The organism is Algibacter luteus (assembly GCF_900141715.1).
GTDB classification, from domain to species: Bacteria; Bacteroidota; Bacteroidia; order Flavobacteriales; family Flavobacteriaceae; genus Arenitalea; species Arenitalea lutea.
On sequence record NZ_FQYK01000002.1, the window covers coordinates 284,181 to 341,851 of the forward strand.

Annotated in this window: 53 protein-coding genes, 2 tRNA genes and 1 other RNA gene (2 of these 56 cut by a window edge); 27 read left to right on the top strand and 29 right to left on the bottom strand. The window is 34.1% G+C overall.

Annotation, left to right across the window (positions count from 1 at the left end; genetic code table 11):
• Positions 1–236 carry the end of a universal stress protein gene (locus tag BUA46_RS04760; protein WP_019387618.1) on the top strand. It extends 595 nt beyond the left edge of the window, so 236 of the gene's 831 nt are visible here — the last part of the coding sequence; its start codon lies beyond the left edge, outside the window; it ends in the stop codon at positions 234–236.
• 19 nt (positions 237–255) lie between these two features.
• On the opposite strand, the gene BUA46_RS04765 is transcribed toward BUA46_RS04760, so the two are convergent.
• The 9 genes from BUA46_RS04765 to BUA46_RS04805 form a co-directional block, all read right to left on the bottom strand.
• A complete protein-coding gene (locus BUA46_RS04765) occupies positions 256–1,260 on the bottom strand; it encodes a sugar kinase (protein WP_019387619.1) in 1,005 nt (334 codons plus the stop codon).
• A gap of 160 nt (positions 1,261–1,420) precedes the next feature.
• The gene (locus BUA46_RS04770) at positions 1,421–2,674 is read right to left on the bottom strand and encodes an NRAMP family divalent metal transporter (RefSeq protein WP_019387620.1); all 1,254 of its coding nucleotides are present in this window, start codon (positions 2,672–2,674) and stop codon (positions 1,421–1,423) included.
• Positions 2,675–2,732: 58 nt separating this feature from the next.
• Positions 2,733–3,461: an MIP/aquaporin family protein gene (locus BUA46_RS04775; RefSeq protein WP_019387621.1), complete on the bottom strand. Its 729-nt coding sequence runs from the start codon at positions 3,459–3,461 to the stop codon at positions 2,733–2,735.
• A 17-nt stretch (positions 3,462–3,478) separates the two neighbouring features.
• Positions 3,479–4,978, bottom strand: coding sequence for a glycerol kinase GlpK (glpK, locus tag BUA46_RS04780; protein ID WP_019387622.1), 1,500 nt, complete (start codon positions 4,976–4,978; stop codon positions 3,479–3,481).
• A 62-nt stretch (positions 4,979–5,040) separates the two neighbouring features.
• Positions 5,041–6,618: a glycerol-3-phosphate dehydrogenase/oxidase gene (locus tag BUA46_RS04785; RefSeq protein ID WP_019387623.1), complete on the bottom strand. Its 1,578-nt coding sequence runs from the start codon at positions 6,616–6,618 to the stop codon at positions 5,041–5,043.
• 726 nt (positions 6,619–7,344) lie between these two features.
• A complete protein-coding gene (locus BUA46_RS04790) occupies positions 7,345–9,798 on the bottom strand; it encodes a BNR-4 repeat-containing protein (protein ID WP_162129531.1) in 2,454 nt (817 codons plus the stop codon).
• 734 nt (positions 9,799–10,532) lie between these two features.
• Positions 10,533–10,607: transfer RNA gene (locus BUA46_RS04795), tRNA-Pro, on the bottom strand.
• A 23-nt stretch (positions 10,608–10,630) separates the two neighbouring features.
• A tRNA-Ser gene (locus tag BUA46_RS04800) sits at positions 10,631–10,714 on the bottom strand.
• Positions 10,715–10,808: 94 nt separating this feature from the next.
• Positions 10,809–12,863 carry an HD family phosphohydrolase gene (locus tag BUA46_RS04805; protein WP_019387160.1) on the bottom strand — a complete coding sequence of 685 codons (2,055 nt, stop codon included), beginning with the start codon at positions 12,861–12,863 and terminating at the stop codon, positions 10,809–10,811.
• 208 nt (positions 12,864–13,071) lie between these two features.
• Here BUA46_RS04805 and BUA46_RS04810 point away from each other — a divergent pair, with 208 nt between their 5' ends.
• Positions 13,072–14,250: an acetyl-CoA C-acyltransferase gene (locus tag BUA46_RS04810; protein WP_019387161.1), complete on the top strand. Its 1,179-nt coding sequence runs from the start codon at positions 13,072–13,074 to the stop codon at positions 14,248–14,250.
• A 54-nt stretch (positions 14,251–14,304) separates the two neighbouring features.
• Complete coding sequence (locus BUA46_RS04815; RefSeq protein ID WP_019387162.1) at positions 14,305–15,054, top strand: C40 family peptidase; 750 nt, start codon at positions 14,305–14,307, stop codon at positions 15,052–15,054.
• 56 nt (positions 15,055–15,110) lie between these two features.
• Here BUA46_RS04815 and BUA46_RS04820 read toward each other — a convergent pair whose 3' ends face one another.
• The gene (locus BUA46_RS04820) at positions 15,111–16,367 is read right to left on the bottom strand and encodes a tetratricopeptide repeat protein (protein ID WP_019387163.1); all 1,257 of its coding nucleotides are present in this window, start codon (positions 16,365–16,367) and stop codon (positions 15,111–15,113) included.
• A gap of 23 nt (positions 16,368–16,390) precedes the next feature.
• Positions 16,391–18,946 (bottom strand): DNA gyrase subunit A, encoded by a 2,556-nt coding sequence (gene gyrA, locus BUA46_RS04825; RefSeq protein WP_019387164.1) that lies wholly within the window; start codon positions 18,944–18,946, stop codon positions 16,391–16,393.
• 260 nt (positions 18,947–19,206) lie between these two features.
• On the opposite strand from gyrA, the gene BUA46_RS04830 reads away from it, so the two are divergent.
• From BUA46_RS04830 to BUA46_RS04850, 5 genes are all read left to right on the top strand, one after another.
• Positions 19,207–21,753: an ATP-dependent Clp protease ATP-binding subunit gene (locus BUA46_RS04830; protein ID WP_019387165.1), complete on the top strand. Its 2,547-nt coding sequence runs from the start codon at positions 19,207–19,209 to the stop codon at positions 21,751–21,753.
• 59 nt (positions 21,754–21,812) lie between these two features.
• The gene (locus BUA46_RS04835; RefSeq protein ID WP_019387166.1) at positions 21,813–22,178 is read left to right on the top strand and encodes a hypothetical protein; all 366 of its coding nucleotides are present in this window, start codon (positions 21,813–21,815) and stop codon (positions 22,176–22,178) included.
• A gap of 121 nt (positions 22,179–22,299) precedes the next feature.
• A complete protein-coding gene (locus BUA46_RS04840) occupies positions 22,300–22,860 on the top strand; it encodes an RNA polymerase sigma factor (RefSeq protein ID WP_019387167.1) in 561 nt (186 codons plus the stop codon).
• Positions 22,861–22,873: 13 nt separating this feature from the next.
• The gene (locus BUA46_RS04845; protein ID WP_019387168.1) at positions 22,874–23,440 is read left to right on the top strand and encodes a hypothetical protein; all 567 of its coding nucleotides are present in this window, start codon (positions 22,874–22,876) and stop codon (positions 23,438–23,440) included.
• Between the two features lie 45 nt (positions 23,441–23,485).
• Positions 23,486–24,574, top strand: a complete 1,089-nt coding sequence (locus BUA46_RS04850; protein ID WP_026010000.1) for a DUF4097 family beta strand repeat-containing protein — start codon at positions 23,486–23,488, stop codon at positions 24,572–24,574.
• A 70-nt stretch (positions 24,575–24,644) separates the two neighbouring features.
• Here the strand turns inward: BUA46_RS04850 and BUA46_RS04855 are convergent, their stop codons facing one another.
• Together BUA46_RS04855 and BUA46_RS04860 are read right to left on the bottom strand one after the other, a co-directional pair.
• Positions 24,645–26,033, bottom strand: coding sequence for an MFS transporter (locus BUA46_RS04855; protein ID WP_019387170.1), 1,389 nt, complete (start codon positions 26,031–26,033; stop codon positions 24,645–24,647).
• A 66-nt stretch (positions 26,034–26,099) separates the two neighbouring features.
• Positions 26,100–26,918 (bottom strand): M48 family metallopeptidase, encoded by an 819-nt coding sequence (locus tag BUA46_RS04860; protein ID WP_019387171.1) that lies wholly within the window; start codon positions 26,916–26,918, stop codon positions 26,100–26,102.
• A 186-nt stretch (positions 26,919–27,104) separates the two neighbouring features.
• On the opposite strand from BUA46_RS04860, the gene msrB reads away from it, so the two are divergent.
• Positions 27,105–27,587, top strand: a complete 483-nt coding sequence (msrB, locus tag BUA46_RS04865; protein WP_019387172.1) for a peptide-methionine (R)-S-oxide reductase MsrB — start codon at positions 27,105–27,107, stop codon at positions 27,585–27,587.
• Between the two features lie 93 nt (positions 27,588–27,680).
• Complete coding sequence (locus tag BUA46_RS04870; protein WP_019387173.1) at positions 27,681–28,232, top strand: DUF1572 family protein; 552 nt, start codon at positions 27,681–27,683, stop codon at positions 28,230–28,232.
• Positions 28,233–28,493: 261 nt separating this feature from the next.
• On the opposite strand, the gene BUA46_RS04875 is transcribed toward BUA46_RS04870, so the two are convergent.
• Positions 28,494–29,777: an NAD(P)/FAD-dependent oxidoreductase gene (locus tag BUA46_RS04875; protein ID WP_019387174.1), complete on the bottom strand. Its 1,284-nt coding sequence runs from the start codon at positions 29,775–29,777 to the stop codon at positions 28,494–28,496.
• A 105-nt stretch (positions 29,778–29,882) separates the two neighbouring features.
• Between BUA46_RS04875 and lpdA the strand changes: the two genes are divergently transcribed.
• Positions 29,883–31,259, top strand: a complete 1,377-nt coding sequence (gene lpdA / locus BUA46_RS04880) for a dihydrolipoyl dehydrogenase (RefSeq protein WP_019387175.1) — start codon at positions 29,883–29,885, stop codon at positions 31,257–31,259.
• Positions 31,260–31,365: 106 nt separating this feature from the next.
• Here the strand turns inward: lpdA and aroQ are convergent, their stop codons facing one another.
• Positions 31,366–31,779, bottom strand: coding sequence for a type II 3-dehydroquinate dehydratase (gene aroQ, locus BUA46_RS04885; protein ID WP_019387176.1), 414 nt, complete (start codon positions 31,777–31,779; stop codon positions 31,366–31,368).
• Positions 31,780–31,859: 80 nt separating this feature from the next.
• Positions 31,860–32,357 (bottom strand): hypothetical protein, encoded by a 498-nt coding sequence (locus BUA46_RS04890; protein ID WP_143148075.1) that lies wholly within the window; start codon positions 32,355–32,357, stop codon positions 31,860–31,862.
• Positions 32,358–32,523: 166 nt separating this feature from the next.
• On the opposite strand from BUA46_RS04890, the gene xerD reads away from it, so the two are divergent.
• Positions 32,524–33,420, top strand: a complete 897-nt coding sequence (xerD, locus tag BUA46_RS04895) for a site-specific tyrosine recombinase XerD (protein WP_026010001.1) — start codon at positions 32,524–32,526, stop codon at positions 33,418–33,420.
• A gap of 90 nt (positions 33,421–33,510) precedes the next feature.
• Here the strand turns inward: xerD and rny are convergent, their stop codons facing one another.
• The 4 genes from rny to BUA46_RS04915 all read right to left on the bottom strand — a co-directional run bounded on the left by rny (position 33,511) and on the right by BUA46_RS04915 (position 35,926).
• The gene (gene rny, locus BUA46_RS04900) at positions 33,511–35,085 is read right to left on the bottom strand and encodes a ribonuclease Y (RefSeq protein WP_019387179.1); all 1,575 of its coding nucleotides are present in this window, start codon (positions 35,083–35,085) and stop codon (positions 33,511–33,513) included.
• Between the two features lie 58 nt (positions 35,086–35,143).
• Positions 35,144–35,271: non-coding RNA, 6S RNA (ssrS, locus tag BUA46_RS04905), on the bottom strand.
• A gap of 55 nt (positions 35,272–35,326) precedes the next feature.
• Positions 35,327–35,620 (bottom strand): cell division protein ZapA, encoded by a 294-nt coding sequence (locus BUA46_RS04910; protein WP_019387180.1) that lies wholly within the window; start codon positions 35,618–35,620, stop codon positions 35,327–35,329.
• Positions 35,621–35,635: 15 nt separating this feature from the next.
• A complete protein-coding gene (locus BUA46_RS04915) occupies positions 35,636–35,926 on the bottom strand; it encodes a hypothetical protein (RefSeq protein ID WP_019387181.1) in 291 nt (96 codons plus the stop codon).
• 177 nt (positions 35,927–36,103) lie between these two features.
• Between BUA46_RS04915 and BUA46_RS04920 the strand changes: the two genes are divergently transcribed.
• Both BUA46_RS04920 and BUA46_RS04925 read left to right on the top strand, forming a co-directional pair.
• A complete protein-coding gene (locus BUA46_RS04920) occupies positions 36,104–37,789 on the top strand; it encodes a M23 family metallopeptidase (RefSeq protein WP_019387182.1) in 1,686 nt (561 codons plus the stop codon).
• Positions 37,743–40,262, top strand: coding sequence for a TonB-dependent receptor (locus BUA46_RS04925; protein WP_019387183.1), 2,520 nt, complete (start codon positions 37,743–37,745; stop codon positions 40,260–40,262). The genes BUA46_RS04920 and BUA46_RS04925 overlap by 47 nt, the downstream gene beginning before the upstream one ends.
• Position 40,263: 1 nt before the next feature.
• Here BUA46_RS04925 and BUA46_RS04930 read toward each other — a convergent pair whose 3' ends face one another.
• The gene (locus BUA46_RS04930; protein ID WP_019387184.1) at positions 40,264–41,406 is read right to left on the bottom strand and encodes a cysteine desulfurase family protein; all 1,143 of its coding nucleotides are present in this window, start codon (positions 41,404–41,406) and stop codon (positions 40,264–40,266) included.
• 138 nt (positions 41,407–41,544) lie between these two features.
• Between BUA46_RS04930 and BUA46_RS04935 the strand changes: the two genes are divergently transcribed.
• Positions 41,545–42,468, top strand: a complete 924-nt coding sequence (locus BUA46_RS04935) for a hypothetical protein (protein WP_019387185.1) — start codon at positions 41,545–41,547, stop codon at positions 42,466–42,468.
• Here BUA46_RS04935 and BUA46_RS04940 read toward each other — a convergent pair.
• Both BUA46_RS04940 and BUA46_RS04945 read right to left on the bottom strand, forming a co-directional pair.
• A complete protein-coding gene (locus tag BUA46_RS04940; protein ID WP_019387186.1) occupies positions 42,465–43,028 on the bottom strand; it encodes a DUF8465 domain-containing protein in 564 nt (187 codons plus the stop codon). The two genes, BUA46_RS04935 and BUA46_RS04940, sit on opposite strands and share 4 nt — an antisense overlap.
• 12 nt (positions 43,029–43,040) lie before the next feature.
• Positions 43,041–43,220 carry a hypothetical protein gene (locus tag BUA46_RS04945; RefSeq protein ID WP_026010003.1) on the bottom strand — a complete coding sequence of 60 codons (180 nt, stop codon included), beginning with the start codon at positions 43,218–43,220 and terminating at the stop codon, positions 43,041–43,043.
• Between the two features lie 169 nt (positions 43,221–43,389).
• Here BUA46_RS04945 and BUA46_RS04950 point away from each other — a divergent pair, with 169 nt between their 5' ends.
• The 3 genes from BUA46_RS04950 to BUA46_RS04960 all read left to right on the top strand — a co-directional run bounded on the left by BUA46_RS04950 (position 43,390) and on the right by BUA46_RS04960 (position 45,822).
• Complete coding sequence (locus tag BUA46_RS04950; RefSeq protein WP_081496180.1) at positions 43,390–45,144, top strand: DUF8693 domain-containing protein; 1,755 nt, start codon at positions 43,390–43,392, stop codon at positions 45,142–45,144.
• Between the two features lie 132 nt (positions 45,145–45,276).
• Positions 45,277–45,486 (top strand): DUF2752 domain-containing protein, encoded by a 210-nt coding sequence (locus BUA46_RS04955; RefSeq protein WP_432416273.1) that lies wholly within the window; start codon positions 45,277–45,279, stop codon positions 45,484–45,486.
• Between the two features lie 9 nt (positions 45,487–45,495).
• The gene (locus tag BUA46_RS04960) at positions 45,496–45,822 is read left to right on the top strand and encodes a CCC motif membrane protein (RefSeq protein ID WP_019387190.1); all 327 of its coding nucleotides are present in this window, start codon (positions 45,496–45,498) and stop codon (positions 45,820–45,822) included.
• A 71-nt stretch (positions 45,823–45,893) separates the two neighbouring features.
• On the opposite strand, the gene rocD is transcribed toward BUA46_RS04960, so the two are convergent.
• The 4 genes from rocD to BUA46_RS04980 form a co-directional block, all read right to left on the bottom strand.
• A complete protein-coding gene (gene rocD / locus BUA46_RS04965; RefSeq protein ID WP_019387191.1) occupies positions 45,894–47,174 on the bottom strand; it encodes an ornithine--oxo-acid transaminase in 1,281 nt (426 codons plus the stop codon).
• Between the two features lie 160 nt (positions 47,175–47,334).
• The gene (locus tag BUA46_RS04970; protein ID WP_019387192.1) at positions 47,335–47,721 is read right to left on the bottom strand and encodes a DUF6768 family protein; all 387 of its coding nucleotides are present in this window, start codon (positions 47,719–47,721) and stop codon (positions 47,335–47,337) included.
• The gene (locus BUA46_RS04975; RefSeq protein ID WP_019387193.1) at positions 47,718–48,260 is read right to left on the bottom strand and encodes an RNA polymerase sigma factor; all 543 of its coding nucleotides are present in this window, start codon (positions 48,258–48,260) and stop codon (positions 47,718–47,720) included. The genes BUA46_RS04970 and BUA46_RS04975 overlap by 4 nt, the downstream gene beginning before the upstream one ends.
• Positions 48,261–48,767 (bottom strand): hypothetical protein, encoded by a 507-nt coding sequence (locus tag BUA46_RS04980; RefSeq protein WP_019387194.1) that lies wholly within the window; start codon positions 48,765–48,767, stop codon positions 48,261–48,263.
• A gap of 117 nt (positions 48,768–48,884) precedes the next feature.
• Here BUA46_RS04980 and rlmD point away from each other — a divergent pair, with 117 nt between their 5' ends.
• The 5 genes from rlmD (at position 48,885) to BUA46_RS05005 (ending at position 52,799) form a co-directional block, all read left to right on the top strand.
• Entirely contained in the window at positions 48,885–50,300 is a 1,416-nt protein-coding gene (gene rlmD / locus BUA46_RS04985; RefSeq protein ID WP_019387195.1) for a 23S rRNA (uracil(1939)-C(5))-methyltransferase RlmD, read from the top strand.
• A 31-nt stretch (positions 50,301–50,331) separates the two neighbouring features.
• Positions 50,332–50,871, top strand: a complete 540-nt coding sequence (locus BUA46_RS04990) for a DUF6452 family protein (protein ID WP_019387196.1) — start codon at positions 50,332–50,334, stop codon at positions 50,869–50,871.
• Entirely contained in the window at positions 50,837–51,568 is a 732-nt protein-coding gene (locus BUA46_RS04995; protein ID WP_019387197.1) for a DUF6048 family protein, read from the top strand. The genes BUA46_RS04990 and BUA46_RS04995 overlap by 35 nt, the downstream gene beginning before the upstream one ends.
• 143 nt (positions 51,569–51,711) lie before the next feature.
• On the top strand, positions 51,712–52,083 hold the full coding sequence (locus tag BUA46_RS05000; RefSeq protein WP_019387198.1) for a nuclear transport factor 2 family protein: 372 nt from the start codon (positions 51,712–51,714) through the stop codon (positions 52,081–52,083).
• 203 nt (positions 52,084–52,286) lie between these two features.
• Positions 52,287–52,799, top strand: coding sequence for a 3'-5' exonuclease (locus tag BUA46_RS05005; protein WP_019387200.1), 513 nt, complete (start codon positions 52,287–52,289; stop codon positions 52,797–52,799).
• Positions 52,800–53,124: 325 nt separating this feature from the next.
• On the opposite strand, the gene BUA46_RS05010 is transcribed toward BUA46_RS05005, so the two are convergent.
• Positions 53,125–54,288 (bottom strand): THUMP domain-containing class I SAM-dependent RNA methyltransferase, encoded by a 1,164-nt coding sequence (locus tag BUA46_RS05010; RefSeq protein ID WP_019387201.1) that lies wholly within the window; start codon positions 54,286–54,288, stop codon positions 53,125–53,127.
• A 233-nt stretch (positions 54,289–54,521) separates the two neighbouring features.
• Here BUA46_RS05010 and BUA46_RS05015 point away from each other — a divergent pair, with 233 nt between their 5' ends.
• The 3 genes from BUA46_RS05015 to BUA46_RS05025 all read left to right on the top strand — a co-directional run bounded on the left by BUA46_RS05015 (position 54,522) and on the right by BUA46_RS05025 (position 56,494).
• Positions 54,522–55,253: a class I SAM-dependent methyltransferase gene (locus BUA46_RS05015; RefSeq protein WP_019387202.1), complete on the top strand. Its 732-nt coding sequence runs from the start codon at positions 54,522–54,524 to the stop codon at positions 55,251–55,253.
• 51 nt (positions 55,254–55,304) lie between these two features.
• The gene (locus BUA46_RS05020; RefSeq protein WP_019387203.1) at positions 55,305–55,979 is read left to right on the top strand and encodes a ZIP family metal transporter; all 675 of its coding nucleotides are present in this window, start codon (positions 55,305–55,307) and stop codon (positions 55,977–55,979) included.
• 86 nt (positions 55,980–56,065) lie between these two features.
• Positions 56,066–56,494: a DUF4268 domain-containing protein gene (locus tag BUA46_RS05025; protein WP_019387204.1), complete on the top strand. Its 429-nt coding sequence runs from the start codon at positions 56,066–56,068 to the stop codon at positions 56,492–56,494.
• Positions 56,495–56,532: 38 nt separating this feature from the next.
• Here BUA46_RS05025 and BUA46_RS05030 read toward each other — a convergent pair whose 3' ends face one another.
• Positions 56,533–57,030, bottom strand: coding sequence for a GNAT family N-acetyltransferase (locus BUA46_RS05030; RefSeq protein WP_035106181.1), 498 nt, complete (start codon positions 57,028–57,030; stop codon positions 56,533–56,535).
• 173 nt (positions 57,031–57,203) lie between these two features.
• On the opposite strand from BUA46_RS05030, the gene BUA46_RS05035 reads away from it, so the two are divergent.
• Positions 57,204–57,671 carry the 5' end (the start) of a DUF1800 domain-containing protein gene (locus tag BUA46_RS05035; protein ID WP_019387206.1) on the top strand. Its footprint extends 1,341 nt past the window's final position, so the window shows 468 of its 1,809 coding nt (coding positions 1–468); its start codon is at positions 57,204–57,206; the stop codon falls past the right edge of the window.

Here is a 57,671-nt window from a genome sequence, read left to right on the forward strand (position 1 = left end):
TGGAAAAATTCAAAAATAGAATTACGAAACTATCTGCATATCCCGAAATCATTTTCAACACTATAGCATCTGGCAAGGTAAAATCTGGACTTTTAAATACTGTTAAAAATGAAAATGCAGATTTAATCGCGATGTTAGAACGAAGTCAACCGAAAAAATTTAGTTTGTTTTTAGACAAAGATTTAGTTCAAGAAATGGAAGCATCCGTTTCCATTCCTGTACTTGCTTTTACATAAAAATTAAAATCAACAAAAATTACCTTTTAATAGCTCCCGACGTATCACCTTCCATTAAGCTTGTAACATTATCTACAGATACCAAATTAACATCGCCAGGAACTGTGTGTTTTAAAGCACAGGCTGCCGTTGCAAAACTTATAGCTTGTTGGTCGTTATCATAATGCAATAAACCATAAATTAAACCAGAAGCAAAAGCATCTCCAGTTCCAACGCGATCAATAATGTGCGTTATATTAAGCATTTCAGATTTAATATAATCCTTTCCATTCCATATTTTACCTTGTATTTGGTGATGGGAAGCACTTATGGTTCTTCTTGTTTTTCTAACCACTTTTTTAATTCTAGGGTGTCTTTTCATGAGTTCTCTTGCAGATTCTTGAAATTTACTCCCAGATTCTCCAAAACCAAACATCTCTTGTATCCCTCTACTGCTTGTAATAACGATATCACAATTTTTAGCTAATTCGGGAATTATTTCTTGCATGGTTTTTCCATACTTCCACATATTGCTTCGAGAATTAATATCACCGGAAACAGTTATTCCCATCTTGTTAGCAGTTTTTATAGCATCTAAACAGCACATCGCAGCGCCTTCAGAAATGGCTGGTGTAATTCCTGTCCAATGAAACCAGTCGGCATCTTTTAAAACATCTTCCCAATCTATCATAGAAGGTTCAATTAATGAGAATGCAGACCCTTCCCTTTCGTAAATCACCTCACTTGGTCTGTGCACAGCACCTTTTTCAAGAAAGTATTTCCCCATCATTTTATCACCATAAATAACATGTTCTGAGCTTAACCAATGTTTACGTAAAAATTGCGTGGCTGCTTTTCCCAATGCATTATCTGGAAAACGGGTTACATGAGCCGCTTTCATACCAAGATATGCACACGAAATAGCAACATTAGCTTCTCCTCCACCGTAAACTAGCTCGAAAGAACTTGCTTGAGAAAACTTTGAATATCCTGGTGGTGATAAACGCATCATAACTTCTCCGAATGTTATTAATTTTTTTGCCATACTTATTATTCTGTTTTTTTGTTAAATTTATATAAGTTACATGTTTAAGATATATGTTTTACCTCAATTTTCGACCATCAAATTTAAAAAACTTATTTTGCCAGTACCCGTGGCTTGCATTCCTATAATCCCTTCAGGACTATTAGCTTTATTTTTTTAATTAAAAAAGCACAATCCATCCATAATAAATAGCAAGTAAGGACAAGAATAAGATGCCTGCATATGTTAGCAGCTGTAACCTTTTATGTGGTTGAAGAACCTCAGGAAGATCACTGCTCATAACATTTTTTAAATTCATGTAGCCAACAATAGGTGCCAACACAAACGAAACTGCCGTAGCCACAGAAATAATTAATCCCATATTTGCGCTTAAGGCAAAAAGTACCACAATGCTTATAACCGCAAGAATTATAACTGCCATTGTATAATACTTTTTATCGGTATATGTATTGTTTTCACTCGCTAACTTATCAATAATATCAATACTTACTCTAGATATAGCGTCATGACAAGTTAAACAAGTGCTATACATAGTTGCAAAAGCAGAAACCGCAATAAAAATGTGCGCCCAACTACCTATGTGTGTTGTAAACAGTTGAATTACCTGATCTGCAAAAGTTACAGCTCTTCCACTTAATTCTGTACCAGAACCAAAAAGTGTCATAGCACCAATAACCATAAATAAAATTGCCAAAATTGTGGTCATCAAATAACCAAAATTAAACTCTTGAAGTGCTTCCCGTAAAGGCGGTTTAGTCGTGTTAATTCTATACTTTTCGACGCTCCAAAGGCTTAACCAACTACTTGCTTCAACGGCAGTAGGCATCCAACCTATTAAGGTAATAAGGAACAAAACACCTAATTCATCAAAAAACTGAGGCGGTTGAAAATTAGTTATTGGAGTTATTGGTCCTTTATTAATAACCAAAACCGTAGTCGCTAATAACGCTATAAACAAGATTGGAATTAAAAATTTTAAAGTGTTTTCCAGAAATTTGTACTTCCCAATGATAAGAATGGCACTGTTAAAAACAAACAAACCCAACGCAACGGTGCCAATAGAAACACCTTGAATTCCAAAAAGATTAATTACCAAACCAGCCGTAATAGAAACTAATGCAGCAGGAGTTGCAATTGATGTAGCCAAAGTTATAAGCGCATAAAGCCATAAAAAACCTCTGCCTCTATTACGATATCCTTCAATTATGCTTTTTCCTGTAACGTTGGTATAACGAATGCCGAACTCGAAAAACGGATATTTTAACACATTGGCTAAAATAATGGGAATAACCATGAGCCAGCCATATTGAGCTCCCGCTTTTGTTGATAATACCAAATGCGATGTACCAATAGCCATACTTGCAAACAAAAGCCCCGGCCCTAAGTTTTTAAGTAGTGTTTTAGTTTTATTCATAACGTTGAATATTACATTTGTCGATTTATTTTAAAATAAAAATACAATATCTCAACTATCATGACAATGCTAACATCAATAAAGCAGCTAAAGAAGCACCTACAATGGGTGCAATAACGGGAATCCACGCATAACCCCAGTCATTAGACACTTTATTTTTTATAGGAAGAAGGGCATGCATAATTCTTGGTCCTAAATCTCGTGCAGGATTAATAGCGTAACCTGTAGTTCCGCCTAAAGACAAACCAATAGACCAAACTAATAAAGCAACTGGCAATGCTCCCAATGAGCCTAAACCAATAATAGTTTGAGAATCACTAATTGTTGCATTTGTGAAATAGAGAATGGTAAAAATCAAAACAAAAGTACCAACTGCTTCACTTATAAAATTTGAAAAGGTATTTCTAATTGCTGGTGCAGTACAAAAAACGGCTTTTTTAGAATCACCATCTTCTGTCGCATCAAAATGGTTTTTATACATAAGCCATACCATAAAAGCCCCCAACATGGCACCAATCATTTGAGCAACAACATATAACGGTACCGATTCCCAAGGAAATTTACCTGCGATTGCTAAACTTATACTTACAGCCGGATTAATGTGCGCTCCACTATAAGGACCAGCAACTACAACTGCTACATAAACTGCCAATGCCCAACCCGTAGTGATGACAATCCAGCCACTATTATTACCTATTGTTTTATTCAATACCACATTGGCAACAACCCCACCACCTAATAAAATGAGTAAAGCTGTTCCAATAATTTCTGCTGCTAACGGAGTCATTTTTCTTAGTTTTATGGTTAAAATTTTGATTTAGTCCAATACTCTAAAGCATCAATGGCTTTATACCAACCTTTAATTTCATCTTCAATTTGCTTTCTTTCAGTAGCTGGATTAAAAGAAGTATCCGTTTGCCATATCTCTTGAATCTCTTCAGGGTTATTCCAATAGCCTACAGCTAATCCCGCTAAAAAAGCGGCACCCATTGCAGTAGTTTCTATTATTTTAGGACGCACAGTCACCGTATTTAAAACATCGGCTTGAAACTGCATGAGCATATTATTTACCGTTGCACCACCATCTACTCGTAGTTCTTTTATGGAAAGCCCAGAATCGGCCTCCATAGCTTTTAAAACATCCATAGTTTGGTAGGCTATAGATTCGATTGCTGCTCGTGCTATATGTGCATCTGTACTCCCTCGTGTTAGACCGAAAATTGTGCCTTGTGCTTGTTGATTCCAATGTGGTGCCCCTAAACCTGCAAAAGCGGGTACAAAATAAACACCATCAGAACTTTCAACTGAAGCAGCAAGTTTTTCTACCTCGTTTGAGGTTCTTATTATTTTTAAACTATCTCGTAACCACTGCACCACGGCACCAGCAATAAATATACTACCTTCAAGGGCATACTGTGTTTTTCCATTAATTTTCCATGCAACAGTTGTTAATAGATTGTTTTTTGAAACTATTGGTTTTTCACCAATATTCATAAGCATAAAACAGCCTGTCCCATAGGTATTCTTCACCATACCTGGTTTGGTACACATTTGTCCGAATAATGCCGCCTGTTGGTCGCCCGCGATTCCACAAATAGGGATATTGGCATCATAAAAAGTTGATTTTGTATGACCGTATACTTCACTAGACTGTTTTACTTCTGGTAACATACTTTTAGGAATGGTAAACAAGTCTAGTAAATCATCATCCCAATCCATGGCATTTATGTTAAACAACATGGTTCTTGATGCATTAGTAACATCGGTAACATGTTGATTGCCTTTAGTGAAATTCCAAATTAACCAGGAATCAATAGTTCCTAAAATTAAGTCGCCAGATTCAGCTTTTGTTCTTGCTCCTTCAACATGATCTAAAATCCATTTCACCTTAGTTCCAGAAAAATAAGAATCTATAACCAACCCTGTTTTTTCACGTATAACCTCACTTTTGCCTTGTTTTTTAAGTTCATCACAGTAATCAGAAGTTCGTTTATCTTGCCAAACAATAGCGTTATAGATAGGTTGCCCTGTGTTTTTATCCCAAACCACAACGGTTTCGCGTTGGTTTGTAATTCCTATAGCAGCGATGTTTTCAACATTCAACCCTTTTTTTGCAATGGCTTCTGCGGCTACGCCTGCTTGAGTAGACCAAATTTCATTGGGGTCGTGTTCTACCCAACCTGGTTTTGGAAAAAATTGTGTAAACTCTTTTTGAGCCACAGATACAATGCTTCCTTTTTTATTGAAAACAATGGCTCGCGAACTGGTAGTTCCTTGGTCTAAAGCAAGAATATATTTTTCCATTGTAATTAATTTATAGTTTTTAGCTGTTGGTAAAAAGTAAAGTTACTTTTAATTAATATTATTTATAAAACATATTGCTTCGCAATAGATTTAAACTCTTCAATTTGTTGTTGTTCCCAAATGGCATCTTTATTTAATTCTTCACTTAATATTTTGGCTACTATTGGAATTATTTCAAGAGTTGCCTTTGCATCTAAAAACAGAGTTCGAACACGTCTAGCAAGCACATCTTCAATAGTTCTTGCCATTTCATTCCGAATAGCCCAAACTACTTCTCCTTTTGTGAAAGGTAAGCTTTTATGTAATTGTGCACCTAATTCTGGATGTTTCTTAATTAGATTTTGAATGTTAGTTTCATCACTACCATATACATATTGATGCGATTTTTTTTCACTAGGTTTAATAGCTCCGTGAATTTTAATGGCTTTAGTCTCGCATGCTACCTTAGGTAATTTTCCAATAAAAATAGCTTTATTGATGGTATCTTGAGCCATGCGTCTGTAAGTCGTCCACTTACCTCCCGTAATGGTAATTAAATCTGAATCTGAAACAATTATTTTATGGCTTCTCGAAATTTCCTTTGTTTTTTCAGATTTATCTTTTGGTGCTGCTAATGGGCGTAACCCTGCAAAAATGCTCAATACATCCTCTTTTGCCAGTGTTTTGGTTAAATAATTGTTAGCTGTTGCGATGATAAAATCCACCTCCGCATCTAAAGCTTTTGGTTCTAAACTATGGCTATCTAAAAGGGTATCGGTAGTTCCAACCACAATTTTATTATGCCATGGTACCAGAAACAACACTCTGCCATCATTGGTTTTTGGAATCATAATAGCATCGTTTCCTGGCAAAAAAGATTTATCAATTACCAAATGAATACCTTGACTTGGGCGTACAATATCTTTTGCTTCAGCGTTATCCATTTTTAATATTTCGTCCGTAAAAACCCCAGTAGCATTTATAACAACTTTAGTTTTTAAAGTATAACTTTTATGAGTTTCAGCGTCTTCTGCAACCACAGCGTTTACCACGCCCCTATCGTTTTTTAGAAGCTGTTTTACTTTGAAATGATTTAAAACTGTTGCTCCATGTTCTATACAAGTTTGAGCAATATTTACAGCCAATCGCGAATCATCAAATTGCCCATCATGATAGACGACACCACCTTTTAATTTGCCATTTTTAATCGTGCTTAGCCTTTTTAACGTTTCTTTTTTACTGATTCTTGTTGATTTACCAAAACTTAATTTTCCCGCTAAGGCATCATATATTTTAAGACCAATAGTATATTTCAAATTATCCCACCAATTATAATTAGGTATGATAAAGGATTGATTACTCACTAAATGCGATGCGTTTTTTAAAAGTAATCCTCTTTCATATAGGGCTTCTTTAACCAAGTCTATATTGCCTTGAGCTAAATATCGCACGCCACCATGAACCAGTTTAGTGCTGCGGCTTGAAGTCCCTTTCGCAAAATCTACTTGCTCTAAAAGCAGGGTTTTATAACCACGGGTAATGCTATCTAGGGCAACGCCTAATCCTGTAGCACCCCCACCAATAACAATCACATCCCAATTAGAATTTTCTTCTAACTGCTTTACTAATGTTTCTCTTTTAAAAATAGTATGTTCTTTCAATATTCTATAATGAAGTGAATTTGTCTCCTTAATAAATTAATTTTTCTTTTAACTAAATACATATATCGTTATTTACTTATTCTTTGACATAATCAAATTCAACTATAATTAAACTTTGATTACATAAAACCCGTTTAAAATAAAAACTATTCAAGACCTTGACAATTTAAGAAGAATTATATAGATAATACAATCTTTGTCATTCACTACCATGATTACATTGCTTGTGTGATTAATATAGAAAATAAAGCAAAAATCTATAAAAACAAAAAACACCAATAATTGAATCATTATTGGTGTTTTAGTTTACTTACTGAGAAGTTTGTCGGGTAGACAGAATTAATTAAAATTATTCAACTCCCTGTTTTATTTTTACTATTTTAAACACTTTTAACTATATGTTTTCACCTAATTGTGCACTAAAATAAAACAGAACGATTTAAAAAAAATTAATTTTCTTTTTAAGGTTGACAGATATACAATTTTTATCGGAAAATTTTAATTATTTTTACTTTTTAGCGTAAAAATTAGAAATTTAAAAACTACTCTTAAACTCAAATAAAACTTGCAAATTTATCATTTAGTTATCTGAAACTCCACAGCTATTAATTTTACATATTATGGTGATAGGTTATTCATTAAAGAATTTAGATTTACACTGTGATGAAAAAAGAACCCCCAGCCACCTATCTTAGCTAGGGGATAATAAAATTGGAAGGAATTACCTCATTCACTGATCATTACTTTAAAGTTCTCAATAGTATTATTGTTAAAAGTTTGAATGATGTATAAACCAACTGGTAAATCACCAACCTTAATCGTATTAAGAGAATTGGAAATTTTTCCGCGTATCATTAGTTGACCCGAAAGATTATATACCTTGAACGTCGCTTGTGAATGATTTTCTTTCAAGGTAATATACAACCGGTCTGTAGCAGGATTTGGATACACTGAAACGTTTTGATTTTCCTCTATATCTGAATCTGTCGATAGTACATTTGATAATTTGGCTCCTGACCCTGAACATGTAACCACATTAAGAGAACTGTTGTATGTCAGAGTTGCATGCGTCACATTATCCACGCAAAAGTTTACAGTAACCCCTCCCTTTGCCGTAGATGATGTCAGTAATGTAACTGTTCCGTCAGAACCTGAACTATCATTAACAGTTTCGTTAAAGGTACCGGAAAAGGTTCCCGTAACTGAGGCACCCGAAACTGGGTTACCAGTGTCATCCAAAATGGTAACAATAGCTACGCCACGCTTCCTCCCTTTGCCTTCGGACTGGTGTTCTGCGACGATGGAATTAACATAAGCTTCTGTTGGAGTACTAGTGTCGTTACCCGTAACGGTCACAATACTTGATGATCCAGTTGCCGATTCATTGTCGGTCGCAACCACGGAAATGTCATAAGAGCCAATCCCAATAGTCCAGTTAATCGAATATGGACTGCTGGTATCAATTCCGACACTGCTCCCATTCACAAAAAATTCCACCTGACTTACTGTACCATCGCTATCAGAAGCATCAGCTGAAATGGTGATGACATCCCCATCATTGAAAGACGCTCCATTGGCAGGCGAAGTGATACTCACTGATGGTGGATTATTGACCGTACTATTACCAGTAACAGTAACAACACTTGATGAACCAGTTGCCGATTCATTGTCTCTAGCAACCGCGGAAATATCATAAGAGCCAACCCCGATAGTCCAGTTTAACGAATATGGACTGCTGGTATCAATTCCGACACTGCTCCCATTCACAAAAAACTCTACCTGACTTACAGTACCATCGCTATCAGAAGCATCAGCTGAAATAGTGACAACATCCCCATCATTGAAAGACGCTCCATTCGTAGGCGAAGTGATATTGACTAATGGCGGGTTATTAGCTGGAGCTCCAAAGTTCCAGTTGAGCAGCTGAAGTCGGTTATCATTGGAAACTACCATACTCATTAACCTGTCTCCGGAAGCAGTGATCACACTGTTAGCAGAGGTTTTATATGAATCTGCGTCGTTATGTATTTCTGACCACTGATTAAAAAGGCCGCCATTTGAGGGTGTTTCAAATAACCTTAGAGAATTATTGCTTCCCTGACGCACTAAAAAGTACAAGTCATTGGTAACTCTATCGGCATATATTTTCGGGCGGTCCCCTGTAAAATTGGCTAAAACTTGATCAGACCAACTGAATTGGGTTCCATTATTAATTCCGATATGATGTTTATAATTGCTTCCATGCCTTAAGACCACATGTACATTACCATTTCCATCTACAGCACAGCCATTGTGATTTGCCAACCCTGAATCTTGTGCAATATTTGAAACGATGATACTAGTGTTTCCGACATTTACGGGCAGAGTCTGAGTACTACCAGCACTATTTTTCCATGTAACACCATTATCATCAGAGTACATGAACATCAGATCATGATTGGTCGCTCCATCAGGAGATTCCCTCCATACCCAGGTTAGGTAAATTCTTCCATCTTTGAAGTTAACATCATTAAAGTAGGCACACCTTGTTGATCCATTCCAATTGGCATCAATAATTTTAACTGGTGCATCCCAAAATCCATCGTCACGGTACTTAACCAGAAAAGTATGTCCATTACCACTTCCTCCATCTCTGTACATAAAGAACAACTTATTGGCGTCACCGACAAAAAATCGTGGATAGGTCACCCTGTCAATCAAGGTTTGATTCGATTGCAAATAATTTTGAGTAGGGCCGAATAAACTCGCATTAAAGTTTGCATCACTTACAGTCGCCGCACCGGGAGAGGAAATGATGTAACGAAGATCACCTGCATGCATATCGAAAGCCAGATGAATCCTTCCATCATTAGGTGATACGATGATATTGGGCGTATTGTGATTGTCCCATGTACCATTTCGCTGTTCGTAAGTGTGGGGTAATTCAACGTAAACCCAGTTAGAACCTATGCCATTGTTATTATTTCTGGCAATGGTTAGTTTTCTGGTTGTTGCATCATAATATGTTAAATACACAAAATTTTGATACACCGCAATTGCATTTTGTTGTGTAGAGGTCGCTATCACCGGATTGGTTGCCCAACAGTTTGCGGACACTACTGTTTTGTCCAAAGTGATCGTTTGAGCTGCACCCATAAATATTGACAGGCACAGCATGCTTGAGAGAACTAATTTTTTCATTTGCATAATGGTTAATAGTTTAAATGGTTAATAAAATTAATTTCACAGTCTGACAACATTTTCTTAAAGTTACGTAAATATCAAATATATCTATCCTGTACTTCCCTGTGATTTGGAGTTGTAGAAAGATGTTACTTCAAAATTTCACAAAAGTGCAGGACTCATTATCCTGTGTAAATAACCTGCATTTCTATCTAATACCTGTCAGTAGAAAAACTGACTAGGGCCTTTATCAAATAAACTATAAGCTTATAAAACTTTGAGAAGCATATAATTCGCATTATCAGTTAGGTCATGTATTATAATTATTTAAGAGTTTTTTCCCGATAGAAAGTTACTAATAACATGTACTTACTATCATAAAAAACTTTCTATACAAGCCTGATTGTAAAAGTAAGTGGAAGAAGCAAGAGGGCAACACAGTACGCGATTTTGCTGATTCATAGTTAAATGATTTTTAATTATTTAATAAAAATTGTCATGACTGCAAATTTTACTAAAAAAGTCCCTAATCCCCTTAAAATCAACGAGGTTTTCACTATAAAATGTAACAATTTATAAAAATTTGTTTCTGTTGGTATAGAAATAAATAGGCGAAAACTGCCGCATCCGTTTAGCGGGTTTGGTTCACTTTTAAAACAATAAATTCTCTGATATAAAAGAAGTTAATAAAAACAAAAAACACCAATAATTGAATCATTATTGGTGTTTTAGTTTACTTACTGAGAAGTTTGTCGGGGTGGCAGGATTCGAACCTGCGACCTCCGCGTCCCAAACGCGGCGCGATAACCGGGCTACGCTACACCCCGATTTTTGGTTATCTAAAAATTTGCGGAGAGACCGGGATTCGAACCCGGGCAACACTTACGCGTTGACAGATTAGCAATCTGCTCCATTACCACTCTGGCACCTCTCCTAAATTCAAAATGAACTTATGCAATAAAATTGCGGTTGCAAATGTAATTTAAACTCAACAAGAACGCAACTATTTTATTTACTTTTTTTAATTTTTATTCGGGGTACTCAATTCGTAAATGGTAAATATTTGCAAGCTTGTGTTTTAGCACTTTTTTTATGGATTGAATTTCTTTAAAGGTAATATTTGCGTTTAAAAATTGTCCGTCTTCAATCTGCTTATTAATTATGTTTTCAACAAAAGCTTCGATTTTAGTCGATGTAGGTTCTTTTAAACTTTTTGATGCAGCTTCTATACTATCACACATCATCAAGATGGCTGTTTCTTTACTAAATGGTTTCGGACCTGGATAACTAAAATCTGTCTTATCCACCTCAACATCGGGGTAATCCTTAGTTTCTTTCATATAAAAATAATAGACAAGACTTGTTCCGTGATGTGTTCTTATGAAATCTATAACGCGATCGGGTAAATTGTTTTTCCTTGCGGTTTCAATGCCGTTTATAACATGCTCTGTTATTATTCTCGCACTTTCTTTTGATGATAATTCATCATGAGGATTAATTCCTGTAGATTGATTTTCGGTAAAATAAGTTGGATTTTTCATTTTACCTATATCATGATACAAAGCGCCTACCCTTACTAACATGGCATTAGCGCCAATTTCATTTGCGGATGCCTCAGCTAAATTTGCCACATTTAAAGAATGATGAAACGTACCAGGAGCTTTGTTTGACAATTCCTTAAGCAATTTTGAATTAGTATCTGACAATTCTAATAAAGAAACATCTGATACCAGACCAAAAAGCTTTTCATATGCATAAATAAGTGGCTGCACAAACAATGTTGCTAATCCACATAAAATAAACCAAATAAAAGTTTCCCATTTTAGCGTTTCAACACTGCCTTCGTGAATCACGAAAAAGGCAAAATACGCAATGATATAGATAAGTGTAATTTGACCTACGGAGATAAACAAGTTCGCTCTTTTATATAATTCTGATACCGTTAAAATGGTAACAATTCCAGCAATAATTTGTAGAAACATATACTCGTAACTATTGGGTACAATAAACCCTAAAAGAAGTACCGTAAGTACGTGTGCAAAGAGCCCTAGGCGAGCATCAAAAAAGGCTTTAAAGACTAATGGAAGAATACAAATAGGTACGATATAAATATATTTAGAATCATAATTAACCACCAACGTGGTTATAAAAATCATCAATGAAATATTGAAGAATATAAATGTGACTTTAGTATTGTTCTCGAACACCGATTTACGATACTTTCTTAAAAATAAAAGCAGCATTAACAAAGCCAATGCCACTAACAATGTGTACGCAAAAAGCACCCAATTATAATTCGCTTCATTCCAAACTTGCGATTCGTATTCCGCTTGTAAAGATTTTAAAATTTGATATTTATCCCCTTCAACCACCTCTCCTTTTGAAACTATCAAAGTTTCCTTCGCGACACTGCCTCTTGCAACTGAAATTTTACTAATTTCATCCTGTATGGATTTATCAGTAAATGTTTTATTGAAATTGATATTGGGTTCAACTAAATCAAAAAACAATGCTACAAATTCAGTATTATATTTAGATAAATTATTTTTGGATAGTGCCTTTTCTATAACACTAGAAACCTCATTTTGCTCAATAAAATTAGAATAAAAACCATCGTGCGTTTTTTCCCTTCCATCAAGAACAACTACAGCTCTATCTTTAGCAAAATCGTAACTTTCACTTAAAACACCGAAGTCATATAACTCTGCAATTATATTTTCACCAATCTTAAATAACAAGTTAGATTCTCTTCTTGGAATAGAATCTGAAAACGTACTTTTAAACTGCTCTTTATAGGCATTACTAACTTTTGGTAATATGGTATTATCTACATCAAAATACAAGGTTGCATTTTCAACAATACTCTTTTTTTCAGCATTTATTTCTTCATTTGTCTTTTTAATTGCAAAATCAAATGGCGCCTGTAAACTTTCAGATTGCCAAGGTTTTCCTTTTTCAAAATTATACTTAAACTTACCGCTTTTCGGGAATAGATACACAATTAAGAAGGTGGTACTAATAAATAAAAGCACTTTATAAATAAGAGAATGGTTTTTGTACAATTTGTTTATAAAGTCTTTCATATTTTAAATGGCAATATTTTCTATAGGTTTTATAACATCCATCAATTCATAATCTTAAGTAGTAAGCTGTGATTTAATTTATGTCTCATCGAAAAATCAAATGTAATAAATTTATAAGCTTATACCATTTTTTATAATACTCTAATGTTTCAAATTTCTACTAAAAAATCGTTATTTTCGCAAGTACTAAACTAAAACGTTTGTATTGATGAATAGAGAAGTCGTAATTGTTTCCGCTGCAAGAACTCCAATTGGAAGTTTTTTAGGTTCATTATCAACTATTCCTGCCCCTAAATTGGGAGCAATTGCCATTAAAGGTGCTTTAGATAAAATACAACTAGACCCAAATTTGGTTGAAGAAGTATTAATGGGAAATGTTGTACAAGCTGGTACAGGACAAGCTCCTGCAAGACAAGCTGCTATTTACGCAGGTATACCGAATACCGTGCCTTGTACTACAATTAACAAAGTATGTGCATCGGGTATGAAAACGGTAATGCAAGCCGCTCAAGCTATAGCCTTAGGAGATGCCAATATAGTTGTGGCCGGAGGTATGGAAAACATGAGTCTTGTTCCTCATTATCTTCATGCTAGAAGTGCTACGAAATTTGGACCAGCAACTCTAGTTGATGGCATGCAAAAAGATGGATTAGTAGATGCTTACGATCAAAATGCCATGGGTGTATGTGCAGACGCCTGTGCTACTAAATATAAATTTTCTAGAGAAGACCAAGATGCTTATGCAATTCAATCTTACAATCGCTCTAAAGCAGCATGGGACTCAGGCAAGTTTAATAATGAAGTTGTACCTGTTGAAGTACCTCAACGTCGAGGAGAACCTATTATTGTGAGTGTAGATGAAGAATTTACAAATGTTAAATTAGATAAAATCCCTCACTTACGTCCAGCGTTTTCAAAAGATGGTACAGTAACCGCTGCGAATGCCTCTACAATTAACGATGGTGCTGGAGCAATGGTTTTAATGAGTAAAGAAAAGGCCGAAGAACTAGGTTTAAAACCTTTGGCAATCATAAAAAGTTATGCCGATGCAGCGCACGAGCCAGAATGGTTTACAACCGCTCCTGCTAAAGCTTTACCTAAAGCATTAGACAAAGCTGGATTATCTATTGATCAAGTTGATTTTTTTGAATTTAATGAAGCCTTTGCAGTAGTTGGTTTAGCGAATATGAAAATTTTAGAGCTTAACGATAATAATGTCAATGTAAATGGTGGTGCTGTTTCTCTTGGTCATCCACTTGGATGTTCTGGAGTTAGAATTCTAATTACTCTATTAAATGTATTAGAACAAAATAACGCTAAAATAGGAGCCGCTGCAATTTGCAATGGCGGTGGAGGCGCATCTGCCATGATTATTGAACGCCCATAAAAAAAATTGAATTGACCATTTCTTTTTTAGATATATAACTACGAAAATTTATTAATGCAGTACGGTATTTGTAATTTAAGCATTGTTCCACTTCGAAATGAGCCTTCTGATAAAAGCGAATTAGTTTCTCAGGTGATTTATGGCGACTTATTCAAAGTTTTAGAGCAACGTAAAAAATGGAGTAGAATTAGGTTGGCATTTGACAAATATGAAGGTTGGATTGACAACAAACAATACCTAGAAATTACTGAAGAGCAATACAAATCTCTTAATAGCGAAAAGCCACTATTATCTACTGATTTAGTCGAGTTTATTGAAGATAATAACCAACAATTATTTCCAATTCCTTTAGGATCTTGCTTAAATGGATTAGCCTTGTTAAATCACAAATACGATGGAAACTTATTTGATGGTAAAAACGAAAAATCGAACCTTATAAATTCGGCATTTACTTTTCTAAATGCTCCTTATTTATGGGGAGGCAAAACGCCTTTTGGTATTGATTGTTCTGGTTTTACACAGATGGTTTATAAACTAAATGGTTATAAATTGTTACGTGATGCATCACAACAAGCAACGCAAGGTGAAGCGCTTAGTTTTATTGAAGAAAGTGAACCTGGAGATTTAGCTTTTTTTGATAATGACGAAGGAGCCATTGTGCATGTGGGTATTATTATGAAAGACAACTACATTATTCATGCACACGGTAAGGTTAGAATAGATCGCTTAGATCATTCTGGTATTTATAATGTGGATTCTGGAGCACACACACATAAATTACGCGTGATTAAAAAAATCATATAAAAAAGCCGCTAAGAAGCGGCTTTTTTTACAACAATAAAACTTTAAAAATTTTTACTTTATTCGCCTCCAGACATAGCATCTAGTTTAGCGCTAATCTCTTTTGATTTCTGAGTTTCACCTAAAGCATTATAGATGTTTTTTAGCTGCGTCAAAATATCAGCATTTGCTTCAGGGTTATTATCTATAAAAGTCGTTAATACTCCAGCACCTTTTAAAAATAGATTGTTTTTATCTTCTTTTAATTTCTCGTACTTAATATCATCAGCTTTACTCATTCCTAATTTACCCATTTCTTCAATAACAACATTTCCTTTTTCAATGAATAAGTTTGAAAGATTTAAAGCGGCATTAGTGTAAGCTGGATCTAAGCTTAATACTTTTTCGTAAGATTTTTGAGCTTGATCTAAATCTCCTTTATTCATGCTAACTACTCCAACATTATAGTGAAGTACTGCATTTTCTGGATCTTTAGTAATAGCTTCTTCTATTAACGATTTAAATTTATCTTCATCTTTTAGTTGTAAATGAATATTGGCTTCATTAATGATTAAGTCTACATTGTCAGGATTCTCTGCTCTGGCATCTTTAATTGCAGCAAGTGCTTTTTCATTATCTCCATTCGAGATATAGATTAAAGCAATATTCTTAACTATTTCTGGCTTTTTAGATTCTGTTAAACGCTCTCCAGGTTTAACATGGCTTCCACCTCTAACATATAAATCGCGAGTAGCTTTATCTAATACAACTTCTTCGCCAGTTTCTTTATCTGTGGCATAATATTCTTTTGCAATACCAGTATATCCTAAATCTTTAAGTTCTTCGTAAAGTTTTAACGCTCTATCGTACTCTTTTACGTTTACAGCAGTCGCTGCCGCATAATATAAAAATAATGTATCGGTTGCTTTTGCTCTATAAGCACGCTCAAACTGTACCGAAGCAGCGCCATAATCTTTACCTTCATATGCCGTATTACCTTTAGTTAAAAAGTCGTTATACATGGTGGTTTTAAAAGCATCAACTTCCTCCTTGTAACTACCAGTTTCAACTTTGTCGAAGCTGGCAAATGCTTGATCTACTTCTGCAGAGCTTCCTTTACCATCAGCAAATAATGCAACTCCGGTTAAATAATAATATTTAGACTTCATATTCTCGTCCATAGCACCCATTAATGCTTCAGCACTTTTTAATGCTTCTTTTGCAGCTGCAAAGTTTTTGCTTTTAATAGCCTTTTCAACAGTTTTCAATTCTTTTTTTTGTGCAAATGAAAATGCACTTATCGAAAATGCTAAAGCTATAATAATTTGTTTTTTCATTTTAAATAATGTTAAGTTTAATATTAAGTGTTATTATCGTCTGTATTGTTATCAATAGTTGTGCCATCATTCGAAGCACCAGTGTTTTCAGCCCCTTCTACATCTTCAACTTCGTCTTCATCATGCATTACTTTAGCAACTGCCGCAATAGAATCATTGCCTTTAAGGTTTATGAGTTTTACCCCTTGTGTTGCTCTTCCCATAACTCTTAAATCGGCAACTACCATTCGAATTGCAATACCAGATTTATTGATAATCATTAAGTCATCATTATCCGTTACACTTTTAATAGCTACTAGATTTCCCGTTTTTGGGGTAATAGATATAGTTTTTACACCTTTCCCTCCTCGATTAGTTACTCTGTAAACTGGCTCTCCATCTTCCGGATCATCAATATAAGTACGTTTTCCATATCCGTTTTCAGACACCACTAAAACGGATTCTTCTTGAGGGTTTTCAATGGTTACCATACCAATTACTTCGTCTTTGACATTAGCTAACTTTATACCTCTAACACCGGATGCTCCACGACCCATAGGACGCGTCTTAGCTTCTTCAAATCGGATAGCTTTACCAGATTTAAGCGCCAACATAACTTGACTGTTTCCAGTGGTTAACTTCGCTTCTAAAAGCTCATCGTTATCTTTGATTGTTATGGCATTAATCCCATTTGTTCTTGGTCTTGAGTATTGCTCTAAAGATGTCTTTTTAACTTGACCATTTTTAGTAGCCATAATAACATAATGGTTATTAATGTAATCTTCATCTTTTAAATCTTGAGTACATATAAATGCCATTACCTTATCATCTTGTTCGATATTGATAAGGTTCTGAATGGCTCTTCCTTTCGACGTTTTGCTTCCTTCTGGAATTTCATAAACACGCATCCAGAAACATTTTCCTTTCTGGGTGAAGAACAACATATATTGATGGTTTGTCCCAACAAATAAATGCTCTAAGAAATCTTCATTTCTCGTTGTTGAAGCCTTTTGACCTACACCACCTCTATTTTGTGTTTTATATTCAGTTAACGAAGTACGCTTAATATATCCCGCATGAGAAATGGTAATAACTACTTGCTCGTCTGGAATCATGTCCTCGATGCTTAAATCGCCTCCGGCATATTCAATTGTTGATCGACGCTCATCACCGTATTTATCTCTGATAACTTCCAACTCCTCTTTAATGATATCCATTCGACGTTCTTTTTTGTCTAAAATATCTTTAAGATCGATTATTGTTTTCATTAACTCTTCGTATTCTGAACGCAACTTATCTTGCTCTAAACCAGTAAGCTGGCGTAACCTCATTTCAACAATCGCCTTAGCTTGAATTTCGGTAAGCTCAAATCGTTTAATCAAATTATTTCTCGCTTCATCGGCATTTGAAGACGCTCGAATTATTGCAATAACTTCATCAATATTATCAGAAGCAATAATTAAACCTTCTAATATATGAGCGCGCTCTTCAGCCTTTCTTAATTCATAAGTTGTTCGTCGAACAACAACATCATGCCTATGCTCAACGAAATAATGGATTAATTCTTTTAAGTTTAACAACTGCGGTCTTCCTTTAACCAATGCAATGTTATTAACACTGAATGAGGACTGTAGAGCAGTGTACTTGTATAATTTATTTAAAACGATATTTGGAATGGCATCACGTTTTAATACGTAAACAATGCGCATTCCGTTTCTATCTGATTCATCACGAATTGTTGAAATGCCTTCTAACTTTTTATCGTTAACCAAATCCGCAGTTTTCTTGATCATGTCTGCTTTATTGACTTGATAAGGAATTTCATCAACTATGATGCATTCTCTTCCGTTTACCTCCTCAATATTGGCTTTACCACGAATCACAATTCGCCCTCTACCAGTATGAAATGCTTCTTTTACTCCGTCGTAGCCATAAATGGTTCCTCCTGTTGGGAAATCTGGAGCCTTAACATGTTGTATCAGTTCATCAATTTCAATATCGTTATTTTCAATATAAGCAATAGTACCATTTACTACTTCGGTTAAATTATGCGGTGGCATATTAGTTGCCATACCTACTGCAATACCAGAAGCCCCATTCACCAATAGACCTGGAATTCGTGTTGGCAAAACTGTTGGCTCTTGCAGCGTGTCATCAAAATTTAATTTATGATCTACGGTTTCTTTGTCAATATCTGCCAACATGTCTTCAGATATTTTGCGCATACGTGCTTCTGTATAACGCATCGCTGCTGGACTATCTCCATCAATTGAACCGAAATTTCCTTGCCCATCAACAAGCATATAACGTAAACTCCATTCTTGAGCCATACGCACCATGGCATCATATACCGAAGTATCACCGTGTGGGTGATATTTACCTAAAACTTCTCCAACTATTCTTGCGGATTTTTTATGTGCGGAATTTGCTCTTACACCCAATTCATGCATCCCATAAAGCACACGTCTGTGTACAGGTTTTAAACCATCTCTTACATCTGGTAACGCACGTGACACAATGACCGACATTGAATAATCAATGTACGCCGACTTCATTTCATCCTCAATATTAATAGGGATTAATTTTTCTCCTTCTGCCATAAATAATTTTATTTAATTTTAAGTATTTTTCAAAACATGCTAATATAAGAATTTCAGTAGTCACGATAAGACTAATACCGCTCCTTTTTCATGTAATTTATTAACAATTTAGCCGACTTATTTCGTTAATAAGTATGAACTCTAAAATTTTGATTTTATAAAGATTTTTTCGTCAATTAGCATTTTACAGAATAAATAAGGTACAGTTTTTGACTTTAGTAAAATGTTTTACTATTTTTAATGCAGAAAGGACAACTATTATGGATGATAATTTTTCCCCAAGAGTAAAAGATGTAATTGCTTATAGCAAAGAAGAAGCATTGCGTTTAGGTCATGATTTTATTGGCACCGAACACCTTATGCTAGGACTTTTACGAGACGGCAATGGGAAGGCAATAAACATACTAAATGCCTTAGATATTGATTTAAATCATCTAAGACGTAAAGTAGAAATATTAAGTCCGGCAAATCCTAATATTACGCTGGCTTCAAATCAAAAAAAGAACCTACATCTTACTAGGCAAGCAGAACGCGCTTTAAAAACAACATTCTTAGAGGCTAAGCTATTTCAAAGTACCTCTATTAATACGGCGCATTTATTGTTATGCATTTTAAGAAATGAAAACGACCCAACTACCAAACTTTTAAATAAATTAAAAGTTGACTACGATAATGTTAAAGAACAATTTAAACTTATGATTACAAACGATAACGATTATATAGAGCCAAAATCTGAATTTCAAGACGATGACAGTGCTCAAGAAGGCGAATCAGGAAAAGAAAACATTTTTAATGCCCCAGCGGGTAAGTCTAATAAGAAGTCTAAAACACCTGTTTTAGATAATTTTGGACGCGATTTAACCGCTTTAGCAGAAGAAGGCAAGTTAGACCCTGTAGTAGGAAGAGAAAAAGAAATTCAGCGTGTTTCACAGATTTTAAGTAGAAGAAAGAAAAACAACCCGCTTTTAATTGGTGAACCTGGAGTTGGTAAATCTGCCATTGCTGAAGGTTTAGCTCTTAGAATTGTGAAACGTAAAGTGTCTCGAATTTTGTTCAATAAACGTGTTGTCACTCTAGATTTGGCAAGCTTAGTTGCTGGAACAAAATACAGAGGACAGTTTGAGGAACGCATGAAAGCCGTGATGAACGAGCTTGAAAAAAATGACGATGTTATTTTATTTATTGATGAGATTCATACCATTGTAGGTGCAGGTGGTGCCACTGGAAGTTTAGATGCTTCAAATATGTTTAAACCTGCTTTAGCTAGAGGAGAAATTCAATGTATAGGTGCCACAACATTAGATGAATACAGACAATATATTGAGAAAGATGGTGCTTTAGAACGTCGATTCCAGAAAGTAATTGTTGAACCAACTACAGTTGAAGAAACTATTGAAATTCTTAATAACATTAAAGGTAAATACGAAGAGCATCATAATGTGGATTACACACCAGAAGCTATTGAAGCTTGTGTGAAGTTAACTAATAGGTATATGACTGAGCGATTTTTACCAGACAAAGCTATCGATGCGTTGGATGAGGCTGGGTCGCGTGTGCACATCACAAATATTGATGTACCTAAGCAGGTAATAGAACTTGAAAAGCAGCTAGAAGCCATAAAAGAATCGAAGAATGCTGTAGTTAGAAAACAGAAATACGAAGAAGCTGCTAAACTTAGAGATGATGAAAAACGCATTGAAAAAGAACTAGCAATAGCCCAAGAAAAGTGGGAAGAGGAAACCAAACAACATCGCGAAATTGTTACTGAAGATAATGTTGCCGATGTCGTTTCAATGATGACGGGTGTTCCTGTTAACAGAATTGCTCAAACCGAAATCAATAAACTGGCAGAATTGCCTAACCTCATAAAAGGTAAAGTTATAGGTCAAGATGAAGCTGTTGCCAAAGTTGTTAAAGCTATTCAGCGTAACAGAGCAGGTTTAAAAGATCCGAACAAACCCATTGGTTCATTTATATTCTTGGGGCAAACAGGGGTTGGTAAAACCCAATTGGCCAAAGTATTATCTAGAGAGTTATTTGATAGTGAAGAATCGCTTGTTAGAATTGACATGAGTGAGTACATGGAGAAGTTTGCGATTTCTCGATTAATTGGAGCACCTCCGGGATACGTAGGCTATGAAGAAGGTGGGCAGCTTACAGAAAAAGTAAGAAGAAAACCCTATGCTGTAATTCTATTAGACGAAATTGAAAAAGCACATCCAGACGTATTTAATATGCTATTACAAGTACTTGACGATGGGTATTTAACTGATAGTTTAGGTAGAAAAATTGATTTTAGAAATACGATAATTATAATGACTTCGAACATCGGAGCTCGAAAATTAAAAGATTTCGGTACCGGTATTGGTTTTGGCACCGCTTCGCAAAAAGCACAAGAGGATGCCAACGCAAGAAGTGTTATTGAAAACGCTTTGAAAAAATCTTTTGCGCCCGAATTTTTAAATAGAATAGACGACGTGGTTGTATTCAACGCACTAGAAAAAGAAGATATTAATAAAATTATTGATATCGAGTTAGAGAAACTTTTAATAAGAATAAAAGGTTTAGGTTACAATTTAATCTTAACAGATAAAGCCAAAGACTATATCGCAGAAAAAGGTTTCGATAAACAATATGGAGCAAGACCGTTAAAAAGAGCTATTCAAAAATATGTTGAAGATGCATTAGCTGAAGAAATTGTTGCTTCGAAGCTTCAGGAAGGCGACAATATTAAAATAGAACTTGATGATAAAACCAATGAATTGAGTATAAGTATTGAAAAAGCTGAAAAACCTACTGAATCATAAATTTAAGTTTTCAAGAAAACAATATTATTCAATACTGAAATTTTATTATTAAATATTCTATGCAAGAACAATTAGATTTTTGTGAATTAGATTTTTACGAAAATTATGTGATTTGTCGCATCAACGAGGGCGAAGAAATTGATGCTAAAAAAAATAATTTACAAACAGATGCGATTATAAAACATTTCAAAGGAAAACCATTTGTTTACATTACACATCGGGTAAATTCCTATTCAGTTGATCCAAAGATTTACTACGATTCATCTGAAATTGAAAGTTTAGTAGGGTTTGCCGTTGTTGGCAACACTTATCTTGCGGTAAGTAATGCAGAAATTGAAAAATTATTTTTAAAAAAACCCTTTGAAATATTTACAGAACTTGATGAAGCGGTAGATTGGGCACATACCATACTTAAATCTAAATAAGAAACAAAAAAAATTTCTTAACCGACTTAAATCCTACATTCTAAATGAGCGTAGGATTTTTTTTTGGGCTAACTGTAACAAAAATTAAAAACACTTATCTATAATATAACAACTTGATTTTTTGAAACTAACCGAATTAAATAACGATCAATTAATTAAGCTTTGTGTTTCTGGTAACCAATCGGCGCAATTGGAAATTTATAACCGGTATTACAAAGCTATGTTTAACACCAGTTTAAGAATTGTGAAAAACAATTATGAAGCTGAAGATATTATGCAAGATTCGTTTTTAATGGCATTTACAAAAATAAAAACACTAAAAAATCATGCAAGATTTGGGTCTTGGTTAAAGCGAATAGTTGTTAATAACAGTATCTATCATTATAAAAAAAACAACAAAAACAAAGAAGTTCCTTTAGATGATGTGCTATATAAAATTGAAGACGGTCCCGATGGTATTTCGAGTGATTATGAGTTTACAACCCTAAAAGCACAACAAATTTTAAATACTCTGAAAACACTAAAAGACAACTATAGAATTGCCCTAACTTTAAATTTAATTGAAGGTTATGATTACGAAGAAATAAGTAAAATCATGAATTTAACTAATGCAAATTGCAGAACAACAATCTCAAGAGCAAAAGAAAGTTTAAGACAAAAATTAACAACAACTTTTGCTTAATAAAATAACGGTTATGAATAAAAATACTTTAGATAATGTTTTTAAAAATTTAGAAAATGATTTTGATATTGAAGTGCCAAATGAAGGTCATGAAAAACGGTTTCTGAGCAAATTAAACGATAGCAAAAGCTTAACTAAATACTCAGAAACTAAAACAAATTTCTGGAAACCATTCTTAGGCATTGCAGCATCAATAGCTCTAATTTTATCAATTTTTATTGTAACTCAGCAAGAAAATAATACTGGAGATTTAGCTAGCGTATCACCTAAAATGGCTGAAACTCAAGATTTTTTTACACTAACAATAAATGAAGAGCTAAACAAACTTAATGGAGCTTCTACTCCTGAAGTTAAAAACCTTGTTGATGATGCATTACTTCAAATTAAAAAATTAGAAAATGACTATAACTTATTAAAAACCGATTTAATAGCAAGTGGCGAGGACGATAGAGTTATTTATGCTATGATTTCAAATTTTCAAAACAGAATAGACATTTTACAAAATACACTAGAGCAAATAGAAAAGATAAAAGAATTAAAAAAATCATCAAATCTTGCAGCATCTGAAACTGTAATTTAAAATTACTATAGATGCAACATTAATCATTAATTAAAAAGCAAACACATGAAACGAGCATTACATTTTAAAACATTTATAGCATTACTAATGCTTCCACTATTTATTTCTGCTTCACCAGCGGTAAAAGACAAACACACTAAAACCAAAACTATTAACAAAGAATTTAAGGTTAACAAAAATCCTACTTTAAAAGTAAAAAATAGTTATGGTAATATTGAAGTGGTTACTTGGGGCGAAAACCGGATAGTATTCGAAATTACAATAACAACCTCTGGTAACGACGAAGAAAAAGTCGAAGAAAAACTTAACGACATCGACGTAAAATTCTCAGCATCTGTTGATTGGGTTTCGGCTGAAACACAGTTCAATAAAAACAACTCTAAATCTTGGTGGAAATGGAATAATAAAAACAATGTAAACATGAAAATTAATTACATTGTAAAAATGCCCATTACCGGAAATGTAAATTTAAATAACGACTATGGCAACATAAGCCTAGAAAAATTAGAAGGAAAAGCTGAAATAAACTGTGATTATGGAAAAATAACCACAAGAGAGCTCATGGCAGACAATAATGTTTTAAACTTTGATTACACAAAAGGCTGCTATTTTGAATACATTAAAAGTGGCAAAATAAATGCAGATTACAGCGATTTTACAGTCTCAAAAACCAAAAATCTAAACATTAATGCAGATTACACAAACACTAAAATTGAAGTTGCTGAAGATATAAGATACAACTGCGACTACGGTAATTTAAAAATTGATAAAGCCAACAATATAAATGGTAATGGTGATTATCTAACAACTATTATTGGCGAGGTATACAAAAACGTGTCCTTGAAAGCAGATTACGGTTCTATAAAAATAAATAGAATGACAGAAAATGCTGGAAACGTAACCATTGAATCTGATTATGTTGGTATCAAAATAGGTTACGCACCTGGTTATAATTTTGATTTTGAAATTGATTTAGAATATGCTTCATTAAATGATGATAATGATTTAGAGTTTACTCAAAAAATCGTCGAATCTACCGATAAGTATTATTCTGGTTATCGTGGAAATAAATCTTCAGGAAATAAAATTAAAGTAACTTCAGATTATGGAAGCCTAACCCTATATAAAAATTAATTCATCAATCAAAAAATCAACAGATTTCACAAAATCCTCTTAAATTAGAGGATTTTGTTATTTATAAAACCTAATTAATTTCATTTTTTGGCACTCTTAATAAAAGTACAATTCCTGCTAAAAAGAAAACAAACAAAAATAAAATACCATTTCTCATACTACCCGTTATTTGATCAATAAATGCAAAAATGACCATCCCTATAACTATCCCTATTTTTTCTGCTACATCATAAAAACTAAAGTATGATGTGGTATCCTCCGTTTCCGGTAAAAATTTAGAGTAAGTAGAACGTGCTAAAGATTGTACGCCGCCCATTACTAACCCAACAATGCTTGCTGCAATATAAAACTGCATAGGTGTGTGCATAAAATAAGCATAAAAACAAAGCGCCATCCAAATGCCATTTACTACAATTAGCGTTTTAATATTCCCAAATTTATAAGATGCTTTTGATGTTAAAAATGCCCCTAAAATGGCCACCAATTGTATGACTAATATACTTACAATAAGACCCATTGTTTTTTCGCTAGCTCCTCCCCAAGAAATTTCTTCTTCTCCAAAATATACGGCGACTAACATAATGGTTTGAACTGCCATACTAAACACAAAAAATGCGTATAAATACCGTTTTAATCGAAGGTTAAGTTGTAATTGTTTCCAGACTTGTTGAAGCTCCTTTAATCCATTAAAAATAATGGCTTTTGTTACTTTATGACCAGAAGACACGCCTTTAGGTAAATAGTAAAAAGAATATTGACTAAATAAAGCCCACCAAACACCAACTGTTATAAATGATATTTTCATAGCTTCAAAAGACGCCCCATCTTTAGCCGCTTTTAATGCGCTGGCAATTTCAGCCTCAGTACCATTTTCAATAATTGTTTGAGATATACTAATATCGAATCCAAAATATTGAGGAAACATAACCATACATAAGTTCAAAATCAGTAAAAGCACACTTCCTAAATACCCTAATGAAAATCCTTTGGCACTAACTTGATCTTGTTGTTCTGGAAACGCAATATCAGGTAAATAAGAGTTATAAAATACCAAACTTCCCCAATAGCCAATTAAACCCATAAAGTAAAATAGCAGACTTAAATGTATTCTTTCAGGAGTTATATCAAACCAGTATAAACCAATACAACCTGCACTACCAACATAACAAAAGAATTTTAAAAAATTCTTTTTATTTCCGACATAATCAGCAATACCAGAAAGAATTGGAGAGGTAATAGCTACAACTAAAAATGTGAAGGCTGTAACAAAAGTTATAAGTGCTGTACTTTTAAATTCGAATCCAAAAGCTTGAACAGTTTTTATTTCAGAAATAAATAATGCTGAATAAAAAATAGGGAAAATTGAAGATGCAATGGTAAGTGTGTAAACTGAATTTGCCCAATCGTAAAAAGCCCAAGCATTTAATAGTTTTTTACTTCCTTTTTCTAAAACTGCCATAATAAAAAAGCTGCCCTTTTATGAGCAGCTCCTAAAATAATCAATATTTTTAATCCGTAAGGGTTTCTATTGTCTAAATGAGGTAACCCCAAACTTTTTCGCTTCTGCTCTTGCTTTTGGCGCCCAAGCTTTAAGGTTCGCAATTCTTGTATCGTTTGATGGGTGCGTACTTAAAAACTCAGGTGGTGCTTGTCCTCCACTATTAGCTTTCATACGTTGCCAAAGCTTTGAGGCTTCATCAGGATTATAACCCGCTATGGCCATTAAATAAATACCTATTTGATCAGACTCCGTTTCATGACTTCTGCTAAAAGGTAACATAATTCCTAATTGAGACCCTATACCATAATATTGGTTAAACGCATTTCTAGACTCTTCATCCTTAATGGCAATATTTCCTGCTACCGCTCCAAATTGTTGTAACATTCCTGCACTCATACGTTGTTGTCCGTGGTTTGCTAAAGCATGAGCAACTTCGTGCCCCATAATAGCCGCAACACCAGCTTCATTCTGTGCAATAGGCAAAATACCTGTATAAAAAACAATTTTACCTCCTGGCATACACCAAGCGTTTACCGTATTATCTTCTACTAGATTGTATTCCCATTTATAATCTTCTAAATAAGATTGATGACCATTAGCATTTAACCATCGTTCTGCAGCAACAGCAATTCGCTGTCCAACGCGAGTTATCATTTCTGATTCTTTTGTTCCAGTTACAACTTTATTTTCATTTAAAAATTGACTGTACTGAGCAAAAGCCGTAGGAAACAATTGAGAATTAGGCACTAAAGCCATAGTCTTTTTACCTGTAAATGGATTTGTAGCGCAAGCAATAACAAAAGCTGCAACTAAAATTAATAAAAGTGTATTCTTTATCTTCATCTTTCTAAGGGTTTTATAGAATTCTTAAAAATACAAAAATTGTACCTTATTAAATTGAGACACTAAAAATATTTATTGGTCACATATAATAAAAATTTAGAAAAGGATCTTTAATTTTATAATTTGTTTAAATGAATGTTATGTTTACAATGAACATGCGACTTAAAGATATAAAACTGCATAAAAATGAATAAAATACTATTATTATTAGTTATCACCATTGTTTTTAGTTGTAACTCTTCAGCACAGAAAAAACAAGAAAAATCCGATGAAAACTTTAAAATAACCAAAACTGAAGCGGAATGGAAAGCACAATTAACGGATAAAGAATATTATGTTTTGCGTAAAAGTGGAACAGAAGCAGCATTTTCAAGTCCGTTTAATAAAAACTATCAGGCTGGTGTTTATGTTTGTAAAGGATGTGATACCCCATTATTTAAGAGTGAGCATAAATACGATTCTGGGTCTGGGTGGCCTAGTTTTGATAGGGAAATAGAAGGTAATGTTGCTTTTTCTACTGATTACGATTTAGGTTATGCAAGAACTGAAGAGCATTGTGCTACTTGTGGCGGGCATTTAGGACATGTTTTTAATGACGGACCAAGAGAAACCACAGGGAAACGCCATTGCATAAATGGTGTGGCATTAAAATTTATACCCAACTATTAATAAACATCTCCTCAATAAAGAAAGCTAAATTTCAAGAGTACATTCAATCGGGTCGAGATTTAGAATTTAATAATTATTCATTTACCTTTCAATATGGAAAGTTATCTATCTAGCATCATTAAACAATTTGAATATTATAAGAGCCTAGGCGATAAGACTTTTGCTCAACTTGATTTTGAGGAGCTATTGTGGCAACCCACCGAGGAATCAAATAGTATTGCTGTAATTGTAAAGCATATGGTTGGTAATATGCTTAGTAGATGGACTAATTTTTTAACAGAAGATGGTGAAAAAGAATGGCGATATAGAGATGAAGAATTTATTAATACATTCAATTCTAAAGAAGAAATTATAGCAGCTTGGGAAAATGGTTGGTTTTGTTTATTTGATGCTATAAAACCTTTAAAAACTGAACATTTAGAACAAATTGTTTACATTAGAAACGGTGGACACACTGTTATTGAAGCTATTAACAGGCAATTAGCTCATTACTCCTATCATGTTGGGCAAATGGTGTTTTTAGGGAAACTATTAAAGGGCGATGCATGGGAATCGTTGTCTATCCCCAAAGGGAGTTCTTCTCAATATAATCTGAATAAATTCAGTCAAGATAAAGGGAAACGACATTTTACTGATGACCTTTGAAAAAAGTCTTAGTTCCTGTGACAGTTGGCAGTATGTTATTCACTAACAAAATAAACATTACATAAAAAATTGATGAAGATTTTTTCTTGTAAAGATGAATAAATCTTAATCTAAAAATTAAAAACTAGCAAATATGCCCTGCGAGAAGGATTGAGGCATTTGTTGGAGCTCTTTTTGTGTTGTGGCATTATGCAACACAAAAAAGCGACTGCTGAAAGCCTGTCCCGATTTTTCATCGGGCTCGCCCAAATTAATTGAAAACTAGGATTTTAACTTCTTTTTAAACGGACGAATAATTAAGCGGGCTTCCCTATCAAAACGAACATAATTATATACCCAGTTTATAAAAACCACCATACGGTTTCTAAAGCCAATTAAGAAAAATAAATGTACAAACATCCAAACATACCAAGCGAAAACACCTTGAAATTTCCAGCGTTTTAAATCGACTACCGCTTTATTTCTTCCAATGGTGGCCATGGCACCTTTATCTTTATAAATAAAAGATTTCATAGGTTTTTCTTCTATTAGTCTTAACATATTATCTCCTAGTTGCTCGCCCTGTTGAATGGCAGGTTGCGCCATCATTGGGAAACCATTTGGAAACTCTTCGCTTACCAAACAGGCAATATCGCCTATTGCAAATATGTTGTTGTATCCTTTAACTTGATTAAAATGATTAACTAAAAGTCGGTTGCCACGTGTTACAAAATCCTCAGCATCTAATCCCTTTATTGTTGCGCCTTTTACGCCTGCAGCCCAAACTAAGGTGGCTGTCTCGAAGGTTAAATCTGTATTGGTGGTTACGGTTTTGCCATCGTAATTGGTAACTCTTACGTTTTTCCAAATGTTTACGCCCAACTTTTCAAGAAAATCTTCTGCTTTTGCTGAGGCATTGTCACTCATACCTTTAAGTATGCAATCACTAGATTGAACAATATGAATTTGTGCCAAACGGGTATCTAAATCGGGGTAATCTTTTGGAAGAATACCTTTTTTAATTTCTGCCAACGCACCGGCAAGTTCAACGCCTGTTGGTCCGCCTCCAACAATAACAAAATTCATTAAGGCATTCCGTTCATTTAAATCTGAGGTTAGTAGTGCTTCTTCAAAATTTTCTAATATCAAACTTCTTAAATCTAAAGACTGTGGTATGGTTTTCATTGCCATACTATGCTTTTCTACTTCAGCATTTCCAAAATAATTAGTTGTAGAACCAGACGCCACTACCAAATAGTCGAACTTTAACTTACCAATATTTGTTATGACCTTATTTTTTACAGTGTCAATCTCTTCTACATTAGCTAATCTAAAATAGAAGTTAGGAAAATCTTTGAGTATTTTTCGAATAGGATAAGCTATAGAATCAGGCTCTAAACCACCTGTAGATACTTGATATAATAAAGGTTGAAAGGTGTGATAATTGTTTTTATCCAAAAGTACAACTTGCACTTCTTGTTTAGATAATTTCTTTGCTAAGGCAACTCCCGCAAAACCACCGCCAATAATTACAATTCGCGGATAACTTGTTCTAGGTATATTCATAAATTAAAACTTGCGACACAAAGGTAGTATAAAGATGTAAATTTCTAGGCTCTAAATTCTTTATTCAAATTCGATTTTGTAAATTCGCATCTTAAACTTTAACAAATGAGTAAATACGATATTATTGTTCTTGGAAGTGGTCCTGGTGGTTATGTAACAGCTATTAGAGCATCACAATTAGGTTTTAAAACCGCTATAGTTGAAAAAGAAAATCTTGGTGGCGTATGTTTAAATTGGGGTTGTATTCCAACAAAAGCATTATTAAAGTCTGCACAGGTTTTTGAATACCTTAAACATGCTGAAGATTATGGTTTAAAAGTGAAAGATGCAGCGCATGATTTTGATGCGGTGGTAAACCGAAGCCGTGGTGTTGCTGATGGGATGAGTAAAGGTGTACAATTCCTAATGAAGAAAAACAAAATAGACGTTATTGATGGTTATGGTAAAATAAAACCTGGTAAGAAGGTTGATGTTGACGGAAAAGAGTATAGTGCCGATAATATTATTATAGCAACTGGAGCTCGTTCTCGCGAATTACCAAGTTTACCTCAAGATGGAGAAAAGGTAATTGGTTACAGACAAGCTATGAGCTTAAAGAAACAACCAAAGAAAATGATTGTAGTTGGCTCTGGAGCAATTGGAGTTGAGTTTGCTTATTTTTATAACTCAATGGGTACTGATGTAACTATTGTTGAATACTTACCGAATATTGTTCCTGTGGAAGACGAGGATGTATCTAAACAATTAGAGCGTTCGTTTAAAAAATCTGGAATTAATATCATGACTTCTGCAGAGGTAACAAAAGTAGATACTTCAGGCAAAGGCGTTAAAGCTACTGTTAAAACTAGTAAAGGCGAAGAAGTATTAGAAGCCGATATTATTTTAAGTGCTGTAGGCATAAAAACAAATATTGAAAATATAGGTTTAGAGGATGTAGGTATTGTTGTTGATAGAGATAAAATTATTGTGAACGATTTTTACCAAACTAATATCCCTGGTTATTATGCTATTGGAGATGTTACTCCTGGACCAGCATTAGCACACGTAGCTTCTGCCGAGGGTATACTTTGTGTTGAAAAACTTGCAGGAATGCATGTGGAAGCCATAGATTATGGTAACATACCTGGATGTACTTATTGTACTCCTGAAATCGCTTCGGTTGGTTTAACTGAAAAACAAGCCAAAGACAAAGGTTTAGATATCAAAGTTGGAAAATTCCCGTTCTCAGCTTCTGGTAAAGCAAGTGCTGGAGGAAACAAAGAAGGCTTTGTAAAAGTTATTTTTGATGCTAAATATGGCGAATGGTTAGGTTGCCACATGATAGGTGCTGGAGTAACTGATATGATAGCTGAAGCTGTTTTAGGTAGAAAATTAGAAACTACTGGTCATGAAGTATTAAAAGCTATTCACCCGCATCCAACGATGAGTGAGGCGGTTATGGAAGCTGTTGCTGCTGCATATGATGAAGTGATTCATATCTAGACAATTTAGATTGTTAGATTTTATTTGATATAAATTAAAAAGTTCCAGAATTATCTGGAACTTTTTTTTTCTTTTAATATTAAGCTCTGAGAATATAAGAAATCGTTTAAAAGCTTTGAATAGCCAGTTCATAACTCTGCAAACCAAAACCAAGAATAACACCTCTCGCATTGGGCGAAATAAAGGATTGGTGCCTGAATTCTTCTCTATTAAAAGTATTAGAAATATGAACTTCAACTACTGGCGTTTCTATAGCTTTAACGGCGTCGCCAATGCCAACAGAAGTATGTGTATAGGCTGCGGCATTTAATATAACACCATCATAACTAAAACCTACTTCATGTAATTTATCAATAATTTCTCCTTCTATGTTCGATTGAAAATAATCTATTTGTACATTTTGATATTTACCTTTTATCTCCTCTAAAAACTCTGTAAAAGATAAACTTCCATAAATATTTGGTTCTCTTTTTCCTAATAAATTTAAGTTAGGACCGTTGATGATGATTAGTTTTTTCATGAAGTAAATATATTAAAATTTGTGCATAAAAAAAGGAGAGTAAATCTACTCTCCCTTCCCTTTTTATTATTACTGTTTATTTATTCTTCCATAGCAGCAGAAATTACAATTACCAAACCTAATGTAATTTGTCCTAATGTAGAATTATTTTCTCTAAAAGCTCTGTATGCAAGAATTAGATCTAAACTTTCAGTAAGCCCATAAAGCACACTTGGTGAATAATAGACGCCTCCATCATTGCCATCGCTAATACCTACACCATATCCTATATCTGCACCTAAAGTGAAATCATCAGATACATTTAAACGACCAGATGCTGCAATAGGAAGAAACGAAATATTATCACCATCAAAATCACTATCCAAGAATGAGGTATTAAAACCTAAAACCGGTCCTAAACTAAAGTCTTCAGATAGTTCAAATAAATAACCTAAATCTACTGCAATAGCAAATGTGGTAAAGTCTGCTAAATCTCCAGTTGGTATTCCACCAGAAATACTAGCGTTTAATTGTCCTTGGGCATTCGTACTGTTAATTGCAAATACAGCAACAACAGCAAATAAGAATAGTTTTTTCATAATTTTTAGGATTAAATTATTGATTAATAACATATTAAAGTAATACATTTTTATTTAACAAAGCAAATTCGTTAAGTTTTATTAAGCCATGTTCATGAATAAAACAAGTAGAATTATGTTGTTATTTTTTCAAAGTATAACCATGTTTGCCTTATTTTTACATCAAATGAAATGGAAAAACGCAATTAAAGATTATCAACTCTATTTGAAAATAGAACGTGGCTTATCTAAAAATTCCATTGATAATTACAGCTTAGACATTAATAAATTAGTCGCCTATTTAAAACGACACAGTATCGGTATTTCACCAATTGAAATCACAACTGAAACCATTCAACAATTTATTTACGAAACCGCTAAAACCGTGAATGCCCGATCGCAATCGCGATTAATTTCTGGGTTACGAAGTTTTTTTAGCTATTTGGTATTTGAAGATTATAGAAAAGACAACCCTTTAGAACTTATAGAATCGCCTAAAATTGGCAGAAAACTTCCAGACACGTTATCGGAAGAAGAAATAGATCAAATTATAAAAGCCATAGATTTAAGTAAACCTGAAGGCGAACGTAACCGGGCGATGTTAGAAACTTTATACGGTTGCGGGTTGCGTGTTAGCGAACTTATTAACCTTAAAATTTCAGATTTATTTTTTGATGAAGGCTTTATTAAGGTAACAGGTAAAGGTGATAAACAACGTTTTGTTCCTATAATTGATGTGACACAGAAATACATCAACATCTATAGAAAGGAAGTGCGTATTCATTTGAACATTCAACCTGGTCATGAAGATACTTTATTCTTAAACAGACGTGGTAAGCAACTTACTCGAGCAATGATTTTTACCATAATAAAACAATTAGCAGAAAAAATTGGGCTTAAAAAAAGCATATCGCCTCACACATTCAGGCACTCGTTTGCAACACACTTATTAGAAAACAATGCTGATTTGCGCTCCATACAATTAATGCTAGGACACGAAAGTATCACAACTACAGAAATATATGTGCATTTAGATAAGAGCCATTTAACTAAAGTTGTAGAGAAATATCATCCTAGGAAATAGCTGTTAGCTGTTGGAAAAATAAAAAAATCCAGCTAGTATACTAACTGGATTTTAATTTACATATAAGATTCCTGCATTCGCAGGAATGTATTACTTAGCAATATTTACTGCTCTAGTTTCTCGAATAACGGTTACTTTTACTTGTCCAGGATAAGTCATATCTGTCTGAACTTTTTGAGAAATGCTAAACGATAAATCTGCAGCTTTTTGATCGTCTACTTTTTCACTTTCAACAATAACACGCAATTCTCTTCCGGCTTGTATAGCATACGCTTTTTTAACACCTTCAAAACCAAAAGCTATATCTTCTAAATCTTTTAATCTTTGAATGTAACTATCTAACACTTGACGTCTTGCTCCTGGTCTTGCTCCAGAAATGGCATCACAAACTTGAATAATTGGCGCTAAAAGCGATTTCATTTCAATTTCATCGTGATGCGCTCCAATAGCATTACAAACCTCATCTTTCTCGCCGTACTTCTCTGCCCATTGCATACCTAAAATAGCATGTGGTGTTTCCATATCGGCTTCAGCATCTGGCACTTTTCCAATATCGTGTAATAATCCTGCACGTTTAGCTAATTTTGGGTTTAGCCCTAATTCTGCAGCCATAACTCCACATAATTTAGCTACTTCACGCGAGTGTTGCAGTAAGTTTTGTCCGTAAGAAGAACGGTATTTCATTCTACCCACCATTTTAATTAACTCAGGGTTTAAATTGTGTATCCCTAAATCTATTACGGTACGCTTACCGACCTCAATAATTTCTTGTTCTATTTGCTTCTGCGTTTTTTTAACGATCTCTTCAATTCGAGCAGGGTGTATTCTGCCGTCTGTTACCAGTTTGTGTAACGATAAGCGGGCTACCTCTCTACGCACAGAATCAAAGCACGATAAGATTATAGCTTCGGGCGTATCATCTACAATAATTTCAACACCTGTTGCTGCTTCAATGGCTCTAATATTTCTACCTTCTCTACCAATAATACGTCCTTTAACATCATCAGATTCAATATTAAATACAGATACACAGTTGTCTACTGCTTCTTCCGTACCAATACGTTGAATGGTGTTGATTATAATTTTTTTCGCATCTTGTTCGGCTGTTAATTTAGCTTCTTCAATGGCACTTTGGATAAAAGACATAGCGTCATTTTTAGCTTCACCTTTTAAAGATTCCACCAATTGTTCTTTTGCTTCCTCGGCAGAAAGACTCGAAATTACTTCTAATTGTTGTACTTGGCTTTTATGTAATTTATCAACCTCGTCTTGCTTCTTATTAAGCACTTCTAATCTATGGTCGTAATCTTTTATTTTACTTTCTAGATTGTCATTAAGCTTTTTATTTCTAGCGAGTTCGTTTGATACTTGAGATTCTTTATCGCGTGTACGCTTTTCAGCTTCAGCCATTTTCTTATCTCTTGCAAGAATGACTTTTTCGTGTTCTCCTTTAAGTTCAATAAATTTTTCTTTGGCTTGAAGTATTTTATCTTTTTTAATAGTCTCGCCTTCACTTTTTGCTTCTTTAAGTATTAAAGTCGCATTTTTCTTAGCTTCTTTAACCAGTTTAGAAGCATTGTTTTTTTCAAGTATTTTTGAAATTATAAAGCCTATAATTAGCCCTAATAAAACACCTCCTACTGCAAATATAATTGAGTTATCCATCTTTAATTTAGTTGATTTGTATATATAAAAAAGCCTACACCAGTATAAAGTTTTGTATAAACTCCTTAAAAACAAGTTTAGGGCTAACAAGCTGATCAAGGGTCTGCTAGTTATTGAAATAAATTCAATATTTGCAGCATGCTTTTACAACTTAAACTCACCCTTTTTAAAGAATTAACGTTGAGTTTATCAAAAAAAATAACCAATGTAGGCAGTAACTTTTATGTATTTTAAAGAACGTTTAAGAGGTCAAATGAGATTGCAACAAGTCATTTAAAGCATTTAGCTTTTCTTCTACATGCTCATTTACATTTGCTTTATCAATAGACTTCTGTTCTACTTGAGAAGCAAACTGTAAAGCACACATAGCCAATACATCTTGTTTATCTCGAACAGAATAACTTTGCTCAAATTGCTTAATCATTGCTTCAATGTTTTTAGCCGCTTTACGCAATCCTTCTTCCTGACTTGACTCAATCGTTAAAGGATATACCCGATTAGCTATTGACAGCTTTATTTTAAGCTTCTCTGACATTGAATTTAATGAGCTTTAATCTGAGAGTTGAGCAATACAATGATCAATATCTCTAATTAAGGCATTTATTTTAAGCTTAGTTTCTCTCTTATTATCGTCACTACCAAGTATTGTATTTGCCATTTTAAGAGCTTCGTACTTTTCTTCCCAATTTGCTATCTGCTTTTTTTGGGCTAGATTTTCTTGCTTTGAAACTTCTAATTCTTCATTTAATTTCAAATTAGCAAGCTTTAAAAGCTCTAGTTTGTGTAATACTTTACTAATCTTGTTTTCTAATGAATCTACAATATTCTCAATATTACCCATTTACAAAATTCAATACTTACCTCACAAAGTTAACATACCTAAGGATAAATTACAATTGTTTTTTCATAAAATTTTATTTTCTTTGGCACATTGTACTCACACTGCAACATGGCCTGATTTTTGATTTATGCTTTGCACTTTCAGGTCAAATTAATAATTTAGCCTCAATTCACGTTTATGCGATATATACTATCCCTCTTATTAGTTTTTTCTAGTTACTTAAGTGCACAAAACCCTTATCCGCAAGATTATTTTAGTAATCCATTGGATATTCCATTAGTATTATCTGGTACGTTTGCAGAGTTGCGCTCTAATCATTTTCATTCGGGTTTAGATATTAAAACGCAACAGCGAACAGGATTAAAGGTAAAAGCATCGGCTGGTGGTTTTGTGAGTAGAATTAAAGTCTCGCATTATGGCTACGGTAAAGCACTTTATATTACGCACCCCAACGGTTACACAACGGTATACGCGCATTTACAAAAGTTTTTACCAGATATTGAAGCTTATGTTAAAAAGCATCAATACAAAAATGAATCGTACGAAATTGAGTTGTTTCCTAAAGCTGAGGATTTACCAATACAAAAAGATAGCCTTATTGCTTACAGCGGAAATTCGGGTGGCTCTGGTGGACCACATCTTCATTATGAAATAAGAGATAAGCAAGAACGCCCCATAAACCCTATGCTTTTTGGTATTGATATAAAAGACAGTGTTAACCCGATAATTACTTCAATTTACGCATATCCTTTGGATAATAATTCCTTCGTAAATAATTCCAATATCAAGCAAAAAATAAGACTTACGCCCTTAAAAAATGGTGATTATACTACTGAAAACATTGAAGCCATTGGTAATATAGGATTTGCAGTGGGTACTTTTGATAGACAAGATTTGGCAGCAAACTCAAATGGGGTTTATAATATTCAAACCTTTTACAATGGTACTCGCAATTTTGAAATTGATTTTAAACGTTTTGCATTTAGTGAAACCAAACACATCAATCAGTTAATTGACTACGAACACTTTGCAACTAAAAGACAACGAATCCAAAAGTTATTCAGAAAAAACAATCCATTAAGTATTTTAAAACCCGCACTAAATGAAGGTGTTTTAAACATCAAAGACAGTACTTATTCGGTTTATAAAATTCGGGTTGCTGATTACAAAAACAACGAATCATGGGTTACAATTCATATAAAAGGAGCTAAAAATAAAAGTTTAAAACAAGAACCTGCAAAGATAACTCCGTATTTTGTCAATAGCTCGCAAACAACCCATTTAAATGAAGGTATTGTATCTGTTGATTTTTATAAAGACACCTTTTACGAAGATTTTTACATAGATTTTGAAGTGAAAAATGATACTCTAAAACTGCATGAAGATGTAAAAGCAGCAAAAAAGAACTTTAATATAACTTTTGATGTTAGCAAATATTCTAATGAAGACAGAAACTCACTATACATAGCAAAATTATTGGGTGAAAATAAATATCCGGTTTATACCAGTACCAAAAGAAAAGATCATTTACTCGTTGCCAGAACCAAAAAACTTGGTACCTACGCCCTATCAATGGATACCGTAAGTCCGACTATTTCCGCTAAAAATTTCAAAGACAAACAATGGTTAAGTAATTTTAGATATTTAAAAGTTAAAATTGACGACCAAGAATCAGGAATCTCAAATTACCGCGCAACGGTAAATGGCAAGTGGATTTTAATGGAATATGATTATAAAACCAAAACACTCACACACGATTTTAATGATAACGTTATAACGGATACTAAAAATAATTTAAAGGTAATTGTTACCGATAATGTTGGAAATAATTCTACTTTTGAAACGTTATTTTACAGAAAATAAACTTGAAACACTTTTGAAGGCAAAAAAACTACTAACCATCTTTATAATTTTAACAGGTTTAACGTTGAGTTTTGCCCAAAATGCGACCATTAAAGGAGTTATTTTAGATGAAAATAATGTTCCTATAGAGAAAGTAAGCATTAAAACTGAAAACAACGGAACCGAAACCAATGCCAACGGCTTTTATATAATTTCAATTCCAGCCAATAAAGATGTTGTTATAGAATTCACCCATCTTTCTTTCAAAAAAATTACCAGCACCTTTAACTTAAAAAACGGCGAGGAGCTAGAGTTTAATCCGGTAATGAGCACTTCTGTTGAACAAATTGCTGCTGTGGTTGTAAAAAGCAATAGAAAAAAAGAAGTTGAAGGTATTGTAACCATAAAACCTGAAGCCATCAGAAAAATTCCTGGTGCCAATGCAGGTGTAGAAAATATACTTTTAACCCTACCAGGAGTTAGTAACAATAACGAATTAAGTACGCAGTACTCCGTTCGTGGTGGTAATTACGATGAAAACTTGGTATATGTAAACGGTATTGAAGTGTATCGCCCGTTTTTAGTGCGCTCTGGACAACAAGAAGGTTTGAGTTTTGTAAACACAAACTTGGTACAAAATGTAGATTTTTCAGCTGGTGGATTTCAAGCCAAGTATGGGGATAAACTATCGTCGGTTTTAGATATTACCTATAAAAATCCGTATCAGTTTGAAGTCAATGCAGATTTGAGTTTATTAGGAGGCAGTCTCTCCGTAGAAAACATAAGTAAAGATTCAAAATTTACGGGAATTGTAGGTCTACGTTATCGCGATAACAGTTTATTAGTGAATGCCAAAGAAACCGAAACAAACTTCAATCCATCTTTTGGAGATGCTCAAGGATTTTTTACTTATAAATTCACCAATAAATTCCATTTAAGTTTTTTGGGAAGCGCCTCAATTAACAAATACAATTTTGAACCCCAAGCGCGTCAAACCAATTTTGGAACGTTAAGTGACCCTGTGGCTCTAGTTGTTTTTTACGACGGACAAGAAAAAGACCAATACCAAACATTGTTTGGGGCTTTTAAAGGATCTTATTTTGCAAATGACGACTTAACCCTTCACTTAATAACCTCAACCTATCATACTACGGAAGAGGAGTATTTTGATATTCTTGCGCAGTACAGTTTAGGAGAGGTAAATAGTAATATTGGTGATGAAAATTTAGGTGAAGTTGAATTTACTCAAGGTATTGGCAGCCAATTGAACCACGGTAGAAACGATTTAGATGCTTTAATTTCTACCATTGAACATAAAGGCGATTTTAAAGTTAAAGAAAATCGTTTTGAATGGTCAGTAAAATATACGCATGAAGATATTAGAGATCGTTTGATTGAATGGGAAGTTATTGATTCTGCAGGATTTTCAGTAAGACCACCAAACACCTATCCAAACGAGCAACCTTATGAGCCTTTTACTGGTCCGTTAGAGCCTTACCAAAATGTTCGCGCTACGAACAATACTAAAATTAATCGTTTTCAGGCTTACGGACAATGGAGTAAGCGAATTACATTGGGTACTAGCGACGTATGGTATAATGCTGGTATTCGAGCTCATAATTGGTCGGTTAGTGGTGATGGTATTTCGTCTTCAAATCAAACCGTTTTCAGTCCGCGTGCACAATTCGCCATAAAACCAGATTGGGAAAAAGACATGCTTTTCAGAGTTGCCACAGGAATGTATTATCAACCCCCTTTTTATAGAGAATTACGCGATGCCAATGGTGTGATTCAAGCAGATGTAAAAGCACAAAAATCTTTTCATCTTGTTCTTGGAAACGATTATAGTTTTAAAATGTGGGACAGACCTTTTAAGTTAACTTCAGAAGTTTATTATAAAAACTTATCAGATGTTAATGCTTATACACTCGAGAATGTTCGTATTCGTTATCGCGCCAATAATAATGCAAAGGCCTATGCTTATGGCTTAGATATGCGATTGAACGGAGAGTTTGTTCCTGGTACAGAATCGTGGTTTAGTTTTGGGTATTTAAAAACTGAAGAAAATACAGATAACCGAGGTTATATTTCACGTCCAACAGATCAGCGTTTAAAATTTGCAGCACTTTTTCAAGATTATGTACCCAACATGCCAAATTTAAAAATGTACTTAAATCTTGTTTTTAATACCGGATTACCTGGAGGTTCTCCTAGTTATGCAGACCCTTATGACTATCAAAATAGATTACCTTCTTATAAACGTGCCGATTTTGGTTTACAATATGTGTTAGTTGATTCTGAAAAACAGTTCGCTAGCGGTTGGAAAAAACCATTTAAAGCCCTTTCTTTTGGATTTGAAATTTTCAATATTTTTGATGTTCAAAACTCCATTACAAATACATGGGTAAGAGATGTGAGTAGTAAAAGACAAATTGCGATTCCTAATTACTTAACACCGCGCGTTTTTAATGTAAGAACTACCATGACGTTTTAAATTATCCTATAAACGCCTTAAGAACATTTATTAAATAATCAACTTCAGCTTTCGAATTGTATTTACTGAATGAAAATCGAATAGAAGGTTTTTGTAAATCTTCGCCTTTTAGAATTTCTGACAATACATGCGAAACCTGAGAACTTCCACTTTGGCAAGCACTTCCTTTAGAACAAGCAATCCCTTTTAAATCTAATTGAAACAATAACATGTCTTCCTTCTTAACCGGAATTGGTAAGCAAACATTTACCAAAGTATAGGTACTCTTTTCCAAATCATCAGAACATCCATTAAATTTCACATTAGGGATTTCTTTTTTTATTTCATCAATAAAATATTGCTTCAATCCTTTAATAAATACCGTTTCTTCATTCAATTTATTATAAGCTTCTTTTATAGCCACTTCCATACCAACAATGTTATGGATACTTTCTGTTCCTGCACGCAACCCTCGCTCCTGCTCACCACCAACTATCAAAGGTTTTAATCCTGAATTTTTTCTAATAAAAGCAAACCCAACACCTTTTGGCCCATGAAATTTATGTGCAGAAGCGGCAATAAAATCAACAGGAACATTCTGTAAATCCAAATTATAATGTCCCACAGATTGAACCGCATCCGAATGAAAAAGCGCTCGATTTTGTTTGCATAAATCTGCAACGCGTTTAATATCTATAATATTTCCAATTTCGTTATTAATATGCATCAGGCTCACCAAAGTTTTAGATTCAGATTGCAACAAGTGCTCTAATTGACTAAAATCTATTTCACCCTTATGATCTAAATCTAAATAACTTACTTGTATTTTAAATTCGTTCTGGAGTTTTTTAACCGTATGTAAAACGGCATGATGCTCTATTTTAGACGTAATAATATGGGTTACGCCTAAATCTTTAACGGCACTATTTAGCACCAAATTATCTGCTTCGGTACCACCAGATGTAAATACTATTTCGCCAGCTGAAACATTAAGATGTTTAGCAATCAACTTCCTAGATTTTTCAACTAAAACTTTAGAAGCCCTTCCAAAACTATGCGAAGATGAAGGATTGCCAAAGTTATTTCTTAAAACTTCAGCAATTGCATCCACAACTTCATCACGCATTGGCGTTGTTGCTGCATTATCAAAATAAACCGACTTCATATGAATTACCTTTATTTCTTTAAAAGCGCATAAAAAATCAATTGCTTTTAAAGTTCAAAAATACTTGAAATAAAATTATTATCAATAAGCTACGTTATAAATATCAATTCCATTATTTTTGCCTAAAACCCAAATACAATGCGTCAATTATTTTTTGTTTTTTTAGTGATAGTTTTCATACCCATAAATTCTTGTGATGATGGCGATGTTATTGATTTTGAATTAGATTTTGAAGACGCTTTTGAAGCTTGTGGCGACTCTGATTTGGTTTTTTATAAAACGAAAGAAGACCCTTCTGAATCCTTATCTATAAAGTTAACAAATGTAACTTTAGATGATATCCTAGAAGTAGATTCAGATGGTTTGTTTGAAAGTACCTATACTATAAGTTCTTCCAACCCGCTTAATTATCGTATTTACAACAACGCTACTTTACCTAGTGATTTGTTTTGCAGTGCGATACCAAATTCTGAAATAAGTGTAAAACAAGATTACGAAAGTACCAGTGGATCCGCCACGGTTACAACCGTGTTAACTGAAGATGACAATGATGGTATAAGTGCTTCGTTAGAAGATAGAAACGGTAATGGTAATTTGGAAGATGATGATACCGATGGTGATGGGTTGCCAGATTATATTGATGCCGATGATGATGGTGATAACATTTTAACTAAAAATGAAAACCCAGATCCAAATGGAGATGGCGACTTAATCGATGCACAGGATACCGATGGTGACGGCACGCCTGATTATTTAGACACCGATGATGATGGTGACGGTATAGATACCCGTGATGAAGAAAACGACACCCAAGACCAAAACCCAGCAAACGATATAACTGTGAGTGAGGTAGGTCCTGATTATTTAAATAAGGAAGTAGCCAATTTAGGTGCTCCGAGTGCTGCAGCTTACAGAACGCACACCATAACACAAACTTATACGGTTACGCTATTAGTTTATGATTTTGATTTACAAGTCATTTCGTTCGATGTTTTAGATTTTGGTGAATTAGAAGACAGTTCATTATCCGCAACTAGGACGGTAACACCAGATTTTCCTTAAGTTTTAGGTACATTCTGATAAATGTAAACCTCGGTTGCCCCTAGTCCATATTTTTGGTAATTGGCGTCATAGTATTTTACATTGTTGTACCTACCAAATAAGTATTCCAACTCCATTTTTAAAACACCCTCGCCAACACCATGAATAAACACTATTTTTTGAATACGTTTATTGATGGCAAAATCTAACTTCCTTCTGGCGGTATCTAATTGTAAAGTAAGCATATCATGATTAGACATGCCTTTGCTAGATTTTACCAATTGATTGATATGTAAATCGACTTCCATAGTAGGTTCATACCTATCTTTAACTCGCTTTTTAGTCTCTTGTTTTCTTTTGGGAGCCTCTTTTTCTGTAACTACATCGTTTATATTGGTATGCAAAAAGACTTCAGATTTTAAAGATGTTTTTTTATTCGCTTTTACGAGTTCATGAGCTTGAAAATTCAGTAAAAAACCGTCATCCGTTTCTATTGAAATGGTTTGGCCAGAAATATGCTTTATCTTACCTGATAAATCTTCATCAAGAACCAATACAAAATCTCCCACTTTAAAACTCATAATTATCTATTTTTAAAGGGTTCTATCATCTTCATCATTCCTGCTGGGTACTGTTTTGGCTATTCTATAAATACCAATCATGAGTAAAACAATACCACCAATTAAAAAAAATTGATTTTCACCGGCGACAGTTTTAGAGTACATCGCGACAAAAGCGCCTAATAGTATAAGAAAATAATTTAAATATTTCATGATAATCGTATCAGTTTTGAGAGCACAAATTACATCAAAAAATAGATTTTTCATCGATAAAATTCAGAATAAAATCGATAAAATCAACGACAAAACGCATTTTTAATCGTTAAAATGCATAATTATTAAAAAATTTATTATATTTGCCGCTGTTATAGCCCCCAAATCTATGCGCCACATATTAGTCATTTTTGCAATGATGATTTGCAACCTAAGTTTTTCACAACTTTCGGTGCGCAATACTTCGTATGTTTTTATTAACGATGAAATTGTTTTTGTAGAAGACGATATTAATTTAAACGAAGCGGCAAGCACCATCTATTTACGCAGTGAAGCTCAAGTAATTCAAGGCTCAGGAACCATAGGAAACTCTGGTGTGGGCGAGTTAAGTGTTTATCAAGAAGCGAATGCTGGCGAACACGAATACAACTATTGGTGTTCACCAATTGGAAGTAAAACAAGTAATAATATAAATAATCCGTTTGGAATTTCATTTTTAAATGATGTAACGGGCTTAATCACCTCCACTCCTGCAACATATAATTCTACAAATTCATATAACGGTACATCAAGTCCATTAAATATTGAGCCTCATTGGGTTTGGAAATTTATAGCTTCTGATAACTATGGTGAATGGATTCATGTAAAAGGCAATACAACCATAAACCCAGGAGAAGGTTATACCATGAAAGGAACCATTGGTTCTGCTAATGCCCAGAGATATGATTTTAGAGGTAAGCCTAATACAGGAACCATTGGTGTTAGTGTTGCTACAAACCAATTTACTTTAGTTGGAAATCCCTACCCGTCTGCTCTAGATGCTTTAGCTTATATACACGACGTAGAAAACGCATCTGTAATTAACGGAACGCTTTATTATTGGGAACAAGACCAAACAGTTAATTCTCACTATATAAATGCATATAATGGTGGTTATGCGACCTATACAATAGACGCGACAGGGCTCGTTGAAACATTTATACCTGCAGTTTTCAATACTTATGATGGCAATGGATCTGTAAATGTAGCCAATACTGGTATAGGTACAAAAACTGCAAGACGTTATATACCCATTGGGCAAGGATTTATGGTAGAAGGTACTGCTAATGGTGTTGTAAAAGCTAAAAATTCACATCGCAGTTATGTTAAAGAATCGGCAGCTAACAGTGAGTTTTTTAAATCGTCAGGAGATAAAAAATCTAAGGTTAATCAATCGGTATTTTCAATAATACCTGAAGCTTATAAACGTTTTAGACTGAATATTGATTTTAATGACCTTTATACAAGACAATTGGTTCAAACATTTCATCCTACAGCTACAGATGGTTTTGATTACGGATTAGAATCTAAAATAAATGCAGCTGATGTGTTATCATCTGATGCTTATTGGACTATAAATAATGATTCATATCTCGCTGAAGCTTTAACTTTTAACGAAGAATTAAAAATTCCACTAGTCATAAAAGTTGCTGAAGAATCACCAATTCGCATTCGCATTGCCGATATTCAAAATTTTACCAACAGCCAGTCTATTTATGTACATGATATTGAAAATGAAACATATGTAGATTTGAAAGAACAAGACTTTGAAGTTTATCTTGAACGCGGTAAATACAACGATCGATTTGAAATTACATTTACAGAGCAATTATTAAGTAATACCGAATCTAGTTTTGAAACCTTTAAAATACTGCATAATAATACCGCTATACTTAAGATTATTAATAAAAATAATATTGAATTAACACAATTTCAATTATACGATATATTAGGAAAACTAATTCTAAACGATAAACTTCAATCTAGTAATAGAAAACAAACGTATTCAACAAGTTCACTCAGCAATGGCGTTTATATTGCAAAAGTAACAACCGCCGGCAATCAAATAATTAGCAAAAAAATAATTGTTGCTAATAAAAAATAATAGTCCTCTTTTACTTCCTCTTAAAGCTTTTAGTATTTTAGCTATAAAATATTTACAATTCAAATTATGGAGGAGTACATGCTGCCCTGTTTAAATAAAAAACTACTAGGAATAGAATGTTTAGGCTGTGGTATGCAACGCGCTGTCGTACTTATTTTTCAAGGTGAATTTATCGAGGCCTTTTATATGTATCCTGCTATTTATAGCCTAATTGTACTTTTTATATGTATTGGCATAAATATTTTCTTTAAATTTAAACATTCTAGTAAAATAATTGGAGGGCTAGCCATATTAACGGTTGCCACCATTATTATTAGTTATATTATTAAATTAATCAATTAAATATTATTCATGGAACAACAAAAACTCAATCCAACACTCGTTTATGTTTTAGCTATTTTAGGTCTTTTATGCTGCTGTTTTGGTGGTTTAGGATTTATATTGGCAGGAATCGCATTTTTTATTGCACAGAGCAAACTTAAAGTAGCCAAATTAAACCCAGAAAATTTTGATGTATCTAGCATTAAGGCCATGGACACGGCTAAAATTGTAGCGTTGGTTATTTTAATTATAAACCTTCTTTATTTTGTAATGACTATTTATAGAATTTCTACTGTTGGTTGGGATGAAATTATGAGACAATCGCAAGAAATGATGGAGCAAATGCAAAATCAATAAGTTATAAATCTATAAAAAAAGCGACCAGTTGGTCGCTTTTTTTATATCTAAATATTGCATTAAACACTTTATTAATTCTCAAATTGCTTAAGTGTTTTGGTAATAATGTTTACACAATCTAACAACTGTTCTTTAGTCATAACCAAGGGTGGCGCAAAGCGAATGATGTTACCATGGGTTGGTTTTGCCAGTAATCCATTATCTCTTAAAGCTAAGCAAATATTCCATGCCGTATCGCTATCTTCAGTATCATTTATAACAATAGCATTTAGCAATCCTTTACCTCTTACTAATTTTACGATGTTGCTCGATGCGATATATTTATTCAATTCATTTCGAAACAAATTACCTAATTCAAAAGCATTTTCAGCTAAATTTTCATCTCTAACAACTTCTAGAGCAGCCATAGCTACCGCGGCAGCAACAGGGTTTCCTCCAAAAGTACTACCATGATTTCCTGGTTTTATCACCTTCATAACCTCATCGTTAGCTAAAACTGCCGAAACCGGATATACACCGCCACTTATGGCTTTTCCAAGTATCAAGACATCTGGTTTAACCTCTGGTGAGTCCGAGCAATTTTTGTTCTCGCAAGAACAGTTTCCACAAGTGGCCAATAAACGTCCCGTTCTTGCTATTCCTGTTTGTACTTCGTCTGCAATAAACAATACATTATATGTTTCGCATAGCGCTTTAGCTTTTGCTAAATAATCATCACCTGGCACGTAAACTCCAGCTTCACCTTGAATAGGTTCTACTAAAAACCCAGCTACGTTAGGATTACTTTTTAAAACCTCTTCTAAAGCATTTAAATAATCATATTCAATTTTTAAGAATCCTTTAGTGTATGGTCCGAAATTTTCACGAGCTACAGCATCATTTGAGAACGATATAATTGTTGTAGTTCTTCCATGGAAATTATTCTCACAAACTACAATTTCAGCTTGATTTTCATCAATCCCTTTTACTTCGTAAGCCCATTTTCTACATAGTTTTAAAGCCGTTTCTACAGCTTCAGCGCCTGTATTCATAGGGAGAAGTTTATCAAAGCCGAAAAAATCACATGCAAATTTCTCGTATTTTCCCAGCATATCGTTATGAAATGCTCTTGAGGTTAATGTTAATGTTTGTGCTTGTTGCACCATAGCACTAACAATTTTTGGGTGACAATGCCCTTGGTTTACGGCAGAGTATGCCGATAAAAAATCGTAATACTTTTTACCTTCTACATCCCATACAAATACACCTTCACCTTTTGTTAATACAACTGGTAATGGGTGGTAATTGTGAGCACCATACTTGTTTTCTAAATCGATCGCTTGTTGCGAAGTTAATTGGTCTAAAACAGCCATTTTAAAATAAATTTAAACGTTGATATCCAAACAAATGGATATTTAAAATAACCATTCCTTCTGTACCTTTATCCTTTCGAAGAGTATCGAAAATTCAGCGTGGGAGAGAAATCATCCCTAGGAGGTCGCAAATTACTAAATAATTTAATGTATTTAAACCTTAACTCGAAATTTTTGCCGAAAGTGACGATACCTGAAGTTCTAAACGCTTCATTTCTCTTAATAGGGCATTTTTATCCATTTGCATCCAAGCAAAAACTTTTAACATACTAACCCCTAATAAAAAGACTAAACCGCCTATGCCCCATTTTATCATTTCGTTGGTTATTTCTGTATGAAAAAATTGAATGGTACAGTAAATGAACAACCCAAAAAACACAAGGGTCATAAAATTCATCAAGTACATAATCCATTTGTTTTTTCCTTTAAACAAACCAAAAACCATTTCAAGAACATTTTGTTCTTCTAGTTCTTCGTAAAATTTAGCTTCTTCTTGGGTTAAAGTTTCCTTTATTAATTTGTCTATATCTTCCATATTAGTTTTCATTTTTTCTGTTTTAAAGTTTGTTTTAATTTTTCGCGTGCATGAAACAATCTTGATTTGGTAGTTCCTGCAGAAATATCTAGCATTTCACTTATTTGCTTTATACTGTATGATTCTATGTAAAATAATTTAATTACTGCTTTTTGGCCTTCTGGCAATTCTTGAATGGCTTTAAATAAATTGGTTTTCAACTGGCTGTAATCTGTATCCGTTATTTCTTGTCCACTATCATCTGTACCGTAATCAATCTTGTTTTGCCGATTTTTAGATTGTATCCTTAACCAATCCGTCGATTTATTAATTACAATTCTATAAGCCCAAAACTTAAATTGCTTTGGATGTTTCAGACTCGCTATATTTTTGATTATTATCGTCCAACTATCTTGAGCAATATCTTTAGCAACATCTTTATCTTTAACCATCCAATAGGCTTTATCGCAAAACTGCTTATGCCATCGTTTTACTAATACAGCCAGTGCTTTTTTATCGCCTGCTAAATAAGCCTTAACCAAACTCTCATCGATATCTTGGTCTGTTTTCAATTAGACTGTTTTAGTTTGAATTGCTCTTCTTTTATAAACACCTCGTAAATAATTAACCCAGGCATTATATTTAGTTATTTTATTCTCCGTATTGAAATAGTTTTCAACTTTATCAAAAGCCTCTTCGATTAAAGCATCATGAAGCCACCTAATTACAAAAGTCCATAAAAAGGAGGCTTTAAATGATGTATGCATTCTTATTTCGTGGCATATTTCAGTTGTATCAGTATCTAAAGCATCGATTTTCAATGCATGTGTGCCGTTAAAACCATCGGGTTTAGTGAACTTAAACTTAATGTGCTTGCCAGCTTCAAACTCAATAATTGTATAACGAATGCGCCCATGTCCGCCTTTACTTCCAATTTTCAACCCTTCTTTAAATGTAATGGCTGGCCAATTTTCATGAGGCCAAACCAAGTCGTTTGAAGTCGCTAGAGTTTTAAAAATTGGCGCCACCTTTTCCATTGGTTGATTGATAATGCGCTTATGGATATTAACTACTTTCATACTCTAAAGACGGCAAAATTTAAAAAAGGTTCAATTAATTCGGAATGAAAATTAAAATCTCTTAAAGTTAATGGAAATAAAGTCATATTAATTACTTGCTATTATTATTTTTGCAGCATGTCTAGAAGAAATAAAGCAAGAAAGCAAGTTTTTGAAAATGTTGAAGTTTTAGATGCTGCAGCAAAAGGAAAAACGATTGCCAAAGCGCCAGATGGTAAAGTCATTTTTTTACCAAATGCTGTACCTGGCGATGTGGTTGATGTACAAACTTTTAAAAAGCGAAAAGCGTATTTTGAAGGTAAAGCCACTGTGTTTCATAAACTTTCGGATAAAAGAACCGAACCAGCTTGCGAACATTTTGGAACCTGTGGTGGTTGCAAATGGCAAAACATGGGCTATGAGCACCAATTATTTTATAAGCAGAAGGAAGTTACCAATAATTTAACCCGGATAGGGCATATCGAACTACCAGAAGTAACACCTATTCTAGGTTCTGCAAAACAGTATTTTTACAGAAATAAAATGGAGTTTTCTTTTAGCGATCGCCGATGGTTAACTCAAGAAGAAGTTCAATCAGATGAAGATTTAGGTGATAGAAACGCCCTTGGATTTCATATTCCAGGAATGTGGGACAAAATTTTAGACCTTAACAAATGTCATTTACAGGCAGATCCTTCAAATGCTATTAGAAACGCCGTAAAGCAATTTGCGATTGAAAATAATCTAGAATTTTTCAACACCAGAAATCAAACAGGGCTATTACGAACCATGATGATTCGTACCTCGACTACTGGTGAGATTATGGTGCTCGTTCAATTTTTTAAAGAAGATAAACCGAAACGAGAATTACTTTTAGATTTTATTGCTGAAACGTTTCCTGAAATAACCTCGTTGCAATACGTAATTAATGGTAAAGCTAACGATACTATTTACGATCAAGAGGTTATTTGCTACAAAGGAACAGACCACATTTTTGAAGAAATGGAGGGTTTAAAATTTAAAATAAACGCTAAATCTTTTTATCAAACCAACTCAGAACAAGCATACGAACTCTATAAAATAACACGCCATTTCGCTGGATTAACAGGCAACGAATTGGTTTACGATTTATATACAGGAACAGGAACCATTGCACAGTTTGTTGCAAAACAAGCTAAAAAAGTGGTTGGTGTAGAGTCTGTGCCAGATGCGATTACTGCGGCCAAAGAAAATGCACAATTAAATAACATTAATAACGTTGAGTTTTTTGTGGGCGATATGAAACACGTTTTTAATAACGATTTTATTAAAACCCACGGGCATCCAGATGTTATAATTACCGATCCGCCAAGAGACGGCATGCATAAAGATGTGGTACAACAAATTTTAAACATTGCCCCTAATCGCGTGGTTTATGTAAGTTGCAATAGCGCCACACAAGCCAGAGATTTGGCTTTAATGGATGCCGATTATAAAGTTATTAAAACCCAAGCTGTAGATATGTTTCCGCAAACATTCCATGTAGAAAATGTTGTACTTTTGGAAAAACGCTAAACAAATAAACGCATAACCGCTTATAAAATACATGAAAAAAGCAGGCCTCATTCTTATTCTAACCACCTTAATAATAAGCTATTATAGTTGCGAACGCGATGATATTTGTCCGGATGCTACGGCAACTACACCAAGATTAATTATTGATTTTTTAGATGCTGAAGACTCAGATACCAAGAAAAATGTATTTGATATTGTGGTAATAGGTGTTGATAACGAACAGTTTATATCAGAATATTATTTTACTGATACCGATGATCTTATTTTACCACTAAAAACTACCGACAGTACTACGGAGTATATTATCATCCAAGAAGCTACGGTAAATAATAATGGTACACCTGATGATAGTTCGGATGATTTTATTGATGGGAATCAAGACCGAATTGTGATAAATTATAGTCGTGAAACCATTTTTGTTTCGCGTGCCTGCGGTTTTAAAACCATATTTAAAAATGTAACCCTTACCATTGTTGATGATGGTGATAATTGGATGCTTTCCAGAGAACCTTTAACCGATAACCAATCTGTAGAAGATGAAACAACAACACACTTTAACATTTCGCATTAGTAGCATCATTGGTATGTTATTATTCTGTGTGTTTGTTAATGCACAAAATGATTCTATTGCAGAAGCAGCTGACGATTCGTCTAAAATTAAACTGAAATACGGTCTTCGTGTTGGTGGTGATATAGGTAAACTTATCAGAACATCGTTTGATGATGACTACACAGGTTTTGAAGTAATGGCCGATTATCGTTTAAAAGAAAAACTATACATCGCTGGAGAACTTGGTTTTGAAGAAAAAAATACGGTTAACGATTATTTAAATATTACTACCAAAGGTAGCTACATTAAAGGTGGTATTGATTATAACATGTACCAAAACTGGTTGGACATGGATAACATGATTTACGCGGGTTTTAGAGTTGGCGCCAGTACTTTTAGTCATGATTTAAACAGCTTTACGGTTTATAGCACAGACCAATACTGGACTCCACAAATAACATCTGATACTAAACAAGAGTTTACAGGACTTACTGCATTTTGGGCAGAAATTATGTTAGGACTTAAAGCTGAAATTCTTAACAATCTGTACTTAGGATTGAACGTGCAATTAAAATTTTCGGCTTCTCAAACGGTACCTAATAATTTTGATAACGTGTACATTCCTGGTTTTGGAAAAACCTATGATAGTAGCCGCATTGGAGCAGGTTATAGTTATTTTTTAGCTTATAGAATTCCGCTTTATAAGAAGGTAAAATAAATAGTTCTGATCTAAGCACAAATACGTATTGGTTTTTTAGTGGGAAAATTCTAACTTCGCTTATCGACTGATGGAAGTCATAAAAACGATGCCATATCATAAAAGTTTACGCAAAAAAAATAGCACCCTAAATTTACTAATAGATGAATAAAAAAGAAATTGCCAAAGATTATATCACTCATCTGGAAAATGGAAATATTGCTCAAGTAATAGCTTTATTTAATCAAAACGGAATAGTCGATTCACCATTATACGGAATTAAAAAAGCTGACGAATTTTATCTCGAATTGAATAGTGATACCTCAAATTCTGAACTTTCTCTTTTGGGGGTTTTTGAAGAAAATAATTCAAATAAATTAGCACTTTATTTTACTTATAAATGGACTTTAAAAAACAATCAAAGAGTGGAATTTGATGTTGTAGATATCATAGAATTTGATAGTCAAAACAAGATTAGTAAACTCAAAATCATATATGATACTGTTATTGCTAGAAAGTTCGTTGAACAATTGTAAAATTAAAGCCAGCACACAACACCGTGTATAATTCATTGCTATTAATCGCTTATTTACGAAAATCCTCGCGGATTTTCTATTTGGTTTGTATTTGCTAATTTAGTTGCTGAAACTCGCAACGAAACCATTCACAAACACGATAAGCGAAATCTTGAACCCAATAAAAACATAAATCTGTAACTTTACCTTCCAAAGCCCAATCCATGTCAAACATATTCGCTGCTATAGACTTCGAAACCGCAAAAGGACATCACATTTGTTCGGTTGGGATTGTTACGTTTAAAGATGGCGTTATTGTAGACGAGTTTCATGCTTTAATTAAGCCACCAAACAACGATTACAATTGGCATAATATTCAGGTACATGGTATTACAGAAGACGATACCCGATTTGCACCCGATTTTAGAGGAGTGTATCCTGAAATTAAAAAACGAATTTCTGGTATTGTAACCGTGGCACACAATGAGGCTTTTGACCGAAACGTGTTACTTAAAACTATGAAAGATTATAACATTCCGCAGACCGATTTAATTATGAACAATCGTTGGGAATGCACACTTAAGATTTACCGCAAAAAAGGCTATAAACCTGCAAAACTTGATGCTTGTTGCAAAGTGCATCAAATTGCTTTAAAACATCATGATGCCTTATCTGATGCGCGTGCTTGTGGGAAGTTGTATTTAATTGCTCAGTTTGAGCGGTTGCCTTTGTTTTAAATTGTATCGTCATTGCGAGGAGTTTTTACGACGCGGCAATCTACTAATTAGTAATTAAAAACAATAATTCAATACTTGTTTTATGAGTGTGTAACTTCAATTTGAAAGATTACCACGTCATTCATTCCTCTTTCCTCGTAATGACGGTGGGTTTTGTCATTGCGAGGAGTTTTCACGACGCGGCAATCTGTTTATAATTTACGTCATTGCGAGGAGGCACGACGTGGCAATCTGTTTATTTTTAGTTCCAATCATGAGATTACTTCGGTCATTCTTCCCTCGTAATGACGGTTCGGTTTGAGAGGTTCCTGCGTTATCAGGGAATTTAGTCCTTATTCATATACTTCCCCTTCTTACTTCCTTCGTACATAACATACTTAACCAAACGTGCTTCCAATTTGGCATTGTAGAGTTGTATTTTTCTTGAAGGCCTTAATCCTACATGCTTAAGCGCATCTAAATTTGAGGTTATAAACCAAGCATCGGTGCCAGGGTAATTTTGTTTTAGTGTGTCGCCAATATTGGCATAAAACTCTTGCATATCGATGTTTAAACGTTCGCCGTAAGGAGGGTTAAATACCATGTGCAATTTATCGTCGCCACCTTTCTGAGTTTTAAAGAAATCTTCGTGCTTGACTTCAATAAAATCATCAAGTTGGGCATTTTTTACATTTTCTTTGGCTTTGGCTACTGCACTTGGTGCTTTATCGTAACCTGTTATTTTATGGTGAAAATCTCGAGTTTTGCCTAGTAAAGACTCTTCAATTTTTTCAAATAGCTCCACGTCCCATTCTTGCCATCGCTCGAAAGCAAATTCTTTACGCATGAGATTTGGCGGTATGTTACAGGCTATCATAGCAGCTTCAATAAGCATGGTACCAGAACCGCACATGGGGTCCATGAAATCGGTTTGTCCGTCCCAACCCGACATCATAATTAAACCTGCTGCCAATACTTCGTTTATTGGTGCAATGTTGGTGGCCGTTTTATAACCACGTTTATGTAAGGAATCTCCTGAAGAATCAAGAGAAATGGTACATTTTCTTCTATCAATATGCACGTTTATTTTTAGGTCGGGGAATTTTAAATCGACGTTAGGACGTTGTCCATCGGTATCTCTAAATTTATCGACAATAGCATCTTTAGTTTTTTGGGCGATATAAAGGGAGTGTGTAAACAAATCGGAATGCACAGTGGCATCAATAGCCAAAGTACCTGTTGGCTTAAGGTATGGGGACCAATCCATTGCATAAATTTTATTATACAGATCTTGCTCGTTGTTGACGTTAAAAGAATGGATGGGTTTTAAGATTTTAATGGCGGTACGCAACGCTAAATTTGCTTTATACATAAAGCCTTTATCGCCCGAAAAAGCCACATTACGAACCCCTTTTTTCACATGTTGTGCGCCTAATTGCACAAGCTCTTTTTCTAAAAGTTCTTCAAAGCCAAATAATGTTTTGGCAACCATATTGAAATTTTCTTCCATTTTTTTCGTCTGATAGACTTTTTACATCTTATAGGTTGCAAAAATAATGTAATTTTGCGGCAAACGTAAAGTTTATTGATAATTCGGGTTAAGGATTGCAGCGGCATCCTTTTGTTTTTATAAAAAAGACCTTTCTGCATTGCACAAGGTGACAAAAAACAAAAGATATAGCGGAAAGCCTGACCCCCGTCCTGATAGTTATCGGGATCGAGGGGTAACCCCAAAAATAACATATGACTAACAATACAACGTCTTGGTTTACTTCTTGGTTTGATACGCCATTTTACCACATTTTATATAAGGATAGAAACGAAACCGAAGCGCAGGCTTTTATGGATACGCTTACGCAGTATTTGAATATTCCGGAGGGTGGAAAAATACTTGATTTGGCCTGCGGAAAAGGGCGACATGCGCGCTATTTAAATAAAATTGGATACGATGTTACGGGTGTAGATTTGAGTGAAAACAGCATTGCGTTTGCTAAAAAATTTGAAAATCACCGTTTGCGTTTTGATGTGCATGATATGTGTAAACCTTACCACAAGCAGTTTGATGCGGTTTTTAATTTGTTTACGAGTTTTGGATATTTTGAAGATGATGCCGATAATTTAAAAACGATTGAAGCGATTAAAGCAGATTTAAATGCAGATGGTTTTGGTGTAATTGATTTTATGAACAGCGAATTTGTGATTGATAATTTAGTGCCAGAAGAGGTGAAAACCGTTGATGGTATTGATTTTAACCTAAAACGTTATGTTGAAAATGGATATATAATAAAAGATATTACTTTTACTGCCGATGGTAAAGTTTACCATTTTAAAGAACGTGTTAGAGGGTTTACTTTAGCCGATTTTGAGGAACTTTTTGAACAGGCAGGCGTATATTTACTGGATGTTTTTGGCGACTATAAGCTTAGAAAGTTTAGCGCTAAAACTTCTGAACGTTTAATTATGATTTTTAAATAGGCCGCTATTGGCTTTAAATTATACTCATTATTGTGAGTGATTGTTTTATAAATGAATAAGTTTCTTTTTCCCATACTTGCGGTAGTTTTAGGTTTTGTTTTAGCCTTTATTACCAAAAAGCAAAAATCTTGGAACACCAAGTTACTACTTTCTTTTAGTGGTGCTTTTTTATTGGCACTAACACTTTTTGAATTACTTCCTGAAGTTTATAGTCACTTAGACACCAAACAAACCGGGTTATTAATTATGTGCGGTATCTTATTGCAAATTATTTTAGAGTTATTCTCGAAAGGTGCAGAACACGGGCATGTTCATATCCATAAGCACGATACGGCTTTTCCGTGGTTGTTGTTTATTAGTTTGTGTATTCATAGTTTTTTAGAAGGGTTTTCAATACACGACCATAACGATATGGTTTATGGTGTTTTGGTGCATAAAATACCTATTGCGACGTTAATTACCATGTTTTTATTGCAATCCAATTACAGTAAAATACAAGTTGGGAGCTTTTTGTTGTTGTTTGCACTCATGACACCATTTGGTACTTGGGTGTCGCATAATTCTAGCCTTCTTGCAAATTATGCGCATGCTATAAACGCCGTAGTTATTGGTATCTTTTTTCATATTTCTACCACCATCCTTTTTGAAAGTGGCGAAGGCCATAAATTTAACTTATCGAAATTTATAGCTATCATTCTTGGCGTTGGGGTGGCTTATTTGATTTAAAATGAGAACAAAGAATAGAGATAAAAGAATAAAGAGCACCCATAACATGTCTTTTGTCTATTCTCTATTTTCTAATACCCTTTTTAATGTTTAGCAAAGAAGAATCACGAAAATTAAGACAGGAATTCTGGACGAGTTTTGGGAAATCGTTCCCGAGAAAATGGCTATTGTATGATACCAAACTGAAAGGTTTTAGTTTTAAATTTCACTTTGATAATAAAAAAGCGTTGGTGGCTTTAGATTTGGAAGATGACCTAGAACACCGTATAAAATATTGGGAAAAATTGGTGGCTTTAAAATCGATACTTATTGACGAGTATATTCCTGAAGCGATTTACGAAGAAGCTTATGTTTTAGAAAATCATAAAGAAATCTCGAGAATTTATGTGCCTTTAGAGCAAAAAGTCTCCATTCACAACAAAAATTCATGGCGCGAGGTTATGGAATTCTTTAATGAAAAGATGAGCCTATTTGAAGCTTTTTTTGAGGAATATAAGGAGATTATTGAAGGGTGATGACACCTGATATAAATGACTTGTGAAATATTCTGATTCTAACTACTAATTTCTTTTACCATTTGGTAATCGTCCATTACGAAGCCATTACCGATGTCTGCAACCAAAGGCCCCACATTTATAAAACCTAGCTTTTCGTAAGCTTTAATCGCATTGGTGTTATTAATATTTACTGTTAATCTGATGCGCTCTTTTTGGTAGGTTTTAGCTTTATTTTCAACAAATTGCATTGCCGCCTTCCCTATTTTTTTACCTCTGTGGCTGCTTAGTACATAAATTTTACTTAGAAATAGTGCCTTTTCTTCTTGTTTTATTGACAAGTAACCTACTGCAGTATCTTCAAAATAAATCGTGAAGTACTCAAATCCATCTTCTACCTGTTTTTCAATAGCACTTGCCGATTGAAATTTTTGCAACATGTAGTCAATTTGAGGTTTTCCAACAATAGGAATGTAGTGTTCTCTCCAAATAACATCAGCTATATCTGCAATATTTTTATAATCGGAAATCGTATTTGCAGCTTTTATATTAATCATATAATCCATTAAAATTCAAAGTAAATAATAAATATAGAATTCTAATTATAATTATGAACTTCTTTTGCCGTTCATCGAAAAACAAAGCTATTAACCTGATTTTTAACTATATTTGATGGTCTGCTTGTAAAAATAACCTACAATTTTTTCAAGTTAGCTTCAATAATTGCGATATGAAAAGACCCTTAATCTACCTCTTGCTATGTATTCCGCTTTGCATCTTTTCGCAACAGTATTCTGATTATTTAGGTGCGGGTCATAGTAATGGAATTAAGGTAACTTCTAGCCATCAAGAAAGCAGAACTAATTGGGATGAAATTGCGCTTGATGATAATACCATTAATGGCACAGGATTAGATGCGCGCTTATTAGAAACCTCACGTTTTTTAGCTCAAGCAACTTTCGGAACAGACTTAAATTACATTAAAGCGGTTTCTGAAAATTCTTTTGAAGACTGGATAGATGCGCAATTTGATTTAAACTCGCCTTCAATGGGAGAGCTTACTCAAACCATTTACGACCAAGCACAAGATAGATTTGTTGCCAATGGTGGTAATGCCGACGACTATTTTGGTCCGTTTTGGGTCCATTTTCAATACGCTTGGTGGGATAGTAATATAGGAAACCAGGATATGCTAAGG

Excerpts from the sequence above, each read along its gene's own strand:
- BUA46_RS04910 (WP_019387180.1), bottom strand. The coding sequence starts at position 35,620 with ATGTCAGAGAAGCTTAAAATAAAGCTGTCAATAGCTAATCGGGTATAT.
- BUA46_RS04990 (WP_019387196.1), top strand. The coding sequence starts at position 50,332 with ATGAAAAAAGCAGGCCTCATTCTTATTCTAACCACCTTAATAATAAGC.
- BUA46_RS05010 (WP_019387201.1), bottom strand. The coding sequence starts at position 54,288 with ATGGAAGAAAATTTCAATATGGTTGCCAAAACATTATTTGGCTTTGAA.
- BUA46_RS05000 (WP_019387198.1), top strand. The coding sequence starts at position 51,712 with ATGAATAAAAAAGAAATTGCCAAAGATTATATCACTCATCTGGAAAAT.
- BUA46_RS04805 (WP_019387160.1), bottom strand. The coding sequence starts at position 12,863 with ATGAAAGACTTTATAAACAAATTGTACAAAAACCATTCTCTTATTTAT.
- xerD (WP_026010001.1), top strand. The coding sequence starts at position 32,524 with ATGAAATGGAAAAACGCAATTAAAGATTATCAACTCTATTTGAAAATA.
- BUA46_RS04970 (WP_019387192.1), bottom strand. The coding sequence starts at position 47,721 with ATGAAAACTAATATGGAAGATATAGACAAATTAATAAAGGAAACTTTA.
- BUA46_RS04955 (WP_432416273.1), top strand. The coding sequence starts at position 45,277 with ATGCAACGCGCTGTCGTACTTATTTTTCAAGGTGAATTTATCGAGGCC.
- BUA46_RS04940 (WP_019387186.1), bottom strand. The coding sequence starts at position 43,028 with ATGAGTTTTAAAGTGGGAGATTTTGTATTGGTTCTTGATGAAGATTTA.
- BUA46_RS04775 (WP_019387621.1), bottom strand. The coding sequence starts at position 3,461 with ATGACTCCGTTAGCAGCAGAAATTATTGGAACAGCTTTACTCATTTTA.
- BUA46_RS04860 (WP_019387171.1), bottom strand. The coding sequence starts at position 26,918 with ATGAAGATAAAGAATACACTTTTATTAATTTTAGTTGCAGCTTTTGTT.
- aroQ (WP_019387176.1), bottom strand. The coding sequence starts at position 31,779 with ATGAAAAAACTAATCATCATCAACGGTCCTAACTTAAATTTATTAGGA.
- BUA46_RS04890 (WP_143148075.1), bottom strand. The coding sequence starts at position 32,357 with ATGAAAAAACTATTCTTATTTGCTGTTGTTGCTGTATTTGCAATTAAC.
- msrB (WP_019387172.1), top strand. The coding sequence starts at position 27,105 with ATGAATAAAATACTATTATTATTAGTTATCACCATTGTTTTTAGTTGT.
- BUA46_RS04920 (WP_019387182.1), top strand. The coding sequence starts at position 36,104 with ATGCGATATATACTATCCCTCTTATTAGTTTTTTCTAGTTACTTAAGT.
- rocD (WP_019387191.1), bottom strand. The coding sequence starts at position 47,174 with ATGGCTGTTTTAGACCAATTAACTTCGCAACAAGCGATCGATTTAGAA.
- BUA46_RS05030 (WP_035106181.1), bottom strand. The coding sequence starts at position 57,030 with ATGATTAATATAAAAGCTGCAAATACGATTTCCGATTATAAAAATATT.
- BUA46_RS04875 (WP_019387174.1), bottom strand. The coding sequence starts at position 29,777 with ATGAATATACCTAGAACAAGTTATCCGCGAATTGTAATTATTGGCGGT.
- BUA46_RS04770 (WP_019387620.1), bottom strand. The coding sequence starts at position 2,674 with ATGAATAAAACTAAAACACTACTTAAAAACTTAGGGCCGGGGCTTTTG.
- BUA46_RS05025 (WP_019387204.1), top strand. The coding sequence starts at position 56,066 with ATGTTTAGCAAAGAAGAATCACGAAAATTAAGACAGGAATTCTGGACG.
- BUA46_RS04925 (WP_019387183.1), top strand. The coding sequence starts at position 37,743 with ATGTTGGAAATAATTCTACTTTTGAAACGTTATTTTACAGAAAATAAA.
- BUA46_RS04995 (WP_019387197.1), top strand. The coding sequence starts at position 50,837 with ATGAAACAACAACACACTTTAACATTTCGCATTAGTAGCATCATTGGT.
- BUA46_RS04930 (WP_019387184.1), bottom strand. The coding sequence starts at position 41,406 with ATGAAGTCGGTTTATTTTGATAATGCAGCAACAACGCCAATGCGTGAT.
- BUA46_RS04980 (WP_019387194.1), bottom strand. The coding sequence starts at position 48,767 with ATGAAAGTAGTTAATATCCATAAGCGCATTATCAATCAACCAATGGAA.
- BUA46_RS04945 (WP_026010003.1), bottom strand. The coding sequence starts at position 43,220 with ATGAAATATTTAAATTATTTTCTTATACTATTAGGCGCTTTTGTCGCG.
- BUA46_RS04820 (WP_019387163.1), bottom strand. The coding sequence starts at position 16,367 with ATGAAAAAACAAATTATTATAGCTTTAGCATTTTCGATAAGTGCATTT.
- BUA46_RS04915 (WP_019387181.1), bottom strand. The coding sequence starts at position 35,926 with ATGGGTAATATTGAGAATATTGTAGATTCATTAGAAAACAAGATTAGT.
- BUA46_RS04960 (WP_019387190.1), top strand. The coding sequence starts at position 45,496 with ATGGAACAACAAAAACTCAATCCAACACTCGTTTATGTTTTAGCTATT.
- BUA46_RS04870 (WP_019387173.1), top strand. The coding sequence starts at position 27,681 with ATGGAAAGTTATCTATCTAGCATCATTAAACAATTTGAATATTATAAG.
- BUA46_RS05020 (WP_019387203.1), top strand. The coding sequence starts at position 55,305 with ATGAATAAGTTTCTTTTTCCCATACTTGCGGTAGTTTTAGGTTTTGTT.
- rlmD (WP_019387195.1), top strand. The coding sequence starts at position 48,885 with ATGTCTAGAAGAAATAAAGCAAGAAAGCAAGTTTTTGAAAATGTTGAA.
- BUA46_RS04950 (WP_081496180.1), top strand. The coding sequence starts at position 43,390 with ATGCGCCACATATTAGTCATTTTTGCAATGATGATTTGCAACCTAAGT.
- BUA46_RS04935 (WP_019387185.1), top strand. The coding sequence starts at position 41,545 with ATGCGTCAATTATTTTTTGTTTTTTTAGTGATAGTTTTCATACCCATA.
- BUA46_RS04835 (WP_019387166.1), top strand. The coding sequence starts at position 21,813 with ATGCAAGAACAATTAGATTTTTGTGAATTAGATTTTTACGAAAATTAT.
- lpdA (WP_019387175.1), top strand. The coding sequence starts at position 29,883 with ATGAGTAAATACGATATTATTGTTCTTGGAAGTGGTCCTGGTGGTTAT.
- BUA46_RS04815 (WP_019387162.1), top strand. The coding sequence starts at position 14,305 with ATGCAGTACGGTATTTGTAATTTAAGCATTGTTCCACTTCGAAATGAG.
- rny (WP_019387179.1), bottom strand. The coding sequence starts at position 35,085 with ATGGATAACTCAATTATATTTGCAGTAGGAGGTGTTTTATTAGGGCTA.
- gyrA (WP_019387164.1), bottom strand. The coding sequence starts at position 18,946 with ATGGCAGAAGGAGAAAAATTAATCCCTATTAATATTGAGGATGAAATG.
- BUA46_RS04790 (WP_162129531.1), bottom strand. The coding sequence starts at position 9,798 with ATGAAAAAATTAGTTCTCTCAAGCATGCTGTGCCTGTCAATATTTATG.
- BUA46_RS04765 (WP_019387619.1), bottom strand. The coding sequence starts at position 1,260 with ATGGCAAAAAAATTAATAACATTCGGAGAAGTTATGATGCGTTTATCA.
- BUA46_RS04845 (WP_019387168.1), top strand. The coding sequence starts at position 22,874 with ATGAATAAAAATACTTTAGATAATGTTTTTAAAAATTTAGAAAATGAT.
- BUA46_RS05005 (WP_019387200.1), top strand. The coding sequence starts at position 52,287 with ATGTCAAACATATTCGCTGCTATAGACTTCGAAACCGCAAAAGGACAT.
- BUA46_RS04830 (WP_019387165.1), top strand. The coding sequence starts at position 19,207 with ATGGATGATAATTTTTCCCCAAGAGTAAAAGATGTAATTGCTTATAGC.
- BUA46_RS04810 (WP_019387161.1), top strand. The coding sequence starts at position 13,072 with ATGAATAGAGAAGTCGTAATTGTTTCCGCTGCAAGAACTCCAATTGGA.
- BUA46_RS04850 (WP_026010000.1), top strand. The coding sequence starts at position 23,486 with ATGAAACGAGCATTACATTTTAAAACATTTATAGCATTACTAATGCTT.
- glpK (WP_019387622.1), bottom strand. The coding sequence starts at position 4,978 with ATGGAAAAATATATTCTTGCTTTAGACCAAGGAACTACCAGTTCGCGA.
- BUA46_RS04855 (WP_019387170.1), bottom strand. The coding sequence starts at position 26,033 with ATGGCAGTTTTAGAAAAAGGAAGTAAAAAACTATTAAATGCTTGGGCT.
- BUA46_RS05015 (WP_019387202.1), top strand. The coding sequence starts at position 54,522 with ATGACTAACAATACAACGTCTTGGTTTACTTCTTGGTTTGATACGCCA.